Raw genomic sequence first — 43,186 nt, 5'->3', positions numbered from 1 at the left:
TTCGTTATCCACGTGTTACTCACCAGTCCGCCGCTCTCGGCATTGCTGCCTGCCGCTCGACTTGCATGGTTAAGACGCGCCGCCAGCGTTCGTTCTGAGCCAGGATCAAACTCTCCATCATTATGTTTCCCGGATTGCTCCGGGTATAATTCCGTTCGTTTGTCCCCGCTTGCTCTCGCTTGATTCGGGAGACTTTTTTATCTCCGCATGCGTCTTGCTTTCTTTCCTTCCCTCTACCTGTCAAACAGCGCACCCGTGATTTGCGCGGGTAGCTTGTAATTTACTACTTTTCTCACCTCCCTGTCAAGTACCTACCCCTCCCTTTTTCAAAACTTTTTTCTCCATGCCCGCCCCACGCTTTCCACACGAACTCGCGCCGCACCCGACTCGAAAGCAGCGCACAGGACATATGCACTCAGACGGCAAGCGCGCGAATGAAACCGCCTTCGAAAATTTATTAATATAGCTTTCCACCCTTTTCATCATAGCTTTTACGATCTTCTTCCAATCATCCACAAACCACTGCGGACTTTGCGGAACAACATTCGCTCCCTGCGCTAAAATCCATTCCATAACTTTCAGGACTTGCGTTGACGAAAAATCAATCCGCGTTTTTTCGTCATCTTCAAAATCAGTAAGTTTCTGATTGTCAGCCCAAAGACGCTCTTTTACATACGGCAGGGCGGCTTTCGTATTCCACCTGCCGCTGTACTCAAAATCGACAATTACGTTTTCCTGCAAAGAACGTATAACTTTTTTTCCAAACATCCTCCGCGGAAATATCATTCAAAGTAAATTCAAAAGCATCATCGCTGTAATAATAACCGCCTTTGTGTCTGTCAAATTCCAGCGGCGCGTGAAAATAAGTACGAGTCATATCGATATCGCGATTAATCGTAGCCTCACCGACTTTGCTTTAACCGATCCGGTCGCAGTAAAGCCGCCGCAGCCGCTAGATGCTTTTAAGAAATGAATTAAATTGCTATGAAATAAAAATCGCAGGAATAAGCTTGCCGTTCATTGTTTTATATGTACTATGACTGTATTGACAACCATCCTTTCGTCAATAAAACCGTAAATGAATAACACCTCGCATTACCGAATACAGAACAGCATCCTAACAACAAAAAGCCGATAAATCGATATAGAAAAAAATCGAACATATCCGCTATAATATCCGTATGAAAAAGATACTCGTTGTGTCATCGAATGAAAAAATTATCGCCACGGTGCGCGAAGGCTGTGCCGCATTTTCGGACGACTTCGGCATCGACATCAAAACGGATATCGACGATATCATCAGCTATATCAATTACGAACTGCCGGAGATAAAGGTACTCGACTACACTTCGGCGAACATCGACTACAACACAATTCTTTTCGAAGTAAACGCCGATCCGTGGCTGCACTACGGCGGCATCATCGCAGTCTGCAAAGACAGAAAGCAGATGCGAGAGCTCGAAGAGCTGAAAGACTCGAATATCCTTTCGATTCAAACGATAAACGATTTTTCTTTTCATTTTATTCACTTGCTGCGTATCTTGTGGCAAAACCAAAAGTTTCTGCTGAGCCGCGGCATGCAGGAAGATTTCGGCGGCGAAGAAAACGGTACCTTCGTCTGCGGCAACGATCCGCTCGATATCAGATTCTATACGTCGTTTCTTATCAATTATCTGTACAGCACCAACCGAATAAACAGCGACGACCGCAGCGATCTTCAGATGACGCTTACCGAACTTTTAACAAACGCGCTCGAACACGGAAACTTAGATATCTCGTACGACGAAAAAACGAGATGGATGGAAGAACACGGAGATATATTCAGTCTCATCGCCGAGCGCGCCGCCGATCCGCGATATGCGAACAAGCAGATTACGATCAAGTACGCGATCGGAAAACACAAATCGGCCGTATCGATCCAGGATGAAGGAGACGGTTTCGATTGGCGAAAATACGTCGGCAAAAAAAACGCACCCGACGGGGAATTGCACGGCAGAGGTATCGGCCTTGCATCGGAGCTGGTTTCAAAAATCGCGTATAATGAAAAAGGAAATCAAGTCGTATTCGAAATCGACAACAGGATCGATGAATCGAACACGGTGCCGCTCGTCATGTCGAATTTCAAAACGGTGACGTACACCGACAAACAAGTCGTCTGCCGCCAAAACGAACCGACGACCGACCTTTTCTTTATCGTGTCGGGACGCTACGCCGTCTATTCGGGGCGAAAGCTCGTTACCGTCATGTCGCCCAACGACGTATTTATCGGCGAAATGTCGTTTTTGCTCAACGACAAACGTTCTGCAACGATCCTCGCAGTCGGTAACTGCAAACTTATTAAAATTCCGAAAGGCGATTTTCTTCAGATGATACGAAAAAATCCGCACTACGGCCTGTTTCTTTCGCGAATGCTCGCACAGCGGCTTGAAAAGCAAACGCACCGGACAATCGAGCTGAACGAAAAGATTGCAAAACTCCGGGAAAGCGGAAAATAATTTTTTACTATATCGCATTATTATTAAAGGAACCGTCGTGTCGCTCAACTGCAACGAAATAAACGTTATCCTCTCGGAGCTCGACCTCGAAGGCGCTTTTATTCAAGACATCATTCAGCCCTGCTACGATACGCTCACGCTCTGCACGTATAAAAACGGAAGGGCGCTCACGCTTTTTATCTGCACCGCGCACTCTTCATGCCGCATACACGCGACGAAACGGAAAATCACGCGGAACGATAAGCCGCTGCGCTTTATGGAATTTTTAAAATCGCACATCAAAGGCTCCCGGATCACATCCTGCGCTCAAGTCGATTTTGAGCGGATTATTAAAATGACGCTTACGCACGCCGACGAAAATTTTATTATGTACATACGTTTGTGGAGCGGAGCTGCAAATATCGTATTGTGTACGGAATCGAACATAATCCTCGATACTATGTATCGCCGTCCGGCAAAGGGCGAAATCGCAGGCGGCACCTTTGCACTTCCCGAAAATGAAAAAGCGTTTCCGCAAAAAGAGCATCCCGTCCGCACCTTCGGCGATATCGAAGAGCGCTACGCAAGGGAGCATCCCGATGCCGCCCCTCTTTCGTTCAACGAAAAAGTCGATATGTGGTACGGAGAGCATGCCCGCTCTCTTTCGCGTGCGGCGCTTTTGGCGCAAGCGGAAAAATGGTATGCCGCACAAAAATCGAAAAAAGAAGGGGCGCTCGAACGGCTGAAAGCAAAACGGGAATCTTTTAAAAATGCAGGGCAATACAAACATCAGGGCGATTTGATATTATCTTTCGGACACTTGCTCGACGGCAAAAGCGATTTTCTCGAATGCGATGATTACGATACCGGGGGAAGGGTCAGGATCAAAATCGATCCGAAAAAAAACACGCAGGAAAATGCGGCGGCATATTATGAGCGGTATCGGAAAGAGACGCGGGGAGCGGAACAGCTCGTACACGATATTGCGGTTGAAGAAAAGGAGATCGCAGCCCTCGACAAACGCTACGGCGACATCATACGCGAAAAAAATCCCGTAAAGATAGAGCAGATGCTCAGACGGAACACAAAACCCGAGCAGCAAAAGAAAAAAGCGCATCCGGGTCTCGATTACACGGTCGACGGCTGGTACATCATCGCGGGGCGCGACGCGGACGAAAACGACGAACTCTTGCGCCGCCATGTCCGAGGCGAAGATATGTGGCTGCACGCGCGCGACTTTCCGGGAGGCTACGTTTTTATTAAAAACCGGCCGGGGAAAACCGTGCCGCGAGATGTGTTGCTCGACGCGGCAAACCTTGCAGTCTACTATTCGAAAGGGCGCAAAGCGGGAAAAGCCGACGTCTATTATACGAAAGTAAAATATCTCCGCCGTGCAAAAAACGGACCGAAAGGACTCGTGCTTCCGACACAGGAAAAAAATATTTTCGTCGCACTCGATCAGGGGCGGCTCGACCGCCTCGACGATATCCGGCGGGAATTGTCGCACGAATAAAACCGCCGAACGACGCGTACAAAACGAACGAAGTTCTCGCCGAAAACGCAGCCGTGTCTATAAAACAGCCGATCTAAAAGCGTTCGGCCCTTCCGGATGATTTACGCCTATATAAACCTGCGCTTCCGCTCCGCTCCGTCGGCGTGTGTACGTTCGGCCTACCGTGCGCTCTGAATTTTTTTTCGCCGAAGCCGCTCGCACTCGGTTCAAAACGTCCCGCTTTCTTTTTTCCGCCGAAAGATTCGCCTGTGCTTCGAAACGATGAACGCGATTTTTTTTCAAAGCCGCCGGATTTCGAATCGACGTGTATGTGCGGAACGTCGCCGCCTCTTTTGGACAGTTCGAGGGCTTTTTTTGCCGAATCGGCGGGAAGACTCAACAGCGTAAAATTCGCAGCCATATCGATGCGGTCGACGAAGCGCCCCGGAATATTGAGGAGATCGCTGAAATAATCCGCGATTTCGCGCGGACCGTATCCGTCGCGCCGTCCCATCTGCACGTAGAGGCGCATCTGATCACCCGCTTCTCCGAACGAAGCGCGGTTTCGCCCCGTTTCGCCTTTTTGACGTGCAATCTTTCCGTAACGAGAAACATCGAGCGATGTGCCGTAGAGCACGGACATAACCGCCGCAAGCACGTCTTGGGCGTCGTTGTCTTTGCACAGCTCTTTCGCCATTTCCGCAAACTGTGCATCGGCTTTGATGAGCGCCGTCTTTTGAACTTCCGCATCATCATGCGTTTCCGTATCGTGCTGCGCGTTCGTATCGGATGCCGCAGCTTCAACGGACACATCGTTTTGCCCCTCCGCATTAGGTGCGCCGTACATATCGCTTTCGGCATTCGAAGCGGAGATATCCGTCTGTAGATCAGAATTATTAATTATTAATTTATCGGCATCATCCGATTCCGAAACATTGCCACGCCGCGGAAACAAGCCGATATCGCTTTTAAGTTTATCGAAGAGCCGCTCCCGTTTTTTTGCGACGACTTCTTCGACCGTCGGAACGGCTTCTTCTTTTAGTTCGCCCTTCGTACTTTTTCGGATCGCGTTTTGCATATAGCTGAGTTTGCGCTTCCGCTCTTCGGGACGGACAAAGGTGATCGCCGTTCCCGCAGCTCCCGCCCTGCCCGTACGTCCGATACGGTGCACGTACGTCGCACCGTCGAACGGAAGGGAATAATTGACGACGTGGCTTAAGCCCGTGATATCGATACCGCGGGCGGCGACGTCGGTCGCGACGAGAATGCGCGTTTTTTTTCGGCGGAATCTCGCGAGGATCTTTTCGCGCTGGCTCTGTGCAACGTCTCCGTGGAGAGCTGCGACTTCATAGCCGCGTTCGTCGAGTTGGCGCGCGACGGTATCGGCGTCCATCTTCGTCTGCGTAAAGACGAGACCGTAAAAATCGTCGGAAATATCTATGAGGCGCACGAGGGCGTCTATCTTTTCGCTTTCGCGGAGCACCCAAAATTTCTGTTCGATGAGCAGCGGCTCGTCGACGACGCCTTCTTCTTCGACGATTTCGTATTCGCCCATAAACTGAGAAGCGATTTTGAGGATAGGAGAAGGCATCGTCGCGCTGAAAAGCAGGATGCGGCTTGCGGGATTGGCTTTTTCGAAAATCGCTTCGATGTCTTCGATGAAACCCATATCGAGCATTTCATCGCCTTCGTCGAGAATAAAATAATCGATTTTGCCGATGTCGAGCGTACCGCGTTCGATGTGATCCTGAATGCGGCCGGGAGTGCCGACGACGATTTCAACGCCGCGTTTCAAATCGCGTATCTGCGACAGCATCGACGCACCGCCGTAGACGACGCAAGTGCGCGGAAACGTTCCGTCGGCGAACGACTGCATTTCGGTGCACGTCTGAACGGCAAGTTCCCGCGTCGGCTCAAGAATGAGCGCTTTTACGTGATCGCTTCCGCCTCTCAAGCGCTGCACGAGAGGCAAACCGAATGCGGCCGTTTTTCCCGTTCCCGTACGCGCGCGTGCGATGACGTTCGCATCTCCGCTCAAAAGGCGCGGGATTGCGAGAACTTGAATCGGAGAAGGAGTGATAAAGCCTTTACGGGCTACTGCGGCCAGGGTCTGTTCGTCCAGACCGAGGTCTTCGAAAGAGATGTCTTCTGAATCCATGTGTATACCTGTACCCTGCGGGCAAACGCCCGCCCCTGATTTGTGTGACGGGACTGACAGGAAGCACTATACAGGATCCGGAAAATCGATAGATGCGGCTTTACACGCCGCGCATGCGTCCATCAGACACAGCACACATAGCTTTACTCTAACGTAAATAACAAACAATTACAAGTGAAAATAGTGATATAATTTGAAATATTCCGCATTTACTGCCGTTTTTTACCGATTTTTTACTAAAATCTGACGACGGCTTGAAATCCGTTCGGAAGTACGGTAAGCGAAGCGCCCCTTTTCTTTTTCGCGGATGAATCCTTCATGCCGATCCGGTGCAAAAGCGGCACACCGATACCGAAAACCGTACCGAAGGCGGCGCCGGAAAGGACATCGGTTAAAAAATGATTGCCGCTGGAAAGACGCAATACGGCGACCGTCGCCGCAAGCGCATAAGATCCCGCGCTCACGGGAATATTCCACAGCGAGCCGGGAAAATACATCGCAAACACAAAGCTCGTAAACGAAGCTGCAGCAAAGGCTTGCATCGTATGTCCCGACGGAAAAGAATTGTTCCAATCTCCCGAATCGACGTACTTTTGCGGATAGCCGTCAAAGTACATATAAGGACGCGGACGGAACGTAAGCGATTTTATTAAATTCTTTACGACATGCGTGAGGAGCATCGTTTCGGCATACATGAGACCGATCGTAATCCATTCGCGCTTATCGACAGATGCGAACACGAGCGGTGTCGCCATCGTACATCCTATAAATACGTCTCCCGTTATGTCGAGCGCGCGCGAATACGGCCGCATCGCCCACCGATCGAATGCGCTCACATCGTCACGGTCGTACAGAGCGCCGTCGAAACGTCGATCGTTTTTTAAACGATGCAGATTCAAATCGACTGCAAAAAGCCCGATCCCGCTTCCGACGAGGATCGGATCCGTTATCGGATTTAATACGAAGTAATCGCCCGACCCCTCAAGGTACGGAAGAAATCGGTTCGGTGAACGTTTGCCGTCCGGCGTTTCATTGTCGGAAAGGCTCGCTTCGGGCAGCGCAGAAAAAGCGTCGTCCGAATACGCGAAAGCGCACGACAGCGCGGTAAAGACACAGATCGCAAAAATCGACTTTATCATTCGCGCATTATACGGAAACGCGGCGGCGCTGTCCAGCATAGGATCGACTAAGACGAACGGCGGAAGACGGATCATAGAATAAAAAAATCTCGCGGTCGGTAAAGCTACGGGTCGGAGCTGTTCGACTTCCGCTTCGGTAAAATAGGCACTTATATTATTCTTTGTACGCGATTGCCGCCCGCAGTCTATTCACCCCGCTTCGTATCCGGTACGAGCACGATGAGCGCAAGAGATGCGATATAGGGCAGCGCGATCAAAAGAGGAGACGCGATATTTTGAAAGACATTTTGCAAGTTCGCAGCAACATACTCCGCCGCACAGAGTACGATCACTGCCGCCGTCATGCCCCACCCCGTCCGCCTGCCTAAAAATACCGCTGCAAGGGCAAGCCATCCTCGCCCGCTTGAAATATTCGGCACAAAAGACGAAAGTCTGAACGACAGTATGCAGCCGGCAAGGGAGCCGTAAAAAGCTGCGATGCACCACGCCGCAGTCCTGCACGCCGACACATCGATGCCGCGCGACACGAGAACGTCGGCATCTTTTCCGGTGATGCGGATGTAGAGTCCGTATTTTGTCCCGTACAAAAATGCGAAGCCCACCGCCGTAAACACAAGAGCGACGACTCCCGTCCAAAGGCGTGCACTCGCTGCAGGAAACGAAAATAGAGAAGAGGTGAGCACGCCGCGTGTGCCGAAAAGCGCGACAGAGATGACGGATGCGAGTGCTCCGGTAAAAAGATTTAAACCGAGAGACGCCAAAAAGGGATTTGCGTGAAGCGATTCGACGGCGCGGATCGAAACGAATATGATGAGCGTACAGCAGAAGACTGAAAGGAAAACGCCTGCAATAAACGAACCGGTCAATACGCTGAACGCATAACAGAAAAATGCCGAGAGGTTGATGATGCCGTCGAGAAAAACCGCCATACGCCCCGAGTATTCGCTTGTGAGCGCGCCGAACGACGCCAAAAGCAGGGGTGCGGATAAAAGCGCTATGCTAAAGACCGCGTTTTGCATGACGCATGCCTCCCGCATATTTGACGGCGATACACGAAAGCATGACGCCTTGGATGAGAGAGCCCATATCGAAGCCGAAATTGTTGTTGAGCGCAACCCTGTTTGCCGACGTAAAAAGCCACGAGAGCACAAGTCCTGCCGGAGCGATCACAGCGGGATTCGAATTCGCGATGAGCGCGCACGAAAGCGCATTCCATCCCATACCGCCGTAAAATCCCGCGTGGCAGGTGTAGTACGTTCCCGCGACTGCGATAAAACCCGCAAGCCCGTGAAGCGCGCCCGCCGCTGCGAGCGTCGCATAGAGCGTGCGGCTTTGCCGGTAGCCCGAATATTTTGCAAACTCTTTCGATATACCCGTAATCTGAAGGTGTCTTCCGCTTACCGTGCGGTATTTGACGTACCATACCGCGCCGCACAGTGCAATCGGAATAAGCGCCAAAGCCGAAAGCGGAGAGGGATTTAAAATATGTGCAAAGCGAAAACGCTCGGCGATAAACGGCGTTGCAAGGAGATTGTTCGTTTGTCCGCGGAACCTCCCTGAGATAAGCGAATCGATAAACGGAATCGCCGCCGCCGAAACGAGAAACGACGTGAGAAGTACGTCGGCGTTTTTGAATTGACGGAGAGCTGCCGATACGAGTGCCATTGCGGCGGGAAGTAAAAGAGATGCTGCAAAGGCTGCGGCCGTAACGAAGGCGGGCGGCCAACCGACGGGAAGCGTAAAGACGACGGCTGCGACAAATCCTCCCGCATAAATCTGTCCTTCACCGCCCAAATTATATTCGCCCGCCGCGAGCACGATCGCGTCTCCGAGCGCGCCGCAAGCGAGGAGGGCTGCCGTATTGAGCACGCTTCCGAAATAGTAGCGCGACGTAAAAGAGCCTGCCAAAAAATCTAGGGCGGAAACGAAAGTGCGCGAAAAGAGAGAGAGGACTGTGACGGTGAGAACGAGACCTGCGATGCCGGGGAGCGCGTCGAGTATTGTTAATTTTTTCACGCCGCCTCCCGTACTTCGCGAAGAGCGCCGCCTTCGAGCATATAGTGCGCAGCGCAGAGCGAACTCGGAAATTCCGACGACGAAAGAACGATGACGACGGCGCCGCGGCGCGCAAAGTCTGAAAGCAGATCCTGCGTACGTTCGGCAGCTTTGCCGTCGAGTCCTTGCAGCGGCTCACACGCAATGATCAGATTCGGATCGTTTTCGAATTCGCGCGCGAGGATCAAACGCTGCAGCATGCCGCCCGAAAGAGATGCCGCTTTTTCATCGGACCGAATCGAAACCTTCGCTTTTTCTATCAGTCGCTTCGTATATTCGTCCGCGCTCTTTCCGCCGTACATTGCGCATAAAAGTTGTTCGATCGAAAGGTCGGGGTTCGATGCGCGGAAGGTTCTGTCGGACGGAATGATCGCCGTGCGGAGTTCCGTCCGTAAAAAATACGGCGTCCACTTTCCCGATTTGAGATCGATACGCAGCGTTCGACCATCCGTTTTGATGCGGCACGATCCCGCCGTACGCGCGCTTTCCATACCCGTGATGACGTTTTCAAGCGTGCCGAGGCCGCTTTCGGGCAATCCCTCGATAAGGGTAATACCGCCGCTTTTCGCGGTAAACGACACGTCGAAAAGAGCCGGCCTTTTTTTCGGCCGCACGCCGATATGCTCGAACGAAATGCGATCGTCACCCGCCCTCTCCGCCCGAACGACATGAAGGTGCACGGTTTCCGATTTCGTCTTCAGCGCATACAGCGCGCTCCGCTCATAATATTCGGCACCCTTCCCCTTTTGCAGCACGGTTACCGTATCGGTATAGCGTGAAGCTTCCTGCATGATGTGCGTGATGACGACGATGTTCATCCCCGTATTTGCAAGTTCACGAATATTGGTATACAGCGAGAACCGCTGCTCCCGATCGAGGAGCGCGGACGGCTCGTCGAGGATGAGCATACGCGGTTCGCGTATGAGGGCCGAGATGAGCGCCGTATAAAAGCGTTCGTCGCCTCCGATATGCGCGGCGAGAGCGCGGAAATTCAAGTGCGGCGCCCATTTCGATTTTAACAATTCCGCGCGCGAAAAGATTTCACCTTTTTTGAGCTTTTTTCCCGCAGCCCCGTATTCCGTTCCGAGCAGGATGTTTTCCCATACGCTGATGCCGTCGGCGATGAGGGGCCGCTGACGCACGCAGACGATACCTGCACGAAGGGCATCGCGCGGAGAAGAAAAATGCACGGCTTTCCCGTCAATGAGGATCGTACCGCTGTCGGCTTCAAGCGCACCGCTCAAAATACCCGCCGTCGTCGATTTTCCCGCGCCGTTTTCTCCGAGCAGCGCGTGAATCATACCGCCTTGAAAGACGAGGGAAATGTCGTCGAGTACCGTTTTGTGCAGATACCGTTTTGAAATATGTTCGAGCGCAACGTTCATATAAAATTATTAATTAATAATAACGAATCGTATCAATTTTGCGGAAGGACGAGCGTACCGTTTTCTATGCTCGCGACGACGTCACGCATCTTTGCGCGCATTTCATCCGTTACCGCTTCGTTTTTGCGATCCGGCGCATCCTGCACAAAGCGCACGAAACCGTCCGAGACGCCGACGGTTTTCGCCGTACCCCATTCGGTTTTTCCTGCAAGGTAATCGAGCGTTACGTTTTCCGCCATCTTCGATTGATCGAGCGACGTGCACGATATGATATTGTCCGGCGCGCGCTCAAAGCTCGCGTTATCGAAAAATGCGAGATATTTTCCCTTTTCTTTCGCCGCATTGATGACGCCCTGCGACGCCCCTCCGCAGATCGGAAGGATCACATCGACGCCGGAAGAGTACATCGCGTTTGCAAGTTCGGCGCCCTTCGTCGCATCGTACCAGTTGCCGACGACGCGGAAATCGACCGCCGTACCGGGAAAAGCGGCTTCGGCGCCTTCTTTGTAGCCCGGAACTATGACGCTGTTCATAACGGGATATTCCTGCCCTGCAATGAGACCTATCTTTTTCGACTTCGTCATGAGGCCCGCCATATAGCCGGTAATATACGACTGTTCGTGCTGATTGTAGCGTACTGTTGCGACCGACGGATTTCCCGCCTTATATGCGTCGAGGAGGATGAATTTTTGATTCGGAAACTGCGCGGTAAGCGGTTCGACGAGTTCAGGCAGAGACGGATTCGATGAAATGATGACGCTGTATTTTTGCTCCGCGGCAAGGGCGGTGAGCTTTGCCGACCATTCGGCCTGGTTCGTTCCCGCTTCGAGCACCGTGACGGCAGCCTGCGCGCTTCCGTCTTTTCCGTCGTTATACGAAGCGACGGCATGTTGCACGCCCTCGGCGAGCATCGCGTAGATGGGACTGTCGGCTATGATACCCGGCACAAAGACTGCGACGGAATGAGCTTGCGTTTTTTTTGCGCTGCACGAAAAGGAAGCGAAGGCGAATGCGGCAAAAACTGCAGCATATATCGATTTTTTCATAAAACAGTAAACCTCTTGCCGATAAATATAGTTTTATATAAAACTTTTGTCAAGACATAGCAGAATAGAAAAAAAACGCCGCACGCACGCAACGCCGCACCCGACCGAACGTACGCACATTCCCCCTCCGCCGCACATAAAAAAAACGCCGTCCACAGACGTGAACGGCGTTCTTTGAAAGATTTTCGGTTCGTCAAAAACTACCAGCGGTAGTGTGCGAACGCTTTATTCGCTTCGGCCATTTTGTGCGCGTCTTCTTTTTTCTTGAACGCGGTGCCCGTGCTGTTGTACGCATCGAGCAGTTCGGCGGCGAGCGTTTCACCCATGCCGTGCCCGTTTCTGTTGCGGGCGGCGGTGATGATCCAGCGCATCGCAAGCGCTTCTTTACGCACGTCGCGGATTTCCACCGGAACCTGATACGTTGCGCCTCCGACACGGCGGGATTTTACTTCCACCATCGGCTTGACGTTTTCAAGCGCTTTCAAAAATACTTCAAGCGGATCTTTGTCGGTTTTTGCTTTTAAATTATCCATCGCTTCGTACATAAGGCGCTTGCACGTTTCTTTTTTGCCTTGCAGCATCATGCGCGTGATGAATTTCGAAACGACTTTGCTGTTGTATTTTACGTCCGGCATAACGGGACGATCGACCGTTTTTTTATGTCTTCCCATCTTCCGTACCCCCGTTACGCTTTAGCGCGCTTTGCGCCGTATTTCGAGCGACCGCGTTTTCGTCCGTCGACACCGAGCGTATCTTTCGTACCGCGGATGATGTGATAGCGCACACCCGGCAAATCCTTTACACGTCCGCCGCGTACGAGCACGACCGAGTGTTCCTGCAAATTATGTCCGATACCCGGAATATACGCGGTCACTTCCATACCGTTGCTGAGCCGCACACGCGCGATTTTCCGCATTGCGGAGTTCGGTTTTTTCGGCGTCTGCGTCATAACACGAGTGCACACGCCGCGTTTTTGCGGACACGAATCGAGGGCCGGCGCTTTCGTCCTGTTTGCGCTCGACTTGCGTCCCTGACGAATCAATTGATTAATTGTAGGCATTGCCTATCTCCTATCTCGATAATTAATAATCTTTAACAAAATCCCGGTCAGCACCCCGGAACACAAGCCATCGTTATCCTGAAAAACGAGGGAATTATATCATACTTCATTCCCTCATCTCTCGTCAATAGCTCAATCGGCTTCCGGCTCTTCCGCATCAAGCGCGGCATCCTCTTCGGTCATGCGCAGCGCTTCCTGCTCTTTTTCGATACGGCGACGTTCGAGAATTTCAGCCATCTGAATATCCAAATCTTTGTCGCTTCCGTCGAAGAGTTTGATATTGCGGTAGTTTCTGATGCCCGTCCCCGCGGGGATCATGTGGCCGATCGCGACGTTTTCTTTGATGCCGTGCAGATAATCGGTCGAACCGGAAATCGCGGCGTTCGTGAGCACCCGCGTCGTCTCCTGAAACGATGCCGCCGAAATAAAGGAATCGACGCCGAGAGAGGCTTTTGTGATCCCCTGGAACATCGGTCTGCCGGTAGCGGGTTCTCCGCCTTCGTCCCTGACCCGTTTGTTCTCTTCGTGAAATTTGTATTTGTCGACCTGCTGACCGTAAATAAAGTTCGTATCGCCGACCGTGACGATTTTCACTTTGCGCAGCATCTGCCGCACGATGATACCGATGTGCTTGTCGTTGATATCGACGCCCTGCGCGCGGTACACCTGTTGGATTTCATCCATGAGGTAATTCTGCAGCGCGTTTTCACCGAGGATCGCGAGGATGTCGTGCGGACTCGGAGAACCGTCGCACAACGGCTCTCCCGCTTCCACATGGTCGCCGTCGCGCACGAGCATGCGCTTGTTCATCGGAACGGCGTGCGCTTCCTGTTTGCCGAATTCGTCTTCGACCGTCACCATACGCTTGCCTTTGATGATCCCCTTGAATTTGACAAGGCCGGAAATATTTGCGAGCACGCACGGATTTTTCGGTTTACGCGCTTCGAAGAGTTCGGAAACGCGCGGAAGACCGCCGGTGATATCGCTCGATTTCGCGGCGACTTTCGGCAATCTTGCAAGCGTAACGCCCGCGGAGATCTGCTTTTTGTCATCGACGTTGAGGACGGCACCCGCCGGCAGATAATAGCTTCCGAGTTCGTTGCCCGCTTCGTCGGTGATGAGGATGCGCGGCTGTTTTACGTCCAAGTGCAAATCGGTGATGATGCGTTCGATGTTTCCCGTCTGTATATCGTGCCGCTCTTCGAGCGTCGATCCGACGATGATATCTTCGAAGTGCACGTAGCCGTCGCTTTCGGCGATGATCGGTTCGCTGAACGGATCGAATTCACCGATGGGTTTTCCCGCCGAGACGATATCGCCCGTTTTAACGTAGATCGTCGAACCGTTTGCGATTTCGACTTTTACTTCGCTGCTCGTCAAATAGACCGTATCACCGATGATCATTACCTTTGCGTCGGCGGCTGCTTTTACTTCTCCGCTTTTCGTCGTCATGACGACGCTGCCCTTTAAGATGCGGCCGCCGTCTTTTACTTTGACGGACGCGTCTTTTCCGATTTTGATTTCGTCGATGATGCGGATGACGGTCATAAAGCCTTTACGCGTAAAGAGCCACTTGCCGCCTTTTATCTCTACGTGCGTACCCGTGATGTCTTTGATAAAGGCGTTGAATTTGAGAACGATGTGGTTTTCTTCCGTCGTCTTTTCGGCAGCCCCTCCCGAGTGGAAGGTTCTGAGCGTAAGCTGCGTACCCGGCTGTCCGATCGACTGAGCGGCGATGATACCGACGGCTTCTCCGATTTCGACGATTTTGTTCCGCGCGAGGTTCTGTCCGTAGCAGCGCACGCAGATGCCGTGGTGCGCTTCGCACGTGAGTACGGTGCGCAGCTTTACTTTTTCTACGCCCGCTTCATCGATCTTTTTCGCCAAATCTCCGTCGATATAGCGGTTGACATCGCACAAAAGTTCTCCGGTGATCGGATGGATGACGCGCTCTATCGTATAGTGCCCGACGATGCGCTCGGCAAGCGGGACGATCACTTCGTCTCCGTCTTCGATCGCCGCATAGTCGATGCCGTTTATCGTACCGCAGTCGTCTTCGTTGACGACGACGTCCTGTGCAACGTCGACGAGCCTCCGCGTCATGTAACCTGCGTCCGCGGTTTTGAGCGCGGTGTCGGACAAACCTTTTCGAGCGCCGTTCGTCGAAATAAAGAATTCGATAACGGACAAACCTTCTTTAAAGTTCGAGCGGATCGGCAGTTCGATGATGTCGCCGTTCGGTTTTGCCATAAGACCGCGCATCGCCGCAAGCTGCGAAATCTGTTTCGGAGAACCGCGCGCGCCAGACTTCGCCATCATATAGATCGTGTTGAAGCCGTCTTTGTCTTTGGCGAGGTTGTCCATCATTATCTTTGAAAGTTCGTCGTTCGTTCTCGCCCACAAGTCGGTAACTTTTTGATAGCGCTCTTCGGCGGTGATGATGCCTTTCGAATACTGTCCGACGATCTCTTCGACTTCTTTGTTCGCTTTGTCGACCATCTTTTTCTTTTCGTCGGGAACGAGGATATCGTCCATGGAGAGCGTCGCGCCGTAGAAGGTCGCATTTTTATAGCCGCACGCTTTGATCGCGTCGAGCATCTTTATCGTGAGCCAGGGACCCTTCGTGTGATACACGTGCTCGATCATTTTGCGCAGCTTTTTGTCGTCCATCTGCTCGTTCACGTAGTCGACTTCGTCCGGCATCTCTTCGTTGAACGCGAGGATGCCCGCCGTCGTTTCGATCACTTTGCCGTTGTACGGAGCTTTTTGGACAGGCGTTTTGATCGCCGCCTGCCATTCGATGCTGCCGTATTCGGCGGCCATACGCGCTTCGTCGCTCGAACTGAAGCGCCTGCCGGTACCCTTCGCGTTCGGCTTGACCGATGTCATATAGTAAATACCGAGCACCATGTCCTGAGACGGATAGACGATCGTATTGCCGTTTGCGGGATCAAGCAGGTTGCGCGCCGAAAGCATGAGCGTCCAGCACTCCATCTGCGCCGCCTGCGTCAGCGGCACGTGGATCGCCATCTGGTCGCCGTCGAAGTCCGCGTTGAACGATTTGCACGCGAGCGGGTGCAGTTTGATCGCTTTGCCTTCGACGAGTATCGGTTCGAATGCGAGGATGCCGAGCCGGTGCAGCGTCGGCGCGCGGTTCAGCATAACCGGATGTTCGCGCACGACTTCATCGAGGATCGCGTACACTTCCGGAGATTCCTGTTCGACAAGCGTTTTCGCTTTTTTGATATTGAACACGACGTCTTTATCGACGAGTTTTTTCATGATAAAGGGCTTGAAGAGTTCGAGCGCCATCTTTGTCGGAAGTCCGCACTGCCACAAATGCAGTTCCGGCCCGACGACGATGACCGAACGCCCCGAATAATCGACGCGCTTTCCGAGCAGGTTTTGGCGGAATCGTCCCTGCTTTCCTTTAAGCATATCGCTGATCGATTTGAGCGGACGGTTCGACGCGCCCTTTACGACGCGCTTTCGCTTGCTGTTGTCGAAGAGCGCATCGACGGCTTCCTGCAGCATACGCTTTTCGTTTCTGATGATGATATCGGGAGCCGAAAGCTGCTGAAGTCTCTTTAAACGGTTGTTGCGGTTGATGACGCGACGGTAGAGATCGTTCAAATCGGACGTTGCAAAGCGGCCGCCGTCGAGCTGCACCATGGGGCGGAGATCCGGCGGGATGACGGGAATGACGTCCAAAATCATCCAGCTCGCTTTGTTGCCCGATTCGCGGAAATGCTCGACGATTTCGATGCGCTTTAAAAGCCGCTTGTCGCTCTTTTCGCCCTTTTCGATCATCTTCGCGCGGAGCTCCGCGGCGAGCGCGTCGAGGTCGAGTCCTTCGAGCAGCGTTTTGATCGCTTCGGCGCCCATATCCGCGGTAAAGGTTTCACCGTAGCGTTCACGCGCTTCGTTGTATTCGTCTTCGGTCAAAAGCTGCATCTTTTTCAAATCGGTGTCGCCCGGCTCTATGACGATGTACTTTTCATAATAAAGCACCGAGCGCAAAGCCGCAACCTGCAGATCGAGCAGGAGTCCCATGCGGCTCGGCACCGAGCGGTAGTACCAGATATGGCTCACCGGAGCTGCAAGCTCGATGTGTCCCGTGCGTTCGCGGCGCACTTTAAAATCGGTCACTTCGACGCCGCAGCGGTCGCAGATGACGCCCTTATAGCGGATCGATTTGAATTTTCCGCAATAGCATTCCCATTCTTTTGTCGTACCGAAAATGCGTTCGCAAAAGAGTCCGTCTTTTTCCGGACGCAGCGTACGGTAATTTATCGTTTCGGGTTTTTTCACTTCGCCGTACGACCACGCGCGGATCGTATCGGGAGAAGCGAGTTTTATTTTAAGGCTGTCGAAATCCTGAATATCACGCATTGGCATTCTCCTTGTCAAAACCGGAAGCGGCTTTATCGATCAATTCCTGATCACGTTCCGTCAGGGCGATCTGCTTGCCCTTCGCATCATAAATCGTAAAGTCGAGCGCAAGACCGCGCAGCTCCTGTACGAGTACGTTGAACGATTCCGGCACTCCGGCGGGAGACGACGGGTCGCCTTTGACGATCGACTCGTAAATCTTCGAACGGCCGTTCATATCGTCCGACTTGATCGTCATCATCTCCTGCAATGTGTTCGCCGCGCCGTAGGCTTCGAGCGCCCACACTTCCATTTCGCCCAAACGCTGACCGCCGAACTGCGCTTTGCCTCCGAGCGGCTGCTGCGTGACGAGCGAATAGGGACCGGTCGAACGGGCGTGCATTTTGTCGTCAACGAGGTGGTGCAGCTTCATAAAGTAGATGACGCCGACGAAGATCGGATTGACGAAGGGGACTCCCGTGCGTCCATCGTGCACGATCTGTTTGCAGTCGGGAGAAAGGCCTGCTTCTTTGAGTTTTTCCGCGATCTGTTCCTGACTCGGCGTTTGGAATGCGGGGCACTCGTAGTATTGGCTCAAATAGCGGCCGGCCATGCCGAGTTCGCTTTCCATGATCTGTCCGATATTCATGCGGGACGGAACGCCGAGCGGGTTCAAGCAAACGTCGAGCGGTGTGCCGTCTTCGAGGTACGGCATATCTTCGATCGGAAGGATGCGCGCGACGACGCCCTTGTTTCCGTGACGTCCGGCCATCTTGTCACCTTCGCAAAGTTTGCGCTTGTTTGCGATAAGCACTTTGACGACTTCGTCGACGCCGGGATTCAAATCGTCTCCCTGAGTCCTCCGCAGCCGCTGTATATCGATGACGACGCCTTCGACGCCGTGCGGAACGCGCAGCGACGAATCGCGCACTTCTTTCGCTTTTTCACCGAATATCGAATTTAATAATTTGAATTCGGGCGTCGTTTCGGTTTCGCTTTTCGGCGTAACCTTTCCGACCAAAATGTCGCCGCTTCTTACTTTTGCGCCGACTCTGATGATGCCTTCCACGTCGAGATTATCGAGCGTTTTCGAAGCGGTGTTCGGAACGTCGCGCGTGATCTTTTCGGGACCGAGTTTCGTTTCGCGGATTTCGATCGTAAATTCTTTTATGTGAATCGACGTGTACATATCTTCGCGAACGACGCGTTGCGAAATGAGGACGGCGTCTTCGTAATTGTATCCGTTCCACGGCACAAAGCCGACGAGGATATTGCGGCCGAGCGCAAGCTCCCCGTTGAACGTCGCAGGTCCGTCGGCGAGCACATCGCCTTCTTTTACCGTTTCTCCGACGGAAACGGTCGGCCGCTGGTGATAGCAGGTGTCCTGATTCGTACGCTGGTATTTGAGCAGGATGTATTCGTCGAGCGGGTCGCTCTTTTTTGCACCTTCCGGTTTCACCTTGATGCAGTCGCTCGTCACCGACACAACTTCACCCGCGCGCTTGGCTTTGATGAGAACGCCCGAATCGTAGGCCGTCTTCCGCTCCATGCCGGTGCCGACGATCGGCGGTTCGGGGAACAGGAGCGGTACCGCCTGGCGCTGCATATTGCAGCCCATGAGCGCGCGGTTCGCATCGTCGTGTTCGAGGAACGGAACGAGGGATGCGGAAACGGAGATGACTTGCCGCGGCGAAACGTCTATGTACTGCACGTCTTTCGGCGAGCGCTGCGTATAGTTTCCGCGGTTGCGGCACGAAATCATATCGGCCGAAAACGAACCGTCTCTGCCGATGCCTTCGACGACCTGTCCGATATAGTATTTATCTTCGTCCATCGCGGAGAGGTATTCGACTTTGCCCGTCACTTTGCCGTTTTCGACTTTGCGGTACGGCGCTTCGAGAAAACCGTAATCGTTGATGCGCGTAAAAATCGCAAGCGAAACGATGAGCCCGATGTTCGGTCCTTCAGGCGTTTCGATCGGACACATGCGTCCGTAATGCGAATAGTGAACGTCGCGCACTTCGAAGCCCGCCCTCTCGCGGGAAAGACCGCCGGGTCCGAGCGCGTTCAAGCGCCGCTTGTGCGTAAGTTCGGCAAGCGGATTGACTTGATCCATAAACTGCGAAAGCTGCGACGAGCCGAAAAATTCTTTGACGGATGCAACGATCGGTTTGATCGAAATCAAATCCTGAGGCTTCATCGTTTCCGTTTCTTTTAAGCTCATGCGTTCTTTTGCTATGCGTTCCATGCGATTGAACGCCGTCTTCAGTTGATTCGTCATGAGTTCGCCGACGGAACGGATGCGCCGGTTTCCGAGATGGTCGATATCGTCTATCTGCTCGTCGCCGATGTATACTTTAATAAGGTACTTCATCGTCTGGATAACGTCTTCGCGGATAAGCGTAAAGTCTTCGACGTCGTCTTTGTAGTCGAATTTTTTGTTGAGCTTATAGCGGCCGACTCTTCCCAAATCGTAGCGGCGTTCGGAAAAGAACATGGACGCCAAATCTTTTTCGGCGGCTTCGACGGTGATCGGTTCTCCCGGCATGAGTATCTGGTACACGGCGGAAAGCGCATCCTCTTTCGTCGGCTCCATATCGACGGAACCTTCTTTGACGTAGCGCACTTCTTCACGCTCAAAGCAGTTGATGATCATCTGCGAATTAAGCGATTCGTTTTTTTCGTCGGCACCCTTGCCCCTCGTATCGAATTTGATGACGACGATTTTGCTTACGCCGTTTGCGATGAGATCGTCGATTTCGTGCGGGTGCAACCGGATGCCGGCATTGAACAGGCGCTTTTCTTCGTTCGTATCTTTGTCGCGCAGGATAACCGCGCTCGCAAGTACCCTATCGACGAGCTTTTCTCGGGAAGCGTTATCGCTCTTTACCGGCACTTCTTCCGTCGTATAAAAACAGCGGATGATCTGCTCGCGCGTATTGTAGCCGAGCGCACGCAATAAAATCGTACCGAGGATTTTCTTTTTGCGGTCGATTTTTGCAAAGATCAATTCTTTTTTTTGGTCGATTTCGAATTCGAGCCACGAACCGCGATACGGGATGATGCGGCTCGAATAGACGCCCTTGTCGTGGCAAAAGATGACACCCGGCGACCTGTGGATCTGTGAAACGACGACGCGTTCGGCTCCGTTTATGATAAAGGTGCCCCTGTCCGTCATGAGCGGGATGTCGCCCATGTATATGTCTTTTTGCAAAATGGTTCCCGTCTGGAGAAACACGAGCTTGATGACCGCTTTCAACGGTACGGCATAGGTTAAACCCTTTTGCTTGCATTCGAGTTCGGAAAATTTAATATTGTCGAAATCGAGTTCATATGAATCGAATTCGAGGTTCATATCGCCGTTCGGGCTTTCGATCGGAAACACGGACGTAAACACTTCCTGCAGTCCCTGTTCGAGCGGCTTTTCATGATTTTTAATTTTATTTGCTTGAAGAAAACTTTCATACGACGAAGTCTGGATCGAAATGAGATCGGGCACGTCCATGAAATTGCGGATGTCTTTGCCGATGTAGCGGCGGTCGATCGTTCGGGTTTTTGCGAACATCTGGTTCCTCTATGTGCAGTCGGGCGTTCTTCCGCTACAAGGAGAAACTCTCCTCAGCACGAAAGGCGCCTCGTGTTTCCGTGTTGACTCGGAAACGGCGGGTTTGCCGCGAAACGGCAGAAAAGCGCACAGGATACATTTGAGCGCGCTTCGATTCCTAAGCTGTTCAAAAATTTCAGTTCTTGAACAGTTTCCTTAATTTACTATGCGATCGTTCCTTAAAATTGCACAGCGAGTAAATCTTCAGATTTAGGAGCTGTGCAATTGGTGCGCGATTGCGCACGCGTATATAGTCGAGTTTCCTGCAAGAAAACTCGAAGTTAAACGAGACGCGCTATTTCAGCGTTTCGTTTAACCGTTCGGAAAATCGAGAAAACCACCCGAAAACCGAAATCTTCGAACGGCCTCGTTTCCATACGGAAGCCTCAAAAAAATCGATTTTTCAAGGCTTCCGTCAGATGCAAATTGCTTATTTTTTGCTTGCGGTACCGCCGGCTTCCGTGAGCTGCGCGATGATCTTGTCGGCATCCGCTTTGCTGACGCCTTCTTTGACGACTTTCGGAGCGCCTTCGACGAGCGTCTTCGCTTCTCCCAAGCCCAGTCCCGTGATTTCGCGGATCGCTTTGATAACCGGAATCTTTTTCGCCGGATCGAATTTTTCGAGCGTGATCGTAAAGTCGCTCTGCTCTTCGTCCGCCGCTCCGCCTGCCGCGCCGGGAGCAACCGCAACGGCTACGGGTGCCGCCGCCGTAACGCCGAATTTTTCTTCCATCGCTTTGACGAGGTCGGCTGCCTGCTGAACCGTCATGTTCGCAATCGCGTCGAGAATCTCTTCATTCGTAAGTGCTGCCATATTATCTTCTCCTAAAAAATAATAATTATTCGCTCCGTACGGAGCGATTCCGGCTTTGTCTTCTTAAAAAGACGACCGGTTTCTATGCGGACAGTCGACAGCAATGAAGCCTGACCGCAGTTTATACACACAGTGCGGGGATTCTGCAGAACGCAGCCCCCGTATACACCTTGTACGCACGAAACGCGCCATCGAAATCCGGTGCATACCGGAAAATCGTTACGCTTCGGGAGCGGCTTCCGCTTTCGGAGCATCGGCTGCAGGTGCGCCCTCAGCAGGTTTTTCGGCCGGAGCCGCATCAACTGCGGGAGCTTCTTCCGCTTTCGGAGCTTCGGCTGCCGCATCGGATTTCGGAGCATCCGGTGAAGCATCTCCTCCTGCCGCTTTTTTGTCGACGTACGCCTGCAGCGTCGCTGCGAGCTGGCGGGCAGGTCCGTTGATTGCGGACATGAGCATCGCGATGAGCGTCTTTTTGCCCGGAATCTTCGAAAATTCCGAAATCTTCGCCGCATCGTAAATCTCTTTGCCGATAAAGCCGCCTTTGACGTTTAAAGTCGGCGCGTCTTTCGTAAAGTCGAACAGCGTCTTTGCGACTTCGTTCGAATCTTCTTTTACCATCGCGACGACGGTCGGCCCTTTAAGGTAATCGGCAACGTTGTCGATTTTCATATCCGCAAAGGCGATGCGCGCAAAATTGTTTTTGACGACTTTGAGGACGGCACTCTGTTCGCGGAGTTTTCTGCGAAGCTGTGTGATCTGCTCGACCGTCATACCGCGGTAATCGGCGAAAATGAAGTCGTTGTAATCGGCAAATGTCTTTTTCGCTTTTTCGATCGCAGCCGTTTTTGCAGGCTGTATTTTTTTTGCTTTGACGGCCATGATTATTCTCCTTCCTTATAGTCGATCCATACGCCGGGTCCCATCGTAGAGCTCACGGAAACGGTCGAAATATAGCCTGATTTCGCATCGACCGGTTTACGGCGGCGCACTTCGCTTAAGAGCACATCGACGTTTTCCGCGACTTTGCCGGGATCCATCGACACTTTGCCGACCGCAATGTGGATGACGCCGCCTTTATCCGCGCGGAATTCGGTACGTCCTTTTTTGAGTTCTCCGATCGCGTGAACGATGTCGTTCGTAACCGTTCCCGTCTTCGGGTTCGGCATAAGACCTTTGCGTCCGAGCACCATACCGAGGCGGCCGACGTCTTTCATCATATCGGGAGTGGCAACGGCTATATCGAAATCGAGCCAGCCGTCTTTTACCTTTTGAATATATTCGTCCGCTCCGGCGTAAGTTGCACCCGCATCGAGCGCTTCTTTTGCGCGGTCGTCTTTGCAAAAGACGAGCACTTTCTTTTCAGCGGTAAACTGATTCGGAAAGACGAGCGTATCGCGGACGCTTGCGTTTTTGCCGAGTTTGAGGGAAATATGCGCTTCGACCGTTTCATCGAAAGCGGCATATTTCATATCCTGTACCATTTTGCACGCGTCGGCGACGAGGTATTTTTTCGTAAGATCGTATTTTGCTGCAGACGCGCGATATTTTTTTCCACGCTTCATATCATACCTCCACATCGACGCCCATACTGCGTGCAGTACCGGCGACAATTTTTTTTGCCGCTTCGATATCGTTCGCGTTGACGTCGGGCATCTTCGTCTTGGCGATCTCTTCGAGATCCTTTTGAGAAAGCTTTCCGACTTTGTCGCGGAGCGGATTTCCCGAACCCTTTTCCAGCTTGAGCGCCTTTTTGATGAGGACGGCGGCGGGCGGGGTCTTTAAGATAAACGTGTAGGATTTGTCCTGATAGACGGTAAGAACGACGGGGATGACGAGTCCCTTTTCCATCTTTTTCGTTCTGTCGTTGAATTCTTGGACAAATTTCGGCGCGCTCACTCCGTGCGGACCCAACGCGGGACCGATCGGGGGCGCCGGCGTCGCAGATCCTGCAGGGCACTGCAGTTTAATGACAGCCGTAACCTTTTTTCCAGCCATAATGAACTCCTTATATTGGTATGGGTGTGCCGCATGCGGCATCCCTAGCGAAGCGCGTATGTCCGACGGACCGACGCTTCTCCCAAAACAGGTATGCTCTCTCCGACCGAACGTGCGGCGGAAAGATTTTGTCCGCGCTTTTTAGGGCACGGATCCTGATTCCGAACTCTATCGTATCTAGATCTTTTCAACCTGCATGAGGCTGACTTCGACGGGCGTCGCGCGACCGAAAATCTGCACCGTAACGCGAAGCCTGTCTTTTTCCGTATTCACTTCGTCGATGTCCCCGCTGAACGTTGCGAAAGGACCGTCGATGATCTTCACTTTGTCGCCGACGGCGTACGACTGCTTGACGCGCACGGGCTTTTCGCCCTTTATCGCGCCGGACTTTTGCAAAAGGTTTTTCGCTTCATCTGCGGAAATGGGACGCGGACGATCGCTCGGATTCGTTCCGACAAAACCCGTCACACCTTGGATACGGCGGATCGCCGTACAAGTCTTTTTCCAATCGAGTTCGGGCAAATCCATTTCAAGCATGATGTAGCCGGGCAAAAATTTATTTTTTCGCGAATGGTGTTTGCCGTCTTTTACTTCGATGATCTCTTCGACGGGAACTTTGACGTCGGTGACGACAGCGGGATCTATGTCTTTCGACTCGAGCAGCAACCTGATCGTCCGCTCGATCTTCTGCTCATACCCCGTATAGGTGTGCAGAATGTACCAATTCTTTGCCATGCAGCGCTTTCCTATCTCATGATCGCGCGGAACGCGGCGGTAAATCCCAAATCGAGCAAACCGAGTATAACGGCGACAACAAAGGTCGAAACGATAACTACGATTACGGAAGAGACGACGTCGTCACGGGACGGCCAAACGACTTTTTTAAGTTCGGCTTTACTTTCTCGAAAAAATTGAATAACCTTTGACATAGTACCCCCGCTAAAAATGACAGGCCAGGCAGGATTCGAACCCACGACAGGCGGTTTTGGAGACCGCAACTCTACCAGCTGAGCTACTGGCCTAAATTATCGATGCGTACGGATCGCCGCAAGCATCGAATATATAAAACCGCATTCGTAAAACAAGATCTTACGAATACGGACAGAACGCACCGATCAAACGCAAAGCCGCGCGTAATCGGAGGCGTGCTATTTTACTTTTGTCTCTTTATGGACGGTATGCTTACGATCGAAGGGGCAGTATTTGCTCAATTCAAGCTTACCCTGCGTATTTTTGCGGTTTTTCATCGTCGTATAATTTTTTCGTTTGCATTCCGTGCACTGCAGCGCAATGATTTCAACAGCACCTTTCTTTTTACTCGCCATAATGATATCCTCTGATTAAACAGCAATTTCGACTGTTCGAGCCCCCGTGCAGAATCGAACTGCAGACCTCAACCTTACCATGGTTGCGCTCTACCGACTGAGCTACAAGGGCAAACGCGTTTTGTAAGTATATAGAAGTGACGATTTTATGTCAACATCGAATTTGCTCTATATTTGCTATATATCGAATTTGTCCCTTATCGAAAAAATATCACTAAAAAAAATCTACCGGTACTGTCGCATAACACTGAGCGGAACCCGCCAAATCGATTCTATCGCCGTTTTTTAATACGAGGACAAATTTCATTTTTGCCCAATACTGATTGCTCTCGCTCAATATCGCATTGTATAAATCGGTTTCCGCAAGCTCGAAGCGTTGTGTCGAAACGCCGGAAAAAGTATAGACTGTTTGATTTTTTTTGATTTTGATAGGAAGCGTACCCATCAGCTCGCCGCCGTTATGGGCATCGTATACGAATATGTTCGCCTTTTGCGTTTTCTTAGGCTGTTCCGCAAGCGTTATCGTATAAGCGATATCGGAGTACAGGTAATAACTGTCATGCTCGAAAACGACGGTACCCCTTTCCGCTGCAGGCGGCTCATCGTTTTTATCGGAAAAATCTTTTTCGTCCGAATAAACGATTTTTGCATCATTCCACGCGTTCCATGCAAGCGACCACTTTTCGGTATTCGCATTTTTATCGATTATTATGTATTCGAGCGAAGAGCAATCGCCGAAAGCGCATGCCCCGACGTAGCGCACGCTCGCAGGAATTTCTATGCGTTTTAACGAAGGCACGTCGAAAAATGCGTTACGTTGGATTACTTCAAGCCCTTCGGGAAGGGTTATCGCTTCGAGCTGCGTGCAGTCAAAATAACGAAGACGTTTTGTAGTTAACGGCAACACGCAGCTGCGTACCTTTCTGATGTGAAAAAAATCGAGGATGCAATCGTCGCCTGCGTACGTGCATTCCGACAGATCCAAATCGAAATACAGGTTTTGAGGATTTTCGGTTTTCCACGTCACCTGCACCAAACTGTTCTGCGTTTCGGAAGAGAGCACATCTTTTATTTTTATTGAAACGGTTTCGACGGCGGCATCGGGCGAAATTTTATAATTTTCGACATAGGATTTAAATTCGGAAACCGTAAAGGTTTTTTGAGCGAATACGGAAAACGCCGAACAAAACGCCGCAAGCACGATAATCGATTTGCGCATAATTTCTCCTGAGTCGGTTACATTATGAATAAAATGTAAAGTTCCGTCCAGTTGTGCGGCAATATCGACCGCTTACCGCCGCCGCACGAATAAAAAAGCCGCCGCAAAGCACCCGTACAACTCTGCAGCGGCTATCACTCTCTCTGTCTCCGATGTCCTCTATGCGGTATGTTTATGCCGTCAGCGTCTCCTCTTCCGCTTCACCGAAAGCGCTCGCGTTTTCTTTTATAAAACGCAGGGCACGTATTTCGGCTTTGCGTACGGTTTCCGAAGATACGCCGAGCAGCTCGCTCGTTTCAAATAATGTCCGCTGCCCCATGCCGTCGAAATCGTAACGGCAGCACATGACGCTGCCCTCTTCTTTCGGGAGCGTATCGATGAACGCGCGGACTTCCTGTTTTAATATCCTGCCGATCGCAGTCTCTTCCGGTCCCGCACTCGTATCGGGTATACTGTCGCCGAAAGCGGCTTCGTCGTATTCGCTGCACGGAGCATCAAGGCTTACGACGTTCCACGGCATGACGGTGATGTCGCGCACAACTTTTTCTTCGACGTTCAAAACACGCGCGATGTCCCCGTCGGACGGCACAAAACCGTTTTTTGCAAAAAGCTCCGAGCGCGCTTCGTTTACTTTTCGAAACAAATCGATCTTGTTGTCGGGGATATAGATATCCGTCGATTTTGTGTGAACGTAGCGCTGCATATATTGCAGAATCCACGGGTACGCGTACGTCGAAAAACGCGTATGAAACGAAGTTTTGAATTTGGAAAGGGCGGTCATCAAACCGATATTGCCTTCCTGTATCAAATCCATAAAGGGGATATTCGAATCCGCAAAGCGGCCGGCAATGCTGATGACGAGGCGCAGGTTCGAATTGATAAAGCGTTTGCGCGCATCTTCGTCACCCGCGTCGATCTTTTCCAACAGCGCTTTTTCTTCTTCCGCCGTAAGCAGGCGGTAGTTTTTGACTTCATTGAGGTACAGAGCATAAACGGTATCAATTTGTTTTTTCATACATGTGCTCCATCGTAAAAAACCGTTCATATAGCCGAACGGCCGCCCCTTCTCAACCGTCGGTATTCGCCTCACTCCGATATATTTTATAAAAAGCCGAACTCTCGATTATTTATATGCAAATATCATACCAAGTAATTTATTCTCTCGATTTTTTATTAAACCTTTTAATTTGTTGTATTACAATAAATTAAATACCGACAATAAAGAAAACGATATTTTTCGACGAAAATAAAATAAGACACTGTATACTTTTTTATACTGCGGCAATGTGCGGTGGGCACAAGCTGTCTACTTTTGTGCACAGTAAAAGGCGAGTGCCGGCAGATCGACCGGGGGGCATCCGCACTCAGTCGCACGCACTCTTTCACAAAACGGTCGTATGCGATATAATAATCGTATGTTTATCACTTGTCTTGACCTTGAGGGCGTGCTCGTCCCCGAAATATGGATCGCGTTCAGCGAAGCGACCGGTATTCCCGAACTGCGGCGCACGACGCGCGACGAACCGAACTACGATACGCTGATGCGCTACCGGATCGATATCCTCGACAAACACAATCTCGGTTTGAACGAAATCCGCGAAACGATTAAAAAAATCGACCCGATGCCCGGCGCAAAAGATTTTCTCGACGAACTGCGTTCGTTTACGCAAGTGCTCATCTTGAGCGATACTTTCGAGCAGTTTGCCGCTCCGCTTATGGAAAAGCTCGGTCGTCCGACGATTTTCTGCAATACGCTGGAACACGATGCAAGCGGAAAGATCACCGGTTACAAAATGCGCTGCCCCGAAAGCAAACTTTCGACGGTAAAAGCGCTGCAGTCGGTCGGCTTCGAAACGATCGCGGCGGGAGATTCGTTTAACGACCTCGCGATGATCAAAGCTTCCAAAGCGGGATTTTTATTCAAATCGACGGAGCAGATTATTAAGGATAATCCTTCTCTGCCGGCATACACCGAATACTCGGAGCTCCTTACCGGCATTAAAAACGCGATGGGGCGCTGACGGTTTTAAACCGTGAATACGCGGAGCAATTTTTTATTAAATCGCTCCGTATCGTCTTTCAGCATCGTTAAAAAGTCATCTCTGTCGATCGTGCCGAGTACCGCGTCCATTTCTTCGCGGCTTCGGTAGGTCATCTTGCGGTAATAATCGGTATAATCCTTTTCACGCGACGACACCGACAGCGCATACATATCGTTTGAAACGGCAGCGACGCTTTCGACGAGGTTGCGGTACTGCGCATCCGTACATCGTTCAAAGGGAATGCCGTAGACGCATTCCAAAAGATAGAGTGCATAGCGCGTTTTGTCGGTGAGGTAGGAAGCCGCACACGCATCGTAAAAGGCGTGCACTTTTTCCCAACTCGAAATCTCCCCGCCCTTTACCTTTTCACGCAGCTCATCGATTTTTTCGAGCGGGATGATCTGTCCGCCCGCGTTGAGCCACTCGGTGTACAGCGGATGCCGCGCAATTTCCGCAAGGACAGCGGGAGAAACGGAGGCGATATCGTTTTCATCGCAATATTCGATTATCGTTTTTGCGGCAAAATATTTAATAATTTTTCGGTATTGGTGATACGCATACGCCGGACGAAATATCGTCGCACCGTATCTTTTCTGGCACTGCGCGTCGGAAAGGGTAAAATCGGCGTCGGGATTTTTTTCAAAAAACGCTTTCGCTTCTTCGATCCTTGCCGCTTCGATCACGCCTCTCGCAACGTCGCCATCCGCACCGTGCCCGTCTGCAGACGAATGATCTCCGCCCTCGTTCACACCGTCGTCTTCCGCCTCTTCTTTCACGTCCGTCCGTTCGGAAGAATGCATCCGTTCTTTCGCCGTCAAACGAACGATGCGATCGAGTGCCCTCATAATTTCCTGCATCGTATCGGGTGCAAAGGGATCGGTTTCAATGTGCTGCAGCGGCACGACCCGCTTATCGCGCTTTTTGAATTTGTAGCGGTTTCGAACGAGGGCAAACATATCGTACATAAACCACCACGCCGGAAAAATGCGTACGCTTCTGTCTCCGTTTTCTCCGAGCGCGACGAGCGAAAACGGGTACGGGATATCCAGTTCGTATTGATATGACCCCTTTGCGACGAGCACGAACGACGCGAATCGGCTGTTGTGTTTAAAATCGCTCGAAAGAGAAGGCCAAAATCCGCGCGAAGCGACGAGCTCGCCGTCGGGACTGCGCGAATTGTGATTGCTGCCGATCGTCGCGCCCGATGCGATATTCGACTGTCCCATAATAGTCGACGCGATGAGAAAGGACGAATTATGGTGCTGTTCGTGAAACGGAAATAGTAAATTGTTAAGAATTTCGCAGCACGACACGGTCGAATTGTCTCCGAGCACCGAATTCAAAAGCCGCGCGCCGTATTTGAGCTGGCAGTTTTTGCCGATAACAAAGCGCACCGCCACCGCCTGATAAAAAACGCGGCTTCCGTATCCCATGATGCCGTTTACCATTTCGACGCCTTCTCCGATCTGCGACGGTTCCGCTTCTGAGGACAATACCGTGATGTTTTTTAATTTGAACGCGCCTTTTATGTACGCGCATTCTCCGATTTCGGCATCTTTTAAAAGCGTCGTATTTTTTATGACGGCGTTGTTTTTAATAATTCCGTATGTCGCTTCTTCGCTTGCGGTGCCTTTTTCCGTGAGCGCGACAAAGCGTTTCATAAGGGCGCCGTCTTCGCGATAGCGCGACCACAGATACGCGTCGGCGGGGATCATGCTTTTAAACGGAAGCACTTCCCTGCCGCCGTTTTCGTTTGCGACTCCGATCCATATACGGTTTTCTTCAGGCTCGTCCTTTTTTAAAATCCCTTCACCGAATTTCGAATGCGGCGTACAGCTCATCTCCTGTATATTGAACAGCATGACGTTTTTTCCGAGCCGATAATTTTCAAAATACGCGACGTTCCGGATCGCATTGTCGTCGCCGGTCGCGGCGTTTATCAATTTGGAATTGTAGATACCTTCTTCGAGTTCGAGGTCGTGATACTTAAGCATTGCGCGCTTGAGCTTTCCCAAGACGATAAAACCGGAAAACGACGAATCGCGTATGAGAGAGGCATCAAAACATTCGGCATCGACGTAAAAATTTTGCCACAAAGGATCGTCGGATGTATTATGATTTTTTTCAAGCGCTTCGATTTCTTCTTTCGTAAGACCCCGCTTTCCCGCCGTAAGCTCGGACGGAACGGAGAACGATCGCTTATCCGTATACGTTACCTGTACCATAATTGTTTTTATTGTATATACGTAGACGGCGCTTTGTCAAACCGTACACGGCACGTATCCCGACCATCCGTGTCAAAAAATATATTTTACGCTATACTGCTCCCATGACGTTTCGACGAATATTGCGCGCGCAGATTTATACTTTGCTTTTTGCCGTTTGCATTTTTTCGGCTGCAGGCGATGAAGCAGGCATTCTCCGGGGCTTTGCCGAATACACGCTCCAAAACGGTATGCAAGTGTTCGTACTCGAAGACTTCGCAGCCGCCCCGATCAGAATCGAATACGCGGTAAAGGCGGGCACAAGAGAGCAGACGCCGAAAACGGCGGGATTTTTTCCGCTCTATACGCGGCTCTTTGCGGAAGCGGGCAAAGCTTCGTATCCCGAACAGGAGGACGATTGGATCCTCGACTCGGCAAAGATTTCGTGCGATGCGGATGCGGTGCGCTGCGTTGTGACGATCGCACCGGGTGAAATCGAAAAAGCGCTTTCCGAACTTGCGTACTGCGCGTTTTCCCCGTCGTTCAGCGATGCGAACATAGTGGCGCAATTTACCGCGCTCAAAAGCGAAGTGATGAATTATTCGTTCAGCACTGCGGGATTTATCAACGCAAGCATAGACGCGCGCATCTATGCTGCAGCCCCGTGGAAACGGGATTCGGGAGTTTACCCGGCTCTGTTTACGAAAACGCCGCTCGCAGGTGTCCGTTCGATCCTCATGCATATAGCCCGATCTTACTATGTGCCGCAGAACAGCGCGCTCTTTATAAGCGGCGGTATACGAAAAGAAGCGGCGCTCAAAGCCGCGGAAAAGACATTCGGCGCATGGCCTGCAGGTGTCGTCGTTCCCGCGCAGACAAAAACCGCTTCCGAAACCGCTTCTCGCAAAACACAAAAGCGGAAATTCGTCATCAGCGACCCGCTCTTTTCATCCGACTTGACGCAGATCGTCGTGCAGTATACATCCCTTTCGGCGGCGCAGGCGGATATGGCGGCGGAAGCGTTCAACTTTCGCTCATCGTCGTTCAAATCGGCCGTACTGTCGCGCAAAGAACTCGGTATCCGCTCGTCAGACTATATCGATGCCGCCTCAATGCATAAAAACGGAGAAGTGCGACTCGTCTTTCAATCGCTCTTCGAAAAATCGAAAACGTCTCCCGACAAACAGGCTGCCGCCTTTATCGCGTGCGTAAAAGATGCCCCTCGTTCTTTATCGAGCGCGGAACTCATGCGCGCACAACAAAACCTCGCAGCAGAATATCGCATGCGATTCGGTAATGCGGCATCCCTTATGAACGCGCTTTCCGAACAGTGGGCATCCGATCGTACGGGGCAAAAAACGGAACCGTTCGTTTCGCAGATTTTCGACGCCGCCGACGATATCATCAATTTCGACGCCGCGGCATTTGAAACCGACTATGCGAGCGAAGAGCCGTTCGTGTTCGTGCTCGTCAACAGCAGCGTCTACAAACGCTTTGCAAAAGCTTTTGCACATGCCGGCTATGAATCGGTAACGCAAAAAAACGGATCGTGGTATACGCAGGAATTGTACAAAAACATAACGGATGAAAATCTCGCCGAAGAAAAAGCGGAAGAGCCGTCCGACGACGTTTCCGCCGCAGCGTTTTACAGGGCGAAAAACCGTGCGGCCTTTTCGTCGTTTACACTTACAAATGGCATCCCCGTCGTATGCAAACAAAACGCGTCTTCGCCGTCCGCCCTCGTCATGCTTTCCGTAAGCGGCGGAGAACTCGGTTCCGCGTCGAAGCCCGGCTTTTTTTCGCTCCTCATCTATGCGCTCGCCGACAATATCCAAAAAGAAATCGATACGCAAAGAGCGCTCGGCACGATCGACGGTACGCCTTCCGTCCGCGCGGAAATCGATTTAACGAGCGGAACGATTTCGATCGAAAGCTTTGCCGACGATATGAGCGTCATCATGCCGTGCATATCGCGCGCGCTCATCTACGGCGACATACGGCCCGCCCAAGCGGACGGACTTGTGTACAACGCGCGCTCGCAAAAGCGCCTGCGCGACGGAAACACCGCTCATCAATTATACAGCCGCGCCGTCGCCGAACTATTTCCCGGTACACCGTACACGGCGGTGTTCGACAGCAACAGCGATATCCTCGAGCATACGCAGTATGCCGATGTACTTGCCTCTTATCCGTCGCTCCTCGACGCGAGCCGTTATACGATCATCATTGCAGGCCGCTTCGCCCCCCTTATCATACGCGATACGCTCTCATCTTCTCTCGGTATGCTCGCCCCGCAGACGCCGCGCGAAAAAGCGAAGACTGCAGTCTCCACCCCCGTCTTTCCGAGCGACGAAAAGGGCAAGCGGATTTCCGTAGCACTTCGCCATCTTTTTTTGACCGACACGCCGGCAAAAGATGCGGGCCCCCGCCCCGAAACGCTCGTTCCGACAAAGGATTTTTCCGATCCCGTGCAGTATTGGCTTCCGTCTCCGACCGATGCGAGAGAGCGAACGATATTCAATGCGCTCCTTTCAGCGCTTCGAAATCGCCTTCGAAAAAATGCCGCCTCTCTCTCAGCGGATATCGCCGTACATACGGACGGAGCGACACATGCGATGCAGGCGGCCGTCATCACTTTTACCCATGCCGGGCGTACCGATGCGATCGATAAACGCTACGCCGAAACGATCGCGGCGTTCGGCGCGGAAATCGAAGACGATGCGACCTTCGCGCGCGTCAAAGCGGAAATACAAAACATCCGGGTGCTGGAAGAGCTTTCGCCTACGCAGACAAACCGCGGCACGGCGCTCCTCATGCATGAAGGGCTCGAAGCGGCGGAAAGCGGAGACGCGCTCACCGACGCGCAGACCTATCTCGCCTCCTACGAAATCATCGACGATATTTCGCGCGAAGAAGCCTGCGCCGTTTTCAAAGCTTACTTTCGGGCACCCGCGCCGCTCAGGCTCTATTCGAAAGATTCGAAACGGTAAATCCGATGTTCGTGCGTATACGCAAAATCGTTTCGCACGATTGACACGGCATTTGATTTGGAATACAGTAAATTATCAATGTTATCTGCTATGGATATCGTACGACAGAACAATGCAAAACCTCATCGTACTATCGCCAGAATTACACTTTTTCCGTCTTTATATTCTTCACACAACAAGGAGTTAACATGAAGAGATCGATCATCGTCGCAGCGCTCGTCGCTGCAGTCGTCGGAGCCGCGGCTTTTGCCAACGGTGTTGAAAACAAAACGAATATGAATCCCGGATACTTGCGAAATCCGAGCCGCAATGCGGAAACGAAGCGCCCCGAAGCGGTCTTTTACAATATCGCGGGTACGGGCTTTTTGGAAGACGGCTTGTACTTCGATGCGGGCAATCAATTCGTATTTAAAAAATACACGAACTCGTTTCCTGCAAATGCAGTCCCTCCTGATATCGTAGACAAAAAAGATTTCAGCGATAAGACGGCCGTATGGCTCTACCCGAACGTCGACATCGTATACAAACACGGACCCTTTGCCGTATTCGGAAATTTCGGCATCTACGCCGGCGGCGGAAAACTTTCGTATAAAGACGGTACAACGGTAACAAGTATTCCATTGCTCGGTCTACCCGGCAGCCAGCCGAAAGATCATTCGCTTGATATTTCGTCCATGACCTACGGCGAGCAGATCGGATTTACGTACTGCCTGAAAAACTTTATCTCCTTTTCCGGCGCGCTGCGCCTGCTCCAGGCAACTCAGACAATGGAATTAAAAGTCGATGATGCGGTTTTTATCGGTGCTAACGGCGGAAATAAAATCAGCTACGATGCAAGCGCTTTCGGCGTCGGCGGCGTGTTCGGCATCGATGTACGTCCCTTCCCCGCCCTCACGCTCTCAACACAATTTCAGCTCCATTCCGATATGAAGTACGAAGTAAAAAACGCGAAAGGGAATGTGGCGTCTACAATCGGTGTTGTAAACGGTAAAAAATTCCATACCGATTTGCCTGCGGCGCTGAACATGGGTGCGGGCTACCAAGTGCTGAAACCGCTGTACGTATCTGCAAGCTTTAACTACTACTTCAACTCCTTTGCACAGCTCAATTCGGTACTCGGAAAATCAGACTACAAAGATTCGTGGGAATTGGCGACGGGAGCCGATTACGACATCAACGATAAGGTGACGGCGAGTTTAGGACTGTCCTACGGCAACCAGGGAACAAAGAAAGCGGTAAACAGCGCTTTCAGCCCCGTGTTGGACAGCCTCGCGATCGGTACCGGCGTCGAATACCGCCCTATCGACAACCTCACGCTTACGCTCGGCCTCTTGTACATACAGTACTTTAAGCAGGATTATTATATCAAAGACGGAGCCGTAAAAACCGAACTCAACAAGCAGATCTTTATGACGAGCATCGGTGCGACCTACCGGCTCCCCATATAAGTTTTTTAATCATCGGTACGCGAAACCGTTGAAAAAGGGGCTGTCCCGGAAGGTGTTAAAACTTCACAAAGGACAGCCCCTTAATTTTTTTCGTATATAACACTTTCGCGATATCGCATCTTCGTGCCGTTTATGCGCCGAACAAAAATGCGAGCGTCTGTGCATCGGAAACGATATTGTCGAGAATGCAATATTCATCGCCTTGATGAGCCATGTCGTCTAGCGTGCTCCATACGGCGGCGTTGTAGCCGAGCTCCCGGAGCGGAGCTGCGACGGTGCCTCCTCCGATGCCGATCGTCCGAGCGGTTTTTCCGTGCACCGCTTTGAGCGCTTCGGAAAGCTTTTGCACGACGGGAGCGTCGACGGGAGTTGCCGGCGATTCACCTGCCTGCGGCATCGTATATTCGATTTTTACGCCGTATTTTTTTTCTATCGCTTTGCAGCGCTTATCGACTTCAGCGTACACTTCTTTGAGCGTATAGCACGGGATGATCCTGCAGTCCATGCAGAACACGTCTTCTCCCGGAATGATATTGATGCCGGCTACGTTTTGCATCCTCATCGTCGGCTCAAAGGTCGAACAGTCGGGCGTAAAAAGCGGATCGCGTTTGTCGAACACGTCTTTCATATCGTGGAGCGAAAGCGCAAGGGCATCGGAGGCAAGACAGGCGTTGCATCCGGTGTCGGGACGCGAGCCGTGCGTCTGTTTGCCCGTTACGCGGAAGCGGAGCCATAAAATATTTTTTTCGGCGACTTCGATCGTTTCGCCCTTTGCGTCTCCGCCGTCGGGAATGATAATGATATCGTCTTTGCGGAAAAGTTTGTGCGCTTTTAATAAATATTTTATGCCGTATTCGCTGCCCACTTCTTCGTCGGCCATAAACAAAAGTTTGACCGTGTGTTCGGGCATGATACCGCACTTCATATACGCGAGGGCGGCAAAGACGCCGGACGTGAGCCCCTGCTGATTGTCTTCGACGCCGCGCCCGTAGAGCTTGCCGTCTTTTTCGACGACTTTCCACGGATCGGAATGCCACAGCGATTTTTCGCCGACGGGTACGACATCCAAATGCGCCATAACCCACACCGAAAAATCGTCCGATTTGCCGGGAAGCGTTACGACGGCGTTCGGTCGTATGCCGCTTGCAACGCGCGGATCGGGCGCATCGCAGCGTTCGATATTCGTAAACCCTTGTTCACGCAGCCACGCGATAAGCGCTTCGCATTTTTCGATTTCGCCCTGTCCGCCGTTTTCCGGAGCGAGGGCGGGATGGCTTGTCAAAAGCGTTTCGAGCGCGACGATATCGCGTTTCGAAGATGCAATATAATCGAAGAGTTTTTGTTTCGTATCTTTATCCATTTTTTTACCTCACAGCGCAATACTATTGTGCATTGTATTTTTGATACGCGTTCCACGTCGTGCGGACGAGCGTATCCGTATCGGAATACCGCGCTTTCCAGCCGAGTTTTTCGTACGCATATTTGCTCGTCGCAACGAGGGATGCGGGATCTCCTGCACGGCGAGCGACATAGTCGGCAGGGATCGGGCGGCCTGTGATGCGCCGCGCGGCTTCGACCATCTCCGTCACCGTCGTGCCTTTTTCACTTCCGAGATTTACCGAAATGCTTTCGTCGTGCTCTGCGATGTATTCGAGCGCTTTTACGTGTGCGGCGGCCAAATCGCTTACGTGCACGTAATCGCGGATACAGGTTCCGTCGCGCGTATCGTAGTCGCTGCCGAATATTTTGAGCTTTTCGCGCATACCGCAGGCGACTTCCATGATCACCGGCAAAAGGTTTGCGGGATTTTGTTCGAGACCCGAGAGTTCGCCGTCGACGTCGTAGCCTGCGGCATTGAAATAGCGGAGCGCTGCAAAACGCAAACCTCGCAGTTTTTCGTACCACGCCATAAACTCTTCGATCGAAAGCTTCGTATAGCCGTAATAATTTTCGGGATGCTTCGGATGGCTTTCGTCAATCGGAAGATACTGCGGCTCTCCGAATACGGCCGCGGACGACGAAAACACCATGCGCTTGCAGCCGTGAGAGGCGGCTGCGTTCAAGATATTGAGCGTACCGTTGATATTGTTAATAGAATATTTTTCGGGAGCGATCATCGATTCGCCTGCCGCTTTGAAAGCCGCCAAGTGGATAAAAGCGTCAAAGCCTTTTGCAAAGGCCGCATCCAAATCGCCGGGGATCAAAATCGTTCCGTATATGAATTCGTTTTCTTTAAAAAGATTTTGGCGCAATCCGCTCGAAAGATTGTCGAAAACGGTCACGCGATGATTTTTCTTCATCAATTCTTTAACGACGTGGCTGCCGATATATCCGGCGCCGCCGATTACCAACACGTTCATGTATGCCTCCGCTACAGCGGTAAGTATAGCGCATTTTCAGCGCAGCCGCCATAGTCCATCCGCACGCTGATCGTTCGGCTCGGCGATATGCGATCGATTTATCTGCTTTTTTTATATATCGATAAAAGTTGCTGTAGTCATTGCACGGAGCTTTCGCTTCCGACGAGGCACATCCATTCGGCTTCCGCAGCCAAAACGTCGCCGACATAGGCCTTGCCCGACTGTTTTACCATGTGAGCCGAAACGCGCAGATTCGTGATTTCCATGCGCACCGTATCGCCGGGACGCACTTGATTTCGAAACTTTACTTTATCGACCGTAGCGAGAAAAAACAAACTGCCTTCCTGAAATTTCTTTTGAAAGCTGAGCGCCGCTCCTCCCGCCTGCGCCATCGTTTCAACGAGGATAACGCCGGGCACGACGGGATACTGCGGAAAATGTCCCTTAAAAAAGAAATCGTCGTCGGTAAATTTCCGCGTACTTACACTGCCTTTTTCATCGCACGAAAGTATTTCGTCGACGAATAAAAACGGCTTTCGGTGCGGTAAAAGAGATGCGATATCGTTCGTAACCATAAGTCCCCCCTAATGCGTTTGCAGGCTGAATATCGAGTTTGAAAACATTAATTTTGACGCCGTGCTTTCGGCGATATTGTTCGTTTTCAAACCCGCCATTCAGTTTTACAAAAAGGAAAATATTAAATTCTTTTCAGTACGATAACGCCGTTGTGTCCGCCGAAGCCGAAGGTCGAACTCATCGCACAGTCGACTTTGCATTCGATGCCTTTGTTCGGCGTATAATTCAAATCGCACCCGCCTTCGACATCCTGTTCGTCGAGATTGATCGTCGGAGGAATAAAACTTTCTTCGATCGCTTTGACTGCAAACATCGCTTCGATTGCACCGGTAGCTCCGAGGCAGTGTCCGGTCATGCTCTTCGTCGACGATATGTGCAGCTTTTTCGCGTTTTCTTCGCCGAACGCGATCTTCAGCATCTGCGTTTCGCAAGGGTCGTTCTTTTTCGTCGCCGTCCCGTGCGCATTGTAATACTGCACTTCTTCCGGCTTTACACCCGCGTCTTTGAGCGCTTCCGTCATAGCCGCCGCTCCCCAAACGCCGTCAGGGTTCGGAGCGGTCAAGTGATAACCGTCGCTCGTTCCGCCGTAGCCTGCGAGTTCGGCGTATATCTTCGCTCCGCGTTTTTTCGCATGTTCGTATTCTTCGAGAACGAATACCGCGCTGCCCTCGCCCATGACAAAGCCTTCGCGCTTTTTGTCGAAGGGACGGCTTGCCGCTGCGGGATTGTCCGCAAAGGAAGTCGAAAGCGCGTGGAGCACTTCAAAGCCCGCGATGCCGAATCCGTTGATCGTACTCTCGGCTCCGCCGGCCAGACAAATATCGCGCCTGCCGCCTCTGATAAAATCGAGTGCATCTCCGAGTGCGTCCGAACCGCTCGCGCATGCAGTCGTCACCGTATGTGCCGGCCCGTGAATGCCGAGAGCCATAGAAATGTTACCGCACGCTTCGTTCGGGATCAGTTCGGGGATCGTCATAGGCGGCAGACGGTGCTGCGGACTCTGAGAATATTTGATACAGCACTCTTCGTTCACTTCAAAGCCGCCGATACCGACGCCCATAAAGATCGCGGCGTCTTTGATGACATCGCTGTTCGCTTCGATAGACGCATCGTCGAGCGCCATCTTTGCCGCGGCGACCGCATACTGCGAAAAGCGCGCCATTTTGCGTGCCGCTTCGGGATTCATATACTTGGTCGCGTCGAAGTTTTTTACTTCGCCCGCGTATCGCGCCTTAAACGTACTCGCATCGAAATGCGTGATGAGCGCAACTCCGCTTTTACCCGCTTTTGCCGCAGCCCACGTTTCCGCAACCGAATTTCCGATCGGGGTAACAGCTCCCATACCCGTTATAACAACACGCCTCTTTTCCATAACCGCAAACTCCTGTTTATTCATTCAAGAAATTAATAATTATTAAATTAAAACCGCGAGCGTCATGCACCCATGCCGCCGTCTACGCCGAGCACTTGGGCCGTAACGTATGCCGACAGATCGCTTGCCAAAAACAGCACCGCGTTCGCGACGTCTTCGGTTTGCCCCGCGCGTTTGAGCGGGATCTGAGCGACCCACGCTTCGCGCGCTTTTTCATTCACCGCCTTTGTCATGTCCGTTTCGATATAGCCGGGCGCTACGGCGTTTACGCGTACGCCGCGGGAACCGACTTCTTTTGCAAGGCTTTTCGTATAGCCGATGAGACCCGCTTTGCTCGCGCTGTAGTTGACCTGCCCCGCCCCGCCGTGTATGCCGACGATGCTCGACATATTGATTATCGAACCGGATTTTTTGTGAATCATATCGTTTGAAACGATCTGCGTTGCAACGAACACCGCAGTGAGATTGACGTCGAGAACTTTTTGCCAATCTTCGATTTTCATGCGGAACGAAAGACCGTCCTTCGTGATGCCCGCGTTATTGACGAGCACGTCAAATCCCCCGGAAGCCGAAAGCGCTTCTTTAACGACTTCCGAAAGGCGGGCGGCATCTCCCGCATCGACAGCAAGTTCGTGAAAAGCCGTACCCTGCGATGAGGCGAACCGTTCCAGCTCCGATTTCGCTTCCGACGGATGCGAGCAGAGACCCCACACTTCCGCGCCTTCGCGCAAAAAAGTTTCTACGATCTTTCGACCGATGCCGCGGCTCGATCCCGTGACGAGCGCCTTTTTACCTGTAAGCAGCATCACTCGACTCCGCCTATCGATTCGGCCGAATTGACAGGTGTACTCGGCCGCTTTTCGCCGAAAGGAGAATCGCGCCAAAGCCCGCTCAGCACTTTGCCGACGCCCGGCTCAAGTACGCGCCATTCGTTTGCGGGATCCGCATCCATGACATCGGCGAGCACTTTTTCTTCCAAAGTCCACCGCACCGGATTCGTCAAATGCAGCACCGCATTTTTTTTCGCATCGCTTCCTTTGACGACTTTTTCTCCGGTTACGTTGCTGAACAAATCGATTTTAGGATCGGCAAAGCTCACATCAGCGATAGCCTTTTCAAATTCGTCGGCGGCTTTTTGCATGAGCGGACAATGGAAGGGACCTGCAACCGAAAGCCTGATCGCACGCCGCGCGCCCGCTTCGGTACACGCTTTTTCGGCTGCGGCAAGACCGTCGGCCGTACCGCTGATAACCGTCTGTTTGACACTGTTTAAATTTGCGGCGTACACATCTTTAAGACCGCCGCAGATCTCCTGCACCTTTTTAGGCGGCAAACCGATGATTGCGCTCATACCCGGAGCATGACCTGCATTTGCGGAAGCGATCTCTTCGCACACGCGCTGCATTATCTCGCCGCGCTTTTGCACGACACGGATGAGGTCTTCAAATGAAAGGACTCCCGAAATGCCGAGCGCCGGAAATTCGCCGAGGCTGAATCCCATAGCAGCGGACGGCACGATACCCTTCGATTTCAACGCTTCGGAAACCATGAGAGACGCGGACGTGATCGCGAGCTGACTGTTGTCGCTGCGGCTCAGTTCCGCCTGATCCGTTTCCCATAAAAGCTTTGCCATATCTCTGCCGGTAATCGATGAAACGGAATCGAGCAGCTTACGCGATTCGGGAAAAGATTCGCACACGTCTTTCATCATGCCGGGTTCCTGTGCGCCCTGACCCGGAAACAAAAAAGCATATTTTTTCATTGGTACCTCGTCAAAATCAGAATGACAAAACACCGTATTTTGTCATTCTCAATACAATTATATAATAGTGAAATTACGGGTTTTGTCAAGACGAGTATCGCGGACTGTCAAGAACACGTGATATTTTCGTACGAGTGACAGACGAGTTTCGAGGACAGACGAGACGATTTACAGATAACTTTGAAACTGCGAAGTTATAACTTGCAATAATACAGCAAGTTATAACTTCATCGAAATCTCAAAAATCATTGAAGGCGAGTTTCTCGAGATGTATATTTATTTATCCCACAATTTTTCAGGATAATACCCCGCTTCGATCTTTTTCGCGATTTCCGCTTTGACGATCGCTTTGTCTTCGGGATAAGTCATGCCGAACCAATTTTCGTCCGACGTAAAAAAGCGGATGCTTCCTTTGCCGCTTTTGACGATTTCGCCTGCGGCGACGGGGAGAAGCGCTTCGGCTTTTTCGCTTTCTGCGTTGTGCGCGATAAAATCTTTCCAGAATTTATTAAACGAATCGAATGCCGCGGGAGAAAAGCCGAAAAGATTCATACTTACCCATTCTTTTCCCGTCATCGATTTTTTTTCGCCGTCGATTTCGCTTACGATGCCCTCTCCTTCATAATAGATTTTGAGGTTTTCGACGATGGAATCGAGACAGCCGTCTTTTACCGTGCAGACGCCGCGGGAAACGGAACCGCTTTTGCTCATCGTATTGCCGAGCACATAGCCGACCATCGCGTGGGCGGTGCTGTCGTTTGCGATCCCCGAAAGATAGGTGCCGATCGTTTTAAAAGCAGACCTCCCGTAGTAGTCGTCCGCGTTGACGACGGCAAAGGGAGAGGCGATCGCATCTTCTGCGCAGAGTACGGCATGTACCGTGCCCCACGGTTTTTTACGGTTTACAGACAATCGCTTTTCTTCTTCGGTAAGCAGACTGTCGTGAGTTTGAAAAACGTATGTTGCATCGAAATTGCGCGCAACGCGGTCGAACAGCCGTTCGCGGAAATCGTGTTCGATATCTTTTCTGATAATGTAAACGACCTTTCCGAAGCCCGCTTCCCTTGCATCGTACGTCGCATAGTCGAGCAGGCATTCGTTGTGCAGCCCTACCGCGTCGATCTGTTTGACCCCGCCGTATCTGCTTCCCATTCCCGCCGCAAGAACCAATAATGTCGGTTTCATCTTTACCTCCCGAATCGCCGCTTACAAAAGACTTTCCAGCGCAAGCCTAATCATATTGTCAAAGGTCGTCTGTCTCTCTTCCGCCGTCGTCTCTCCGCCCGAAACGATGTGATCGCTCACGGTAAGGATCGCGAGCGCTTTCCGTCCGAACTTCGCCGCAAGCGTATACAGTTCCGCCGCTTCCATCTCTATACCGAGCACGCCGTAGCGCGCCCACGTTTTCCAATTTTGGTTTTCATCGTAAAAAAGATCGCTCGACGCGCAGGGGCCGACGGCGACTTTTATGCCGAGCTTTTTTGCGCTCTCATAGGCCGTAAGCAAAAGCGAAAAATCGGCGGATGCGGAAAAATGCAGATTGCCGAAACGCTGCGTCATAAGAGAAGAATCGGACGAAGCGGCGTTTACGAGGATCGTGTCGCGCAATGCGAGGGACGCTTGGATCGCGCCGCAGGTACCGACGCGGACCGCTTTTTGAACGCCGTAAAATTGGAAAAGTTCGTTCACATAAATCGAAAGCGAAGGCTGCCCCATGCCTGTTCCCTGCACCGATATGCGTTTTCCTTTGTACGTGCCGGTATAGCCGAACATATTGCGCACTTCGTTATAGCGCGCGGCATTTTCCAAAAAATGTTCGGCTATATACTTTGCCCGAAGCGGATCGCCGGGAAGCAAAACGGATTCCGCGATCGCCCCCTCAGGTGCATTGATATGAGTACTCATAGTTATCGATTATAAAGCGTAATCGATGAAAAGGCAATCGGATTTTACAGGCTGTCACAGACACACGATACGCGACGAGGAACATGACGAATGCGGATCTTCGTTTTCATCAAGACGATAAGGACATCGATTGTTATTAATAGGTCGAGTTTAGAAAGTATCAACCCATAACGCTGTGCTCTCGGCTCGAACTTCGTTCGGCTTAGCCTCGCTACCGAGTTAGCTTTGCAAACTCACCGTATATGCGCCGCAATTATCATATAAAAATAAAAAGCCCGGCAGCTGCCTACTTTCCCGCATTTAGAGCAGTATCATCGGCGCAAGGGAGCTTGACTTCCGTGTTCGGAATGGGAACGGGTATTTCCTCCCCGCTATGGCCACCGGGCAATA

General features: G+C 51.7%; 34 protein-coding genes, 2 tRNA genes and 2 rRNA genes. 5 read left to right on the top strand and 33 right to left on the bottom strand.

Annotation, left to right across the window (positions count from 1 at the left end; translation table 11 throughout):
• Nucleotides 1-121, bottom strand: a 16S ribosomal RNA gene (locus JSQ97_RS08975); the annotation flags it as partial.
• Between the two features lie 182 nt (nucleotides 122-303).
• A complete protein-coding gene (locus tag JSQ97_RS08970; protein WP_205075741.1) occupies nucleotides 304-768 on the bottom strand; it encodes a WYL domain-containing protein in 465 nt (154 codons plus the stop codon).
• Nucleotides 769-1,181: 413 nt separating this feature from the next.
• Between JSQ97_RS08970 and JSQ97_RS08965 the strand changes: the two genes are divergently transcribed.
• Nucleotides 1,182-2,495, top strand: a complete 1,314-nt coding sequence (locus tag JSQ97_RS08965) for a cyclic nucleotide-binding domain-containing protein (RefSeq protein WP_205075740.1) — start codon at nucleotides 1,182-1,184, stop codon at nucleotides 2,493-2,495.
• A 37-nt stretch (nucleotides 2,496-2,532) separates the two neighbouring features.
• Nucleotides 2,533-3,987 carry an NFACT RNA binding domain-containing protein gene (locus JSQ97_RS08960; protein ID WP_205075742.1) on the top strand — a complete coding sequence of 485 codons (1,455 nt, stop codon included), beginning with the start codon at nucleotides 2,533-2,535 and terminating at the stop codon, nucleotides 3,985-3,987.
• 73 nt (nucleotides 3,988-4,060) lie between these two features.
• Here JSQ97_RS08960 and JSQ97_RS08955 read toward each other — a convergent pair whose 3' ends face one another.
• From JSQ97_RS08955 to JSQ97_RS08855, 21 genes are all read right to left on the bottom strand, one after another.
• The gene (locus tag JSQ97_RS08955) at nucleotides 4,061-6,124 is read right to left on the bottom strand and encodes a DEAD/DEAH box helicase (protein WP_205075739.1); all 2,064 of its coding nucleotides are present in this window, start codon (nucleotides 6,122-6,124) and stop codon (nucleotides 4,061-4,063) included.
• Nucleotides 6,125-6,360: 236 nt separating this feature from the next.
• A complete protein-coding gene (locus JSQ97_RS08950; RefSeq protein ID WP_205075738.1) occupies nucleotides 6,361-7,263 on the bottom strand; it encodes a phosphatase PAP2 family protein in 903 nt (300 codons plus the stop codon).
• 185 nt (nucleotides 7,264-7,448) lie between these two features.
• The gene (locus tag JSQ97_RS08945) at nucleotides 7,449-8,282 is read right to left on the bottom strand and encodes an ABC transporter permease subunit (protein ID WP_205075737.1); all 834 of its coding nucleotides are present in this window, start codon (nucleotides 8,280-8,282) and stop codon (nucleotides 7,449-7,451) included.
• Nucleotides 8,263-9,279 carry an ABC transporter permease gene (locus JSQ97_RS08940; protein ID WP_205075736.1) on the bottom strand — a complete coding sequence of 339 codons (1,017 nt, stop codon included), beginning with the start codon at nucleotides 9,277-9,279 and terminating at the stop codon, nucleotides 8,263-8,265. Before JSQ97_RS08940 ends, JSQ97_RS08945 begins: the two co-directional genes overlap by 20 nt.
• Entirely contained in the window at nucleotides 9,276-10,703 is a 1,428-nt protein-coding gene (locus JSQ97_RS08935) for an ATP-binding cassette domain-containing protein (RefSeq protein WP_205075735.1), read from the bottom strand. The genes JSQ97_RS08940 and JSQ97_RS08935 overlap by 4 nt, the downstream gene beginning before the upstream one ends.
• A gap of 32 nt (nucleotides 10,704-10,735) precedes the next feature.
• Nucleotides 10,736-11,749, bottom strand: a complete 1,014-nt coding sequence (locus tag JSQ97_RS08930; protein WP_205075734.1) for a BMP family ABC transporter substrate-binding protein — start codon at nucleotides 11,747-11,749, stop codon at nucleotides 10,736-10,738.
• 200 nt (nucleotides 11,750-11,949) lie between these two features.
• Nucleotides 11,950-12,420: a 30S ribosomal protein S7 gene (rpsG, locus tag JSQ97_RS08925; RefSeq protein WP_205075733.1), complete on the bottom strand. Its 471-nt coding sequence runs from the start codon at nucleotides 12,418-12,420 to the stop codon at nucleotides 11,950-11,952.
• Between the two features lie 14 nt (nucleotides 12,421-12,434).
• Complete coding sequence (gene rpsL, locus JSQ97_RS08920) at nucleotides 12,435-12,809, bottom strand: 30S ribosomal protein S12 (protein WP_205075732.1); 375 nt, start codon at nucleotides 12,807-12,809, stop codon at nucleotides 12,435-12,437.
• A gap of 132 nt (nucleotides 12,810-12,941) precedes the next feature.
• Nucleotides 12,942-17,201, bottom strand: a complete 4,260-nt coding sequence (gene rpoC / locus JSQ97_RS08915) for a DNA-directed RNA polymerase subunit beta' (protein WP_205075731.1) — start codon at nucleotides 17,199-17,201, stop codon at nucleotides 12,942-12,944.
• Nucleotides 17,194-20,745, bottom strand: coding sequence for a DNA-directed RNA polymerase subunit beta (gene rpoB / locus JSQ97_RS08910; RefSeq protein ID WP_205075730.1), 3,552 nt, complete (start codon nucleotides 20,743-20,745; stop codon nucleotides 17,194-17,196). Before rpoB ends, rpoC begins: the two co-directional genes overlap by 8 nt.
• A gap of 469 nt (nucleotides 20,746-21,214) precedes the next feature.
• On the bottom strand, nucleotides 21,215-21,598 hold the full coding sequence (gene rplL, locus JSQ97_RS08905; RefSeq protein WP_205075729.1) for a 50S ribosomal protein L7/L12: 384 nt from the start codon (nucleotides 21,596-21,598) through the stop codon (nucleotides 21,215-21,217).
• A 219-nt stretch (nucleotides 21,599-21,817) separates the two neighbouring features.
• Entirely contained in the window at nucleotides 21,818-22,477 is a 660-nt protein-coding gene (rplJ, locus tag JSQ97_RS08900; protein WP_205075728.1) for a 50S ribosomal protein L10, read from the bottom strand.
• A gap of 2 nt (nucleotides 22,478-22,479) precedes the next feature.
• Nucleotides 22,480-23,160 (bottom strand): 50S ribosomal protein L1, encoded by a 681-nt coding sequence (gene rplA, locus JSQ97_RS08895; RefSeq protein WP_205075727.1) that lies wholly within the window; start codon nucleotides 23,158-23,160, stop codon nucleotides 22,480-22,482.
• Nucleotide 23,161: 1 nt separating this feature from the next.
• Complete coding sequence (rplK, locus tag JSQ97_RS08890) at nucleotides 23,162-23,593, bottom strand: 50S ribosomal protein L11 (RefSeq protein WP_205075726.1); 432 nt, start codon at nucleotides 23,591-23,593, stop codon at nucleotides 23,162-23,164.
• 177 nt (nucleotides 23,594-23,770) lie between these two features.
• Complete coding sequence (gene nusG / locus JSQ97_RS08885) at nucleotides 23,771-24,328, bottom strand: transcription termination/antitermination protein NusG (protein WP_187385547.1); 558 nt, start codon at nucleotides 24,326-24,328, stop codon at nucleotides 23,771-23,773.
• Nucleotides 24,329-24,339: 11 nt separating this feature from the next.
• Nucleotides 24,340-24,522 (bottom strand): preprotein translocase subunit SecE, encoded by a 183-nt coding sequence (secE, locus tag JSQ97_RS08880; protein WP_205075725.1) that lies wholly within the window; start codon nucleotides 24,520-24,522, stop codon nucleotides 24,340-24,342.
• Between the two features lie 20 nt (nucleotides 24,523-24,542).
• Nucleotides 24,543-24,615, bottom strand: a tRNA-Trp gene (locus JSQ97_RS08875).
• 126 nt (nucleotides 24,616-24,741) lie between these two features.
• The gene (gene rpmG, locus JSQ97_RS08870; RefSeq protein WP_021330783.1) at nucleotides 24,742-24,918 is read right to left on the bottom strand and encodes a 50S ribosomal protein L33; all 177 of its coding nucleotides are present in this window, start codon (nucleotides 24,916-24,918) and stop codon (nucleotides 24,742-24,744) included.
• 39 nt (nucleotides 24,919-24,957) lie between these two features.
• Nucleotides 24,958-25,030 (bottom strand) — tRNA-Thr (locus JSQ97_RS08865).
• 102 nt (nucleotides 25,031-25,132) lie between these two features.
• On the bottom strand, nucleotides 25,133-26,137 hold the full coding sequence (locus JSQ97_RS08860; protein ID WP_205075724.1) for a leucine-rich repeat protein: 1,005 nt from the start codon (nucleotides 26,135-26,137) through the stop codon (nucleotides 25,133-25,135).
• Between the two features lie 172 nt (nucleotides 26,138-26,309).
• The gene (locus JSQ97_RS08855; RefSeq protein ID WP_205075723.1) at nucleotides 26,310-27,152 is read right to left on the bottom strand and encodes a sigma-70 family RNA polymerase sigma factor; all 843 of its coding nucleotides are present in this window, start codon (nucleotides 27,150-27,152) and stop codon (nucleotides 26,310-26,312) included.
• Between the two features lie 400 nt (nucleotides 27,153-27,552).
• Here JSQ97_RS08855 and thrH point away from each other — a divergent pair, with 400 nt between their 5' ends.
• Nucleotides 27,553-28,158, top strand: coding sequence for a bifunctional phosphoserine phosphatase/homoserine phosphotransferase ThrH (gene thrH, locus JSQ97_RS08850; RefSeq protein WP_205075722.1), 606 nt, complete (start codon nucleotides 27,553-27,555; stop codon nucleotides 28,156-28,158).
• A gap of 5 nt (nucleotides 28,159-28,163) precedes the next feature.
• On the opposite strand, the gene JSQ97_RS08845 is transcribed toward thrH, so the two are convergent.
• On the bottom strand, nucleotides 28,164-30,404 hold the full coding sequence (locus tag JSQ97_RS08845) for a DUF4954 family protein (protein WP_205075721.1): 2,241 nt from the start codon (nucleotides 30,402-30,404) through the stop codon (nucleotides 28,164-28,166).
• A gap of 104 nt (nucleotides 30,405-30,508) precedes the next feature.
• Here JSQ97_RS08845 and JSQ97_RS08840 point away from each other — a divergent pair, with 104 nt between their 5' ends.
• Entirely contained in the window at nucleotides 30,509-33,373 is a 2,865-nt protein-coding gene (locus JSQ97_RS08840; protein WP_205075720.1) for an insulinase family protein, read from the top strand.
• A gap of 188 nt (nucleotides 33,374-33,561) precedes the next feature.
• A complete protein-coding gene (locus JSQ97_RS08835) occupies nucleotides 33,562-34,821 on the top strand; it encodes an OmpP1/FadL family transporter (protein WP_205075719.1) in 1,260 nt (419 codons plus the stop codon).
• A gap of 130 nt (nucleotides 34,822-34,951) precedes the next feature.
• Here JSQ97_RS08835 and JSQ97_RS08830 read toward each other — a convergent pair whose 3' ends face one another.
• The 9 genes from JSQ97_RS08830 to rrf all read right to left on the bottom strand — a co-directional run bounded on the left by JSQ97_RS08830 (nucleotide 34,952) and on the right by rrf (nucleotide 43,181).
• Nucleotides 34,952-36,181, bottom strand: coding sequence for a M20 family metallo-hydrolase (locus JSQ97_RS08830; RefSeq protein WP_205075718.1), 1,230 nt, complete (start codon nucleotides 36,179-36,181; stop codon nucleotides 34,952-34,954).
• A gap of 22 nt (nucleotides 36,182-36,203) precedes the next feature.
• Nucleotides 36,204-37,181 (bottom strand): UDP-glucose 4-epimerase GalE, encoded by a 978-nt coding sequence (gene galE, locus JSQ97_RS08825; protein ID WP_205075717.1) that lies wholly within the window; start codon nucleotides 37,179-37,181, stop codon nucleotides 36,204-36,206.
• A 137-nt stretch (nucleotides 37,182-37,318) separates the two neighbouring features.
• Nucleotides 37,319-37,756: a 3-hydroxyacyl-ACP dehydratase FabZ gene (gene fabZ / locus JSQ97_RS08820; protein WP_205075716.1), complete on the bottom strand. Its 438-nt coding sequence runs from the start codon at nucleotides 37,754-37,756 to the stop codon at nucleotides 37,319-37,321.
• A gap of 122 nt (nucleotides 37,757-37,878) precedes the next feature.
• Nucleotides 37,879-39,129: a beta-ketoacyl-ACP synthase II gene (fabF, locus tag JSQ97_RS08815; RefSeq protein ID WP_205075715.1), complete on the bottom strand. Its 1,251-nt coding sequence runs from the start codon at nucleotides 39,127-39,129 to the stop codon at nucleotides 37,879-37,881.
• A 62-nt stretch (nucleotides 39,130-39,191) separates the two neighbouring features.
• Nucleotides 39,192-39,935, bottom strand: a complete 744-nt coding sequence (fabG, locus tag JSQ97_RS08810) for a 3-oxoacyl-[acyl-carrier-protein] reductase (protein WP_205075714.1) — start codon at nucleotides 39,933-39,935, stop codon at nucleotides 39,192-39,194.
• Nucleotides 39,935-40,891, bottom strand: a complete 957-nt coding sequence (locus JSQ97_RS08805) for an ACP S-malonyltransferase (protein ID WP_205075713.1) — start codon at nucleotides 40,889-40,891, stop codon at nucleotides 39,935-39,937. The genes fabG and JSQ97_RS08805 overlap by 1 nt, the downstream gene beginning before the upstream one ends.
• 276 nt (nucleotides 40,892-41,167) lie before the next feature.
• Nucleotides 41,168-42,076 (bottom strand): nucleotidyltransferase family protein, encoded by a 909-nt coding sequence (locus tag JSQ97_RS08800; protein WP_205075712.1) that lies wholly within the window; start codon nucleotides 42,074-42,076, stop codon nucleotides 41,168-41,170.
• A gap of 21 nt (nucleotides 42,077-42,097) precedes the next feature.
• On the bottom strand, nucleotides 42,098-42,796 hold the full coding sequence (gene deoD / locus JSQ97_RS08795) for a purine-nucleoside phosphorylase (protein WP_205075711.1): 699 nt from the start codon (nucleotides 42,794-42,796) through the stop codon (nucleotides 42,098-42,100).
• Between the two features lie 273 nt (nucleotides 42,797-43,069).
• Nucleotides 43,070-43,181, bottom strand: a 5S ribosomal RNA gene (gene rrf, locus JSQ97_RS08790).
• Nucleotides 43,182-43,186 lie beyond the last annotated feature (5 nt).

The sequence above is a fragment of the Treponema sp. Marseille-Q4523 genome, assembly GCF_016901105.1.
Taxonomy (GTDB): domain Bacteria; phylum Spirochaetota; class Spirochaetia; order Treponematales; family Treponemataceae; genus Treponema_D.
This window is presented reverse-complemented; position numbering and strand designations above follow the sequence as displayed.

Bases quoted from the DNA above. Each gene is read 5' to 3' on its own strand.
- JSQ97_RS08970 (WP_205075741.1), bottom strand. From the start codon at position 768: ATGTTTGGAAAAAAAGTTATACGTTCTTTGCAGGAAAACGTAATTGTC.
- JSQ97_RS08965 (WP_205075740.1), top strand. From the start codon at position 1,182: ATGAAAAAGATACTCGTTGTGTCATCGAATGAAAAAATTATCGCCACG.
- JSQ97_RS08955 (WP_205075739.1), bottom strand. From the start codon at position 6,124: ATGGATTCAGAAGACATCTCTTTCGAAGACCTCGGTCTGGACGAACAG.
- JSQ97_RS08950 (WP_205075738.1), bottom strand. From the start codon at position 7,263: ATGATAAAGTCGATTTTTGCGATCTGTGTCTTTACCGCGCTGTCGTGC.
- JSQ97_RS08945 (WP_205075737.1), bottom strand. From the start codon at position 8,282: ATGCAAAACGCGGTCTTTAGCATAGCGCTTTTATCCGCACCCCTGCTT.
- JSQ97_RS08935 (WP_205075735.1), bottom strand. From the start codon at position 10,703: ATGAACGTTGCGCTCGAACATATTTCAAAACGGTATCTGCACAAAACG.
- JSQ97_RS08930 (WP_205075734.1), bottom strand. From the start codon at position 11,749: ATGAAAAAATCGATATATGCTGCAGTTTTTGCCGCATTCGCCTTCGCT.
- rpsG (WP_205075733.1), bottom strand. From the start codon at position 12,420: ATGGGAAGACATAAAAAAACGGTCGATCGTCCCGTTATGCCGGACGTA.
- rpsL (WP_205075732.1), bottom strand. From the start codon at position 12,809: ATGCCTACAATTAATCAATTGATTCGTCAGGGACGCAAGTCGAGCGCA.
- rpoC (WP_205075731.1), bottom strand. From the start codon at position 17,201: ATGCGTGATATTCAGGATTTCGACAGCCTTAAAATAAAACTCGCTTCT.
- rpoB (WP_205075730.1), bottom strand. From the start codon at position 20,745: ATGTTCGCAAAAACCCGAACGATCGACCGCCGCTACATCGGCAAAGAC.
- rplL (WP_205075729.1), bottom strand. From the start codon at position 21,598: ATGGCAGCACTTACGAATGAAGAGATTCTCGACGCGATTGCGAACATG.
- rplJ (WP_205075728.1), bottom strand. From the start codon at position 22,477: ATGGCCGTCAAAGCAAAAAAAATACAGCCTGCAAAAACGGCTGCGATC.
- rplA (WP_205075727.1), bottom strand. From the start codon at position 23,160: ATGAAGCGTGGAAAAAAATATCGCGCGTCTGCAGCAAAATACGATCTT.
- rplK (WP_205075726.1), bottom strand. From the start codon at position 23,593: ATGGCTGGAAAAAAGGTTACGGCTGTCATTAAACTGCAGTGCCCTGCA.
- nusG (WP_187385547.1), bottom strand. From the start codon at position 24,328: ATGGCAAAGAATTGGTACATTCTGCACACCTATACGGGGTATGAGCAG.
- secE (WP_205075725.1), bottom strand. From the start codon at position 24,522: ATGTCAAAGGTTATTCAATTTTTTCGAGAAAGTAAAGCCGAACTTAAA.
- rpmG (WP_021330783.1), bottom strand. From the start codon at position 24,918: ATGGCGAGTAAAAAGAAAGGTGCTGTTGAAATCATTGCGCTGCAGTGC.
- JSQ97_RS08860 (WP_205075724.1), bottom strand. From the start codon at position 26,137: ATGCGCAAATCGATTATCGTGCTTGCGGCGTTTTGTTCGGCGTTTTCC.
- JSQ97_RS08855 (WP_205075723.1), bottom strand. From the start codon at position 27,152: ATGAAAAAACAAATTGATACCGTTTATGCTCTGTACCTCAATGAAGTC.
- thrH (WP_205075722.1), top strand. From the start codon at position 27,553: ATGTTTATCACTTGTCTTGACCTTGAGGGCGTGCTCGTCCCCGAAATA.
- JSQ97_RS08845 (WP_205075721.1), bottom strand. From the start codon at position 30,404: ATGGTACAGGTAACGTATACGGATAAGCGATCGTTCTCCGTTCCGTCC.
- JSQ97_RS08840 (WP_205075720.1), top strand. From the start codon at position 30,509: ATGACGTTTCGACGAATATTGCGCGCGCAGATTTATACTTTGCTTTTT.
- JSQ97_RS08835 (WP_205075719.1), top strand. From the start codon at position 33,562: ATGAAGAGATCGATCATCGTCGCAGCGCTCGTCGCTGCAGTCGTCGGA.
- JSQ97_RS08830 (WP_205075718.1), bottom strand. From the start codon at position 36,181: ATGGATAAAGATACGAAACAAAAACTCTTCGATTATATTGCATCTTCG.
- galE (WP_205075717.1), bottom strand. From the start codon at position 37,181: ATGAACGTGTTGGTAATCGGCGGCGCCGGATATATCGGCAGCCACGTC.
- fabZ (WP_205075716.1), bottom strand. From the start codon at position 37,756: ATGGTTACGAACGATATCGCATCTCTTTTACCGCACCGAAAGCCGTTT.
- fabF (WP_205075715.1), bottom strand. From the start codon at position 39,129: ATGGAAAAGAGGCGTGTTGTTATAACGGGTATGGGAGCTGTTACCCCG.
- fabG (WP_205075714.1), bottom strand. From the start codon at position 39,935: ATGCTGCTTACAGGTAAAAAGGCGCTCGTCACGGGATCGAGCCGCGGC.
- JSQ97_RS08805 (WP_205075713.1), bottom strand. From the start codon at position 40,891: ATGAAAAAATATGCTTTTTTGTTTCCGGGTCAGGGCGCACAGGAACCC.
- JSQ97_RS08800 (WP_205075712.1), bottom strand. From the start codon at position 42,076: ATGAAACCGACATTATTGGTTCTTGCGGCGGGAATGGGAAGCAGATAC.
- deoD (WP_205075711.1), bottom strand. From the start codon at position 42,796: ATGAGTACTCATATCAATGCACCTGAGGGGGCGATCGCGGAATCCGTT.